Below are 54,606 nucleotides of genomic sequence, written 5' to 3'. Positions count from 1 at the left end.
CGGTGACGGAGCAGCAGTTCGGAGACTTGATCCTGGAAGGCCTGTAAACTTGGTGCGCTCATTTTCCATTCACCCCTGGGTTCGTAATTGAGTTCATTATATGTCAGGCTCTCCCCTGTTTTCAACAAGGAATAGAAGTTTATGGTTGCCTTTGCAGCACCGGAAAGGCTCTGCGGCAGAAAAAATAACGCACCCCCGGATATTGTCCTAAAAATTGGAACATACTGGTGAGGTATAGATCAGTTAAGGATGAATAAAAGGAGGTGCCTGAGGTTATGTGGAAAAAATTGATTTTGACCCTTGCTTCATTATTCGGAGCCTGGTCCGGTTATTCGCTATACCATGCGGCAGAAAGAGGGTTCCCGGAAGGAATGGGAAAACTGAGTGATAGTTTGCCTGTGCAAGGAAGCATTTTATTTGCGTTGCTGGGTGCCATTATTTTTTTGTTTGCGGGGACTTTATGCGCGGAATGGGGAGGTTCAAAACTGCAAGAGGCGGTATTGTATTGTTCGCGCATACCGATGAATGAATTGGCTGCAGGCGCTGCTGGGCTCACGGGAGGACTTCTGTTATCCCTGCTCCTGTATCCGGCCATGGACTGGCTCGGAAAGGCCGGAGAGCTGCTGCAGGTAGCTGTTACGCTTGCGTTTGGCTATATGGGGCTGCGGATCGGGCTGGAAAAGAAAGAAGAGCTGGCATTGCTGTGGACAACCGGACGCTGGGGACAAGCTCCGGAACCGGAAGGGCGCGGCCTGGAAGAGCATAAGATTCTGGATACCAGCGTCATTATTGACGGGCGGATTGCCGATATTTGCAAAACGGGATTTATCGAGGGAACCATCGTGATTCCGGAATTCGTATTGGAAGAGCTGCAGCATATCGCTGATTCTTCGGATTTGCTGAAGCGAAACCGCGGGCGGCGCGGACTGGATATCCTGAACAAAATTCAAAAAGAGCTGGATGTGAAGGTACTGATCTACGAGGGGGATTTCGAAGAAATTTCCGAAGTCGACAGCAAGCTGGTCAAGCTGGCTAAAGTGCTGCGCGGCAAGGTGGTAACCAATGATTTTAACCTGAATAAGGTATGTGAGCTGCAGGGGGTTTCGGTGCTGAATATCAATGATCTGGCCAATGCGGTGAAGCCGGTGGTGCTGCCTGGCGAAGAGATTATTGTGCAAGTTATTAAAGACGGCAAGGAGCATGGACAAGGTGTTGCTTATCTTGATGACGGAACCATGATTGTGGTTGAAGGCGGACGCGAATACATTGGTACTACCATGGAGGTTCTGGTAACCAGTGTGCTGCAGACCTCGGCGGGACGTATGATCTTTGCCAAGCCGAAGCTGATGGAAAAAGCCCAATAATCGGATTCTAGGCTCTGAAGCTGCCCAAATAGGTTGGAAATGGCCGCCAAACACGTTATGATGGGGATATACGTGAAGGACAGGAGAAGGGCAACATGTCAAACAGTGTAGGCGCTGTGATCGTAGCGGCGGGAAGAGGAACAAGAATGGGGACTGCGGAGAGCAAGCAATACTTGCTGCTGCAGGGCAAACCGATTATCGTGCATACCCTGGAGGTATTTCAGCGGCATCACCTTATCTCTGAAATCGTGCTGGTTACCGGTGAAGAGGATGTGGAGCGCTGCCGGGAGTGGATCAGGACCTATAAGCTGGACAAAGTGGCATCTGTAGTTGCCGGAGGCTTAGAACGCCAGCATTCTGTGCACCTGGGACTGAGAAACCTCAAGACAGCCTGGGCAATGGTACATGATGGGGTCCGCCCGTTTGTGCAGGAGAAGGAAATTACAGCCTGCTATGAGCAAGCCAGGGAGATCGGTGCCTCGGTGCTTGCCGTGCCGGTAAAAGATACGATCAAGCAGGTGGACCGGGAAGGCAAGGTAGTGTCCACGCCTGATCGGAGAAGTCTGTGGGCGATTCAGACCCCGCAGACTTTTCGTCTGTCTGAGCTGCTGGCCGCGTATCAATCGGCAGAGCTTGACGGCTTTCTCGGCACCGATGATTCCAGTCTCGCGGAGCGCTGCGGTATTCCCGTTGCCGTAGTGGAAGGAAGCTACGCAAACATTAAGATTACCACACCGGAGGATCTGGATTTCGCTGAATTTACACAAAGAAGCAGGGGAGAGGAAGAATCATGATCGCTGTAGGACAAGGCTTTGATGTACATCAGTTGGCGGAAGGAAGGCCGTGCATTATCGGAGGGGTTACTATCCCTTATGAAAAAGGACTCCTTGGGCACTCCGATGCCGATGTGCTGCTGCATGCAGTAAGCGATGCTATTCTGGGGGCGCTTGGGCTTGGCGATATCGGCAGGCATTTTCCCGATACCGATCCGGCCTTCAAGGATGCGGACAGCCTGAAGCTGCTGGAGCAGGTGTGGGCTCTTGCCCGCGAGCGCGGCTACAAGCTTGGAAACATCGATTCCACTATCATTGCACAAAAGCCAAAGATGGCACCTTATATCCCGCAAATGACCGAGATTATCGCCAGGGTGCTGGGTGCCGAGATATCCAAAGTGAATGTAAAAGCAACCACTACCGAACAGCTCGGCTTTGCCGGACGCGGAGAAGGAATTGCGGCACAATCTATTGTCTGTCTGCTCCAAGATGTGATATCATCTTGAAATGGCTGCCTGCAGCGTGAATTCTAACCATTATGAAGCGGAGGGAATGACATGGCGGATCAAGTCCGGGTGCGTTACGCACCGAGCCCTACGGGACATTTACATATCGGAAATGCCAGAACGGCGTTGTTCAATTACCTGTTCGCCCGCAATCTGGGCGGCAAATTCATTATCCGGATTGAAGATACGGACGTAAAGCGCAACATAGCCGAAGGCGAAGAAAGCCAGCTTAAATATTTGAAATGGCTGGGAATCGATTGGGACGAAAGTGTTGATGTTGGGGGAGAGTATGGCCCTTACCGCCAGACAGAACGCCTCGATCTGTACCGTGTATACTGGCAGGAGCTGCTGGACCGCGGCTTGGCATACCGCTGCTACTGCACGGAAGAGGAACTGGATGCGGAACGCGAAGAACAGACCGCCCGCGGCGAGACTCCGCGCTATTCCGGAAAGCATCGGGATTTAACCGAGGAGCAGCGTCTGGCCTATGAAGCGGAAGGGCGCGTTGCGAGCATCCGCTTCCGGGTGCCGGAAGACCGCACTTATACCTTTGATGATATTGTAAAGGGCAGCATTTCTTTTAATACCAAGGAAATGGGCGATTTTGTCATTGTGAAAAAGGATGGCATACCTACCTATAACTTCGCTGTGGCTGTGGATGATCATCTGATGGAAATTAGCCATGTGCTCCGCGGAGAAGACCATATCTCCAATACCCCGCGCCAACTGATGATCTATGAATCCCTTGGCTGGGAAGCACCGCTGTTTGGCCATATGACACTGATTGTCGGCGATGACCACAAGAAGCTGAGCAAACGGAATGAATCCATTATTCAATTCATTGAGCAGTACGATCAACTGGGATATTTGCCGGAGGCGCTGTTCAACTTCATCGCGCTGCTGGGCTGGTCGCCGGAGGGTGAAGAGGAGATTTTCAGCAAAGAAGAACTGATCTCCATCTTCACGGCGAACCGTCTGTCCAAGAGTCCGGCCGTATTTGACACGAACAAGCTGTCCCATTTGAATAACCATTACATTAAGCACGCCGACCCGAAGCGAATCGCTGCGCTGGCGATTCCCCACCTGCAAAAAGCCGGAAGATTGCCGGCTTCTCTGAATGAGGAGCAGCAGGCATGGGCCGAGAGTCTGGTTGCCCTGTATCAGGAGCAGATGATTTCTGCATCGAGCATCGTGGAGCTGTCCGAGCTGTTCTTCCGCAGCCATATGGAGCTGGAAACGGAGGCCGCCCAGATTCTGGCCGAAAGCCATGTTCCTGAGGTCCTGTCCGCTTTCCTGGCTAAGGTGGAAGCGACAGATGAATTTACCGCCGGCAACATGGCCGTCCTGATTAAGGAAGTGCAGAAGGAGACAGGGTATAAGGGCAAAGCGCTGTTTATGCCGATCCGTGTCGCTTTAACCGGACAAACGCATGGCCGTGATTTGAATGCAACCATTGTTCTGCTGGGCCGAAGCCGGGTAGTGGAACGTTTGAAATCGCAAATCAAAGGGGCCTAGAGGGACACAGACAGGGCGGGAACCCCTTGTCAGTCCGCTGTCTTTTAGCTAAGATAGAAGAATATTATAATAGCTGGGATCAGGAAAAGTACGCGCATAAGGACAATTGCCAGAGAGAATAACCAGTAAGGGACTCTCCTTTACAGGCTGGGAGTTATTCATTTGTCTGCGCTGAACATGCGCCTGTGAGCTGCGCGGTTGAGCATTCCTGCTGTGGATTGTTAGACCGTGCCGGGAACGTTGCCGTTACAGACGATAAGAGGGATGCCGCATTTTCACAGGCCGGAAATGGTTGAAGCCAGTGAATCATGCATAGTCCAAGCAGAGTGGGACCGCGGTTAAACGTCTCTGCAGCAATATGCTGCAGGGGCGTTTTTTGTTGAAATATAAGAAATTCTTAGCTTCAAGCCAAGACTCGCAGCAAGCGTATAGATAGAAACTGTGGGCTGGAGACAATACCTTCCCTATGTGTACCTGTTAACAGGAGGCGGGGGAGTCAAAGAAGAGGGGAACCGTGATGTTTAAGCATATCAAGTCGGACATTCGGGCAGTATTCGACAACGATCCCGCCGCCCGCAGCTGGTTCGAGGTTGTCTTCACCTATGCCGGTCTTCACGCCATTTGGTCACACCGGATAGCCCACTCTCTTTTCAAACGGCGCTGGTTTACGGTGGCGCGCATCATTTCCCAGATCAGCAGATTTATGACCGGTGTCGAGATCCATCCGGGGGCAACGATCGGCAAACGGCTGTTTATTGACCATGGAATGGGGATCGTTATCGGAGAGACCTGTGAAATCGGGGATGATGTGATTATCTATCAGGGAGTCACACTCGGGGGAACGGGTAAAGAAAAAGGGAAGCGCCATCCGACTGTCGGCAACAATGTTGTGATTGGCTCCGGTGCGAAAGTACTGGGATCGTTCCGGATCGGCGATAATTGCAATATCGGCTCGAACTCGGTGGTTCTCCGTGAAGTGCCGAGCAACAGTACAGTGGTGGGCAATCCCGGGCGGGTGGTCAAGCGCAACGGGGAACGGGTATCCGACAGGCTCGACCATACCAAGATGCCGGATCCGCTCATTGATTCCCTGCGTTTTTTACAAAAAGAGATCGAAGAGCTCAGAGAGCAGCTCGGTACGGAAGACAAACAAAAAAAAGAGCAGCGCCGTCTGGAAAGCCAGCAGTATATTGGCGACTATGAAATCTAAGCATACCGGAATTCAACAAAAGCCGGGGTCAAACAGAAAGGATTGGGAATAGAATGGCTTTGCAAATCTACAACACAATGACACGCAGCAAGGAGCAATTTGTGCCGCAGGAAGCAGGCAAGGTGAGAATGTATGTATGCGGTCCAACCGTTTACGGTTATATGCATATCGGAAATGCCAGACCGGTCATTGTCTTTGACATGGTTCGAAACTACCTGGAGCAAATCGGGAATGAAGTGAATTATGTGACCAACTTCACGGATGTGGACGACAAGCTGATCCGCAAGGCTGAAGAGATGAATACAACAGTAGCGGAAGTCGCGGAGATCTTTATCGGCGCCTACCGGGAGGATCTTGCGGGGCTTGGGGTGAAGCCGGCAACGATGAATCCGCGGGTAACCCAGAGCATGGAGCTGATTATTGAGTTCATTAAGGAGCTTGAAGACAAGGGCTACGCTTATGAAAAAGGTGGGGACGTCTACTACCGCACCGCCAAATTCGCCGATTACGGCAAGCTGTCCCGCCAGAATCTGGAGGAGCTGCATTTCGGCATCCGGGTGGAAGTGGATTCGCGCAAAGAAAAGCCTGAGGATTTCGTGCTCTGGAAAGCGGCCAAACCGGGTGAGGTTCACTGGCATAGCCCTTGGGGAGAAGGCCGCCCCGGCTGGCACATTGAGTGTTCAGCGATGGTCCGCGAATACTTAGGGGAGACAATCGACATTCATGGCGGAGGGGTGGACCTGCAATTCCCGCATCATGAATGCGAATGCGCCCAGACCGAAGTGCTGACCGGCAAGCCGCTGTCGAACTATTGGATGCACAACGCGTTTCTGAACATCGGGGACGAGAAAATGTCGAAATCACTGGGCAACGGTTTGCTTGTCAAGGATATCCGGTCGCGCTTTAAAGCGGGGGCTATCCGTTACTTCATGCTTTCGAGCCACTACCGCAATCCGCTGAACTTTACGGAAGAGTCTCTGCTGTCCGCCGAAAAAAGCGCTGAGCGCATCGCGCTCGCGGAGAGCAATGTGAAGCACAGGCTTGAGCTGGATGCCGAAGGCGCCAAAGGTAAGCCCAGCGGGCAGATCGCGGAGCGCTTGGCGACGATTGTAGGTAATTACCATACCAAGATGCAGGATGATTTCAATACTCCGGATGCCATTACCGCCATGTTTGATTGGGTAAGCCTTGCGAATAATACGCTTGCGAATGCAGATGCATTGCCAGCAGATTTCACAGCATTGCTGCAGGCTTTTGCGGAGATGAATTCTGTATTGCGCCTTACGCCGGAACTGGAAGAAGAGGTTGCCGGTGAGGAAGTGGAACGCCTGATTGCCGAGCGCGCGGAGGCGCGCAAGAATAAGAACTGGGGGCGCTCCGATGAAATCCGCGATGAGCTGAATGAGCTGGGCATTCTGCTTGAGGATACTCCGCAAGGAATGCGGTGGCGGCGGAAATGAGCGGGCCCTTTAATCCGGAGAGCGCCTGGTTTCCCTACGAGCCCTCCAAACCGGCCCGGTTGCTCTCGCCGCTCGTGCTGGCGTATGCGGGAGACGCGGTTTACGAAGTGGCGGTGCGCCAGTATTTGATCTCGCTGCCGAATCTGCGCCCGAATCATTTGCACCGCACCGCGACGGGACTGGTGTCGGCCAAAGCGCAGAGCAGGATTCTTGCATTTCTGGAGCCGGTGCTTACCGATGAGGAGAAGGATGTCGCCCGGCAAGGGCGGAATGCCAAATCCGGGACCATTCCCAAAAATGCGGATGTGCTGGAGTACCGTCATGCCACTGCATTTGAATGCCTGATCGGTCATTTGTATTACACAGGACAGCAGGCCAGAATACAGGAGATCGTTGACAGCAGCATACAGTACATGATGAACCGGCCGAAGTAATGCCATAAAAGGGCATGCAGATTTAAAGAACAGGAGGCATGAACATGGAGGAATTGAAGACAGAAGAGGAAATACTGGCTGGCAAGCATTCGGTGCTTGAAGCGCTTCGTGCCGGCCGTACACTCAATAAAATATGGATCGCAGAAACGGCGCAAAAGCATTTGACCGCTCCTATTATTGCCGAAGCCCGCAAAGCAGGAATTGTGATCCAGCATGTGGATAAAAGAAAGCTGGACCAGCTCGCGCCTGGAGTGCAGCATCAGGGAGTGGTTGCACAGGCGGCGCCGTTTGCTTATGCCGAGGTTGCTGATATTCTGGCAGCGGCAGAGGCCAAAGGGGAGCCGCCGTTCCTTATTTTGCTCGATGAAATTGAAGATCCGCATAATCTGGGCTCCATTCTGCGTACCGCCGATTGCACGGGAGTGCACGGCGTAATCGTGCCGAAACGGCGTTCGGCGCAAATTACGGCGACCGTGTCCAAAACCTCTGCGGGAGCCGTAGAATATGTGCCCGTCGCACGGGTAACCAATCTCGGCCAGACGATTGACCGGCTCAAGGAGATGGGAGTCTGGGTAGTCGGAACCGATGTGGACACGGATCAGAATCTGTACGCTTCTGATATATTCACAGGACCGGTGGCTGTGGTGATCGGCAATGAGAACAAAGGGATGGGCCGTCTTATCCGGGAGAAATGCGATGTTCTGCTGAAGTTGCCAATGGCCGGAAAGATCAATTCGTTAAATGCTTCGGTCGCCGCGGGCGTTATTATGTACGAGGTGCTGCGCCGCCGGCATCAGCAAGGATAGCTATGGCCGACTGGCGCGATATCCTGCTTGTGGATGGATACAACATGATCGGCGGCTGGCCTGATCTTGCCGCATTGTCACTGACCGGCATGCAAGGAGCGCGCGACCGGCTGCTGGACATGCTGGCTGATTACCAGGCATTTTCAGGGCTGCGTGTCATAGCCGTATTCGATGCTTACCGTGTGCCGGGACTCGGAAGGTCTTTTGTACAGGGGAAAGTACAGGTGTTCTTTACCAAGGAAAAAGAAACGGCGGATGAATGCATCGAGCGGCTGGTTGGAGAGTTTAGCCACCGCAGAAGGCAGATATATGTGGCGACCAGCGATTTTACAGAGCAGCATGTTATCTTTGCTCAAGGAGCGCTGCGGATTTCCGCCCGCGAGCTGCGGCTTGAGATCGAGGAGAATCACAAGCAGGTCAAGAAGGCGATTGAGCCGGGAAGCACCGGTCCGTCGCGGCATTCCCTGGAAGATAAACTGTCGCCTGAGATGCGCAAACGGCTGGAGGACTGGCGTCGTCAGTAAAACTTCCGGAGGCTGAAGCATTACGAGGCCAAAATGCCATAATATGTTATTGAAGATTGTTTTTGGACAATCTGCGGTTGACGGTGTAAGGTAACATAATATATACTGGTCCTATATTTCGCGAAGTAACGATGTGTCTTGCGTTGCAGCCGGGGGGATTCTTGGTGAGTGTCGACCTCAAGGAAATAATGCTGTCCGAGTATGATTTCATAAGCGATGAAGAAATTGTCGAGATCTTCCGTGGTGGCGACAGTGGCGCATTGGAACACTTGATTAACAAGTACCGCAATTTTGTCCGTGCCAAGGCCCGTTCTTATTTTCTGATTGGGGCAGATCGTGAAGATATCGTGCAGGAAGGCATGATCGGCTTATACAAAGCGATCCGTGACTTCAAGGGCGACAAGCTCTCTTCATTCAAGGCGTTTGCCGAGCTCTGCATTACCCGCCAGATTATAACCGCCATTAAGACGGCTACCCGCCAGAAGCATATCCCGCTCAATTCTTATGTCTCGTTGGACAAGCCTATCTATGATGAGGACTCCGACCGGACACTGATGGATGTCATTTGCGGAACACAGGTACAGGATCCCGAAGAGCTGATTATCAACCAGGAGGAGTTCATCGGTCTGGAAGATAAAATGGCAGAGATTCTGAGTGATCTGGAACGCAAGGTTCTGATGCTTTATCTGGACGGACGATCCTATCAGGAAATTGCTGAGGATTTGAAGCGGCACGTGAAGTCGATCGACAATGCCTTGCAGCGAGTGAAACGTAAGTTGGAAAGATATCTGGAAGTGCGTGACAATTGATGATATAATGTACAGGAAAGGCTCGGACATCGAGTCTTTTTTAGTGTTTTGAGATTTTACGATTGATGATGTCAGGAATTTAGCCGGTTGCCGTTGATAAGCAGGTTTATCCGCAGTGCAAATGCCCCATAATGATAGGTAGAGATGAAGAGCCGTCCCGGACAAGGGAAGGCCCATTTTAACAACAGTTTTCACCGGCGGAGATTCTCTTGGAGGATCTGGAGAATATTCATGCAATTATGGATTCTGATCTGACAGGATAGGCAGCGATTGGCGTGAAAAGAAAGCTAAAGACAACATGTGGCACAAGGCTGCAGCACCCGAAAATACCCAATGCGATGGGGAATTCTTTCGTTGACACAGTGGTTGGCATTATGCTAAAGTGTTTTAGGTAGGCCTAAATTCGCGGTTTTTTTTAGGATCAATATTTGCGTCTTCTAATTTCAACGTTAGAAGGACGTCTTCGGGAGGTGCACATCATGCGGGTAATTATCACTTTGGCTTGTACAAGTTGCAAACAAAGAAATTATGCGACAACCAAAAACAAGCGAAATCACCCCGACCGCTTGGAGATGAAGAAATTTTGCAAGTTCTGTAACGAGCAAACTCCTCATCGCGAAACCAGATAGTCTTTGGAGGTGTAGTCGGCGTGAAGCGTAGTTTCAAGTCTTTGTTTTCCTTTTTCACTGAGAGCTGGAGTGAACTCAAGAAAGTTCGCTGGCCTAGCCGTAAAGAATTGAAAAACTACACATTGATCGTTCTCGGTACAATTGTAGTGATCGCTCTTTACTTCTGGGTTCTGGACATCGGTATTTCCGCTGTGATCGAAAGGATTATTTAGAGAGGTCCCAGGTGGCTTGTATGGAAAAAAGATGGTATGTTGTTCATACCTATTCCGGGTATGAGAATAAGGTTAAGGCCAATTTGGAAAAACGCGTTGAGTCCATGGGCATGGAAGACAAAATATTCCGTGTTCTTGTTCCTATGGAAGAAGAACTGGTAAACAAGGACGGTAAGAAAAAAACCGTCATGCGTAAGGTTTATCCTGGTTATGTTTTGGTCGAAATGGTTCAGACTGATGATTCATGGTATGTGGTCCGCAATACGCCGGGCGTTACCGGTTTTGTTGGTTCGACAGGTTCCGGCTCCAAACCTACCGCTCTGCTTCCGGAAGAAGTTGAACAAATTTTGAAGCATATGGGCATGGTTGAACCTAAAGCGAAGATTGATTTCGAAATTAAGGAATCCGTACGTATTATGGTTGGTCCCTTTGCGAATTTTGTGGGCTCCGTGGAAGAAATTTTGGCTGACAAGAGTAAGATCAAAGTACATGTCAACATGTTTGGACGGGAAACCCCGCTGGAGTTGGATTTCACTCAAGTGGAGAAAATATAACAGTCGCAAGGGTTTCTTGTGGGAGAACGCTCTCAGGCGTTCGAATACCACTATTTACGCAAGGAGGTGTCACTCATGGCTAAAAAAGTTATCAAAATGGTGAAATTGCAGATTCCTGCAGGGAAAGCGAATCCAGCGCCTCCGGTAGGTCCGGCGTTAGGTCAGGCGGGTGTCAACATCATGGCATTCTGTAAGGAATTCAACGCCCGTACTGCCGACCAGGCTGGCTTGATCATCCCGGTTGAAATTACAGTATTTGAAGACCGTTCCTTTACCTTCATCACCAAAACTCCTCCGGCTGCCGTTCTGCTTCGCATTGCTGCAAAAGTAGAAAAAGGATCCGGTGAACCAAACAAGAAAAAAGTAGCGAAGCTGGGCCGCGCGGCGGTTCGTGAAATCGCTGAAACCAAAATGCCCGATCTGAACGCTGCAGATATCGAAGCTGCAATGCGTATGGTTGAAGGTACTGCCCGCAGTATGGGAATCACAATCGAAGACTAATACGTATTCGATGAACCGGTCTTGTATGACCGCAATATGTGGGAGGAATTTCCGCTAACACCACAAAGGAGGAACATTTTCATGGCTAAACATGGTAAGAAGTACCAGGAATCCGCTAAGCTGATCAACAGCGAAGCGACTTACGAGCCTTCAGAAGCTGTAGAGCTTGTGAAAAAGGCGGCAACTGCCAAATTCGACGAAACCGTTGAAGCAGCAGTTCGGCTGGGTGTAGACCCGCGTAAACAAGACCAAGCGGTTCGTGGTGTTGTTGTACTGCCTCACGGCACAGGCAAAACACAACGCGTGCTTGTATTTGCAAAAGGTGAAAAAGCGAAAGAAGCGGAAGCTGCTGGCGCGGATTTTGTAGGCGATCAGGATATGATCAACAAGATCCAGCAGGGCTGGTTCGAATTCGACGTCTGCGTAGCTACGCCTGATATGATGAGTGAAGTCGGTAAGCTCGGCCGTCTGCTTGGTGGTAAAGGTCTCATGCCTAATCCAAAAGCCGGCACAGTTACTTTCGACGTTACCAAGGCTGTTCAAGAAATTAAAGCCGGTAAAATCGAATACCGCCTCGATAAAGCAGGTCAAATTCACGCGCCTATCGGCAAAGTGTCCTTTGACGCTGAACAATTGAACGAAAACCTTAAATCCCTGATCGACGCTCTGAACCGTGCGAAACCGGCTGCCGCCAAAGGTGTATATCTTAAAGGCATCGCAATTTCGTCCACTATGGGACCTAGCGCTCGTGTGAACGCAGCTGCTTTCAAATAAATAAAGATTGACTCCCAGAGCCATCTTTGATATCCTGTAGCAGTTGTAAACTTTAAGGTGATCATTCTTGAACTTGAATATGCTTACCGTAGACAGTAGGTGCCGCAGGGCTTAATTTCCTACCGAGGTGTTGTGATAGAAATAAGAAGTGCCAGGCGAATGCCTGATCCACTTTCCTTTTATCAAGCCTTCGTGAAGCTGCGGAGGCTTTTCTAATGCCTGCGTAGGAACGGCGCGGATTCTTCGGGAGAAATCGTCGCAACATAATTTTTTCAGGAGGTGTATACAATTGGCAAATGCAAAAGTAATCCAAGCTAAACAGGATGCGGTTGATGTTGTTACCGGAAAGCTGCAGAACAGTGTCTCTACTGTTGTTGCGGACTACCGCGGATTGAATGTTGCCCAAGTGACTGAACTGCGCAAGCAGCTTCGTGAAGCTGGCGTTGATTTTCAAGTCCTGAAGAACACATTGGTTCGTCGCGCAACGGCTGCGGCTGAGCTGACTGAACTCGATGCAGTTCTGACTGGTCCTACAGCGGTCGCTTTCAGCGAAAAAGACGCAGTGGTGGCAGCTAAGATTCTGAACGATTTCGCTAAAAAGAACGAAGCTCTTAAACTTAAGGGTGGCGTTGTAGAAGGCCGCGTTATTGATGCGGACCAACTGAAAGCACTGGCAGAGCTTCCTTCCCGCGAAGGTTTGCTGTCCATGCTGCTTAGCGTGCTTCAAGCTCCAATGCGCAACTTCGCGCTTGCAGTTAAAGCTGTTGCTGACAAGGAAGAACAAAGCGCGTAAGCCTTTGCTTCCAGCATCATAATCATTACCATAAACCAAATTTAATTATAAAATGGAGGTTCAATCATGAGCAAAGAAACAATTTTGGAAGAAATTAAAGGCATGAGCGTATTGGAACTGAACGACCTGGTTAAAGCAATCGAAGAAGAATTCGGCGTAACTGCAGCAGCTCCAGTAGCTGTTGGCGGCGCAGTGGCAGCAGTAGAAGAAGAACAATCCGAATTCGACGTAATTTTGACAGGCGCTGGCGCTTCCAAAATTAACGTTATCAAGATCGTTCGCGAAATCACAGGCCTGGGCCTGAAAGAAGCTAAAGATCTCGTAGACAACGCACCAAAAGCAATCAAAGAAAAAGTAGGCAAAGAAGAAGCCGATGCTACCAAAGCAAAATTGGAAGAAGCAGGCGCAGCTGTAGAAGTGAAGTAATATAAGCATTAAGCTTTTGCCCCGGGGTTAAGTCTTAACTTAATCCCGGTTACAGCGACCCCCTTGAACTTGTTCAAGGGGGTCGCTGTATAAGCTGTATCTTGCTAGAAAGATCGAAAGTGAAAGGGAGGATTATATGTCGCAGCATTACTACTCACAGCAGCCGGAGGCACGTCATGACAGACGTACCATTGAGACGGTGCTGAGGGGAAAAAGCCTCCGCTTTACCAGCGACGCCGGTGTCTTTTCCAAAGGAGACATTGATTACGGCAGCCGTGTGCTGATCGAAGCTATGGATATTCCGGATGGATCGTCCGTACTTGATGTGGGTTGTGGCTATGGCCCCATTGGGATTAGTGCAGCCTATCTGGCGCCCAAAGGGCATGTCACTATGATTGATATCAACGGCCGTGCCGCCCAGCTTGCCCGTGAGAATGCCCGGAATAATGGGATTGTTAATGTAACAGTAATGGAGAGTGATGTGCTCTCCGCAGTAAAAGGACAGAAATTCGATGTGATTGTAACAAATCCTCCGATCCGTGCCGGCAAGGCTGTGGTCCATCAAATTTTTGAAGAGGCGTATGAGCATCTGTATGAAGGTGGAACACTGTGGATTGTTATTCAGAAGAAACAGGGGGCGCCATCAGCGGCGGCCAAGCTGGAGAGCTTGTTTCCGGTTGTAGAAGAAGCGGGGAAAGACAAAGGCTATCGAATAATCAGAGCGCAAAAATAAAATATATAACTTGTTGACTTGTAATGTCGATAGTGTTATTATTATAAAATGTCAGTATTAAGCTAGGCTCCATGTCTTTAGTTTGCTGAAATGTCAAGTAATATATTGTCGCCCGGCAAGCGCGTGCCGTACGGCAAGTTTTTGCGAATTTAGTTCTCTATGTTCCTGTCACGGCGCAGGTCGCCGGGGCAATAGATAATAGCGCATAAACTGTTGCTTGGTGACGTATAATACCTACGTTTTAGGCAAATCTACGGATAAGGAGTATTTTGGCCGTGGAAAGATGCGCTCTTTTTTCGAAGATTTCGATAAGGGCTTTTCTTTATTTATGGCTGAATCCTTGTGTTATGGTTCCATTATACGGGTCCAAACAAGGGTTCGCAATCAAATTTTTAAGTGAGTAGACATGAGGGGTGAGTAAAGTTGGCAGGACATCTTGTTCAGTATGGTCGACGCACTCGGCGGAGCTATGCGAGAATTAAAGAGGTACTCGAGGTCCCTAACCTGATCGAGATCCAACAAAAATCGTATGACTGGTTTTTGGAGGAAGGCTTGCGTGAAATGTTTCAGGACATCTCGCCAATCCAGGATTTCACAGGCAATTTGGTGCTTGAGTTCATTGATTACAGCCTAGGCGAACCGAAGTATACGGTTGACGACGCTAAAGAGCGGGACGTGACATATGCGGCTCCTCTGCGTGTGAAGGTGCGGCTCATCAATAAGGAGACCGGTGAGGTCAAAGAGCAGGAAGTGTTCATGGGAGATTTCCCGCTGATGACGGAGACCGGCACTTTTATTATCAATGGTGCGGAACGGGTTATTGTCAGCCAGTTGGTTCGCTCTCCAAGCGTCTATTTCAGCACAAAGGTAGATAAGAACGGCAAAAAAACTTACACCGCCACAGTAATTCCAAACCGCGGAGCCTGGCTTGAATTGGAAACCGACGCTAAGGACATCATGTATGTCCGTATCGACCGGACACGTAAGATTCCAGTAACGGTGCTTCTGCGTGCTCTCGGCTTCGGAAGCGATGCTGAAATCCTGGAATTGCTTGGAAATGATGAATATATTCGCAATACGCTGGATAAAGATAACACGGATTCCACAGAGAAGGCGCTTATTGAAATCTACGAGCGTCTGCGTCCGGGCGAACCGCCGACACTGGATAACGCCAAGAGCCTCTTGGTGGCGCGTTTCTTCGATCCAAAGCGCTACGACTTGGCCAATGTAGGCCGTTACAAGATCAACAAGAAGCTTCACATTAAGAACCGTCTGTTCAATCAACGTCTGGCACAGCCTTTGGTTGATGAGTCCACAGGGGAAATTCTGGCGGAATCCGGACAAATGGTTGACCGCAGGCTTCTTGATGAGCTGATTCCTTATTTTGAGAAGGATGTTGCTGCCAAGAACTACCGCGTAACCGGCGGAGTGCTGGACAGTGAAGATATTCCGCTGCAAACGATCGATGTGTTCTCGCCGATCGAGGAAGGCCGGGTTATCAAGCTGATTGCCAATGGCAACATCGACAAATCCGTTAAGCATATCACCCAGGCTGATATTATATCCTCAATCAGCTACTTTATTAATTTGCTGCACGGTATCGGCAATACAGATGACATTGACCACTTGGGCAACCGCCGTCTGCGTTCCGTAGGTGAATTGCTGCAGAACCAATTCCGTATCGGGCTGTCCCGTATGGAGCGCGTAGTGCGTGAGAGAATGTCGATTCAGGATGCGAATGCGATCACACCGCAGGCTCTGATTAATATTCGCCCGGTCATCGCGTCCATCAAAGAGTTCTTCGGCAGCTCCCAGCTGTCGCAGTTTATGGATCAGACGAATCCGCTTGCCGAACTTACGCACAAACGCCGTCTGTCTGCACTCGGACCCGGCGGTCTGACTCGTGAACGCGCGGGCTTTGAGGTCCGCGACGTCCATCACAGTCACTACGGCCGGATGTGCCCGATTGAAACGCCGGAAGGTCCGAACATTGGCTTGATCAACTCCTTGTCCACCTTTGCCCGCATCAATGAATACGGCTTTATTGAAGCTCCGTACCGTTGGGTGGATCCGAAGACCGGCAAGGTAACTGAACATATCGATTATCTGACCGCCGACGAAGAAGACAACTATGTAGTTGCACAGGCAAATGTTCAGATTGATGAGGATGGCACCTTTAAGGAAGACATGGTTATCGTCCGCTACAACAAAGATTCTGACAACATTACCACCATGCCTAGTAACCGTGTTGACTATATGGATGTTTCGCCGAAGCAGGTTGTATCTGTCGCCACGGCGCTCATTCCGTTCCTGGAGAACGATGACTCCAACCGCGCGCTGATGGGATCGAACATGCAGCGTCAAGCCGTTCCGCTTCTGATTCCGAAGGCTCCGCTGGTGGGGACAGGGATGGAACATAAGTCTGCGAAGGACTCAGGCGTATGTATTGTCTCCAAGTACGATGGTATTATTGAACGCTCCTCTGCCAATGAAATCTGGCTGCGCCGTGTTGAGACAGTCGATGGCAAAGAAGTTAAAGGTGATATCGTTAAATATAAATTACACAAATTCATGCGTTCGAACCAAGGTACCTGCATTAATCAACGTCCGCTGGCTAAAAGAGGCGACATTGTGAAAAAGGGTGACATTCTTGCAGACGGCCCTTCCACAGAAATGGGCGAATTGGCCCTGGGCCGCAACGTAGTCGTTGCGTTCATGACCTGGGAAGGTTACAACTACGAGGATGCGATCCTGCTGAGTGAAAAGCTGGTTAAGGAAGATGTATACACTTCGATTCATATCGAGGAATACGAATCCGAGGCTCGTGACACGAAGCTGGGACCTGAAGAAATTACGCGTGACATTCCGAATGTCGGCGAAGAAGCGCTGCGCAATCTCGACGAGCGCGGCATCATCCGTATTGGTGCCGAAATCAATGCCGGCGACATTCTTGTCGGCAAAGTTACTCCGAAGGGTGTAACCGAGCTGACTGCCGAAGAACGTTTGCTCCATGCGATCTTCGGAGAGAAGGCACGCGAAGTTCGGGATACCTCCTTGCGTGTGCCTCACGGTAGTGATGGTATTATTGTTGACGTCAAAGTCTTTACACGCGAGAACGGCGATGAACTGCCTCCGGGTGTTAATCAGCTGGTTCGTGTCTACATCGCTCAGAAACGTAAGATCTCTGAGGGGGACAAGATGGCCGGACGTCACGGTAACAAGGGTGTCGTTGCCCGCATCCTGCCTGAAGAAGATATGCCGTTCCTGCCTGATGGTACACCGGTACAGGTCGTACTTAACCCGCTGGGCGTTCCATCCCGTATGAACATTGGACAGGTGCTGGAAGTTCATATTGGTATGGCTGCACTTCGTCTGGGTATTCACGTGGCTACTCCGGTATTTGACGGGGCGCGTGAGTATGATGTCTTCGATACGATGGAAGAAGCCGGCATGCAGCGCAATGGTAAGACTGTGCTGTACGACGGCCGTACAGGCGAACGCTTTGAGCGTGAAGTAACTGTAGGTGTCATGCACATGATCAAATTGGCGCATATGGTGGATGATAAAATCCATGCCCGCTCCACTGGTCCCTACTCGCTCGTTACCCAGCAGCCGCTCGGCGGTAAAGCGCAATTTGGCGGACAGCGTTTCGGGGAGATGGAAGTATGGGCGCTTGAAGCTTATGGCGCTGCCTATACACTGCAAGAAATTTTGACGGTGAAATCCGATGACGTGGTTGGCCGCGTGAAGACGTATGAGTCCATTGTCAAAGGTGAGAACTTGCCGGAACCTGGTGTGCCTGAAGCGTTCAAGGTATTAATCAAGGAACTGCAATCGCTTGGCATGGATGTTAAGATCCTCAGCGGTGATGAGCAGGAGATTGAGATGAAGGAACTGGACGATGAGGACGAGACGTCAGGCGACAAGCTGAGCCTTAACTTGGAAGGCGCGGAAGTCGGAATAGAGTAGTTTTAGCAAAACAATCAATTTCATCTACAAGAACCGTGCCCTCTGTTGGCTTAACCGTCAAGAGAGGGCCTATGCGGTACTAAATTAGGATATAGATTAAGGAGGGTTGCTCCTTGTTGGACATTAACAGCTTTGAATTTATGAAAATCGGGCTTGCTTCTCCGGAAAAAATTCGCTCTTGGTCCCGCGGAGAAGTTAAAAAACCGGAAACCATTAACTATCGTACCTTGAAGCCGGAAAAAGAAGGTCTTTTCTGCGAACGCATTTTCGGACCGCAAAAAGACTGGGAGTGCCACTGCGGCAAATACAAACGTGTACGTTATAAAGGCGTTGTATGTGACCGTTGCGGCGTTGAAGTTACACGCGCCAAGGTTCGCCGTGAACGGATGGGTCACATCGAATTGGCAGCACCGGTTTCTCATATCTGGTATTTCAAAGGGATTCCCAGCCGCATGGGTCTGGCACTCGATATGTCCCCAAGATCCCTTGAAGAGATCATCTACTTTGCATCTTATGTTGTGACCGATCCAGGTGAAACACCGCTGGAGAAGAAACAGCTGCTGTCCGAGAAAGAATACCGCAGCTACCGTGAAAAGTATGGCTACGGCTTCCAGGCCGGTATGGGTGCTGAGGCGGTTAAGAAGCTTCTTCAGGATATCGATATCGATAAAGAGCTGGAATTCCTCAAAGAAGAGCTGCGCACGGCTCAAGGCCAGCGCCGCAACCGGGCGATCAAACGTCTGGAAGTCATTGAGGCTTTCCGCAACTCCGGCAATAAGCCTGATTGGATGATCATGGATGTGCTCCCGGTTATTCCTCCAGAGCTTCGTCCAATGGTTCAGCTTGATGGCGGACGTTTTGCCACTTCCGACCTTAATGATCTGTACCGCCGTGTTATTAACCGGAACAACCGTCTTAAGAGACTGCTGGATCTCGGCGCTCCTGATATTATCGTGCAGAATGAAAAACGTATGCTTCAAGAGGCTGTGGATGCCTTGATCGACAATGGCCGCCGCGGCCGTCCTGTTACAGGTCCCGGTAACCGTCCGCTCAAATCGCTCAGCCACATGCTCAAAGGTAAACAGGGACGTTTCCGCCAGAACCTGCTCGGCAAACGTGTTGACTATTCCGGCCGTTCCGTTATCGTCGTAGGTCCGTATCTGAAGATGTACCAATGCGGCCTGCCTAAGAAAATGGCGCTCGAATTGTTTAAGCCTTTCGTAATGAAAGAACTAGTTAACAAGGGACTTGCCCATAACATCAAGAGTGCAAAACGCAAGGTTGAACGCGTAAGCCCGGAAGTATGGGATGTACTTGAAGATGTCATTAAGGAGCATCCGGTTCTATTGAACCGCGCACCTACGCTTCACAGACTTGGGATTCAGGCGTTCGAGCCGATCCTGGTGGAAGGTCATGCGATCCGTCTTCATCCGCTCGTATGTACGGCTTATAATGCCGACTTTGACGGTGACCAGATGGCGGTGCACGTTCCATTGTCCGCAGAAGCTCAGGCTGAAGCACGTATTCTGATGCTGGCATCCGGCAACATCCTGAACCCTAAGGACGGCAAACCGGTAGTTACCCCTTCCCAGGATATGGTCCTTGGTACTTTCTACTTGACCATGGACAACAAGGAAGAAAAGGGAACCGGCATGATTCTGCGCACCGTGAATGAAGCTGTTTCAGCTTACCAGCGGGGTACCGCAGGTCTGCATGCACGCGTGGCTATTCCGGCCAAGGCTCTTGGCAAAACATGCTTCACAGAAGCCCAGCAGAATGCAATGCTGGTTACAACTATCGGTAAGATTATCTTCAATGAAATCTATCCGAGCAGCTTCCCGTATATCAACGAAGCAACCAAAGCAAATTTGCTGCAAGGCACACCCGAGAAATATTTCATCTATGAAAAAGGCGCGGATATCCGCGAATTGCTCATGGATCTGCCGGACGCCAGTGCTGTAGGCAAGGAGTATTTAGGTCTGATCATTGCCCGTTGCTTTGAAATTTATCATACAACCCAAACATCTATGATTCTCGATAAAATCAAGCAGCTCGGTTTCACGTACTCCACCCGTTCCGGTGTAACTGTAGCCGTATCGGATGTTATTGTACCTGAAGAAAAAGCAACCATCCTTAAAGATTCGGAAGCCAAGGTTGATGTGGTTGCGAACCAATACCGCCGCGGTCTGATTACCAACGATGAGCGTTATGACCGTGTCATTGAAATCTGGTCGAAGACAAAGGATGATCTGACGAATATCCTGCTGAAGTCGATGGACCGTTTCAACTCCATTATGCTCATGGTTGATTCCAAAGCACGCGGTAATAAATCGCAGATTACTCAGCTGGGTGGTATGCGTGGTCTGATGGCCACACCTTCCGGCCGCATTTTCGAATTGCCAATCAAGGCGAATTTCCGTGAAGGCTTAACAGTCCTCGAGTACTTTATCTCCACTCACGGAGCGCGTAAAGGTCTGGCTGATACAGCGCTGCGTACAGCGGATTCGGGTTACCTGACCCGCCGTCTCGTTGACGTGGCACAGGATGTTATCGTGCGTGAAGAGGATTGCGGTACCGACAAGGGCTTCACTGTCAGCCGTATTCAGGATGGTAAGGAAGTTATCGAGGATCTGTATGACCGCATTGAAGGCCGGTACTCCTTTGAAACCGTCCGTCATCCGGAAACGAAGGAAATCATCGTTAACCGCAACGATCTGATTGACTCCGACAAGGCTGAGGAAATTGTCAATGCAGGTGTAACTAAGCTGCAAATTCGTTCCGTACTGAGCTGCCGTGCCCGTCACGGGGTTTGCAAAAAATGCTACGGACGCAATTTGGCAACAGGCAAGCATGTGGATATCGGTGAAGCTGTAGGGATTATCGCCGCTCAATCCATCGGTGAGCCGGGAACCCAGCTTACCATGCGCACATTCCATACCGGCGGTGTTGCCGGTGATGATATCACGCAGGGTTTGCCGCGTATTCAAGAGCTGTTTGAAGCCCGTAACCCTAAAGGACAGGCGACAATCAGTGAAATTGACGGGGTAATCAAGGAAATCCGTGAAACCAAGGACCGCCGTGAAATCGAGGTTCAAGGTGAAGCCGAATCCAAGACCTACTCCATTACCTATGGATCACGTCTGCGTGTCAGCGAAGGCCAGGAAATTGAGGCTGGCGATGAACTGACAGACGGTTCGATTGACCCCAAAGAAATGCTGCGCATCAAAGGGATCCGCGGGGTACAGAACTACATTCTGCAGGAAGTGCAGCGTGTATACCGTAACCAAGGCGTTGAAATCAATGATAAGCACATTGAGGTCATGATCAAACAGATGCTGCGCAAAATCCGTATTATCGAAGCCGGTGATACGAATCTGTTGCCGGGTGCTTTTTCGGACATTCATGAATATGAATCTGCCAACAAGGAAGCTATTCTGTCCGGTAAAGAGCCGGCAGTTGCCAAACCGGTACTGCTGGGGATCACCAAAGCATCGCTTGAAACAGACTCCTTCTTGTCTGCGGCTTCTTTCCAGGAAACGACTCGTGTCCTGACAGACGCTGCAATCAAAGGGAAAGTGGATAAGCTTCTCGGCCTGAAAGAAAACGTTCTGATTGGTAAGCTGATTCCTGCAGGTACGGGGATGAACCGTTACCGCAATGTCAAGCTGAGCGATCCGAATGAGGAAAGCAAGCTGGAAGATTTGGAGACTGTTCCTGCTGAATAGTTGAATAACCACTGTAGGCGGTTTACGCGTCATGGTCCTTTATAAGATCATGACGCGGCTGTCCTGCTGTGAATATCAATAAAATCATTGCCGATTTTCTTGACATCATCTGACGATAATGCTAATATATCTAAGGTGCGTGAGCCGCCTTGTTATTCTTGTTCATTGGAGGTAATGTTTTTATTATGACTGATGATATGGGACTACAGGATGCTCAGGTCAAGATCGGTACCAAACAAACCGTCAAGGCGGTAGAGTTGGGCCACGCCGCAGAAGTCTATGTGGCGGAGGACGGAGATCAACGGCTTACTTCCAGAATTGTTATGCTTTGCAACAAACAAGGCGTGAAGATCACTTATGTGGATACCATGCTGAATTTGGGCAAGGCCTGCGGTATAGAAGTTGGTGCTGCTATGGCAGCCGTCTTAAAACAATAGCAAGGAAATTGTTTTTGTACCGGGGTAACTCTGGGAACAAAGACTTTTCATTTGTCTTTTTATGAACCGCCTGGGTCTGTGGACTTAAAGTTCGTGAAGGGATTATCATTTCAGGAAGGGGGTGGCACAACATGCCAACTATTAATCAACTGGTTCGTAAAGGCCGTCAAGCCAAAATCGAAAAGTCCAAATCTCCCGCTCTGCAAAAGGGGTTCAACGCCCTGAAGCGTGAGGCTACAAACTTGAGCGCTCCGCAGAAACGCGGTGTATGCACTCGTGTAGGCACAATGACTCCACGTAAACCAAACTCCGCACTTCGTAAGTACGCCCGTGTTCGTTTGACGAACCGTCTTGAGGTGACTGCTTACATTCCGGGGATCGGACATAACCTTCAAGAGCACAGCGTAGTATTGCTGCGCGGAGGTAAAGTTAAGGACCTTGCAGGAGTTCGTTACCACATCGTACGCGGCGCTCTGGATACAGCAGGTGTAGCTAACCGGATGCAAGCTCGTTCCAAGTATGGTGCGAAACGTCCTAAGGCTAAGAAATAAGAATGTAATAGCTGAATAATATACATTTAAGAAAGGGGGATATCCATGCCACGCAAAGGTCCAGTTACTAAGAGAGATGTATTGCCAGATCCATTGTATAATAGCAAGTTGGTTACTCGTTTGATCAACCGCATTATGCTGGGTGGTAAAAGAGGTGTCGCTCAAAGCATTCTGTACAATTCGTTTAAATTGATTCAAGAACGTACGGGCAAAGATCCGATGGAAGTTTTCGAAGCAGCCATCAAGAATATTATGCCGGTATTGGAAGTGAAAGCTCGCCGTGTCGGCGGTGCTAACTACCAAGTGCCTATCGAGGTTAAGCCCGAGAGACGTACTGCTCTGGGATTACGTTGGCTCGTGAACTACTCACGCAACCGCGGTGAGAAGACTATGGAAGAGCGTTTGGCGGCTGAGATCATCGATGCTTCCAACAACACAGGCGCTTCCGTTAAGAAACGCGAAGACACGCACAAAATGGCTGAAGCGAACAAAGCGTTTGCTCACTACCGCTGGTAGGATCGAAAGCCGTTCAAATAACTTATATTTTGAAGGGAGACCCATTTCATGGCAAGAGAGTTCTCCTTGAAAAATACACGCAATATCGGGATCATGGCACATATTGATGCTGGCAAGACTACCACCACAGAGCGGATTCTATTCTACACAGGCCGTACGCACAAAATCGGTGAAGTTCACGAAGGCGCTGCTACAATGGACTGGATGGAACAAGAACAAGAGCGCGGAATTACGATTACTTCCGCGGCAACAACTGCTGCATGGAAAGGTCACCGCATCAATATCATTGATACTCCGGGACACGTTGACTTCACTGTTGAAGTTGAACGTTCCCTTCGTGTATTGGATGGGGCAGTTGGCGTTTTCAGTGCGAAAGAGGGCGTTGAGCCTCAGTCTGAAACTGTATGGAGACAGGCTGACCGATATGGCGTTCCCCGTATCGCATATGTGAACAAAATGGATATCATCGGCGCGGATTTCCTTAACGTTGTAGAGAGCATGCGTGATCGCTTGCAAGCCAATGCAGTTGCAATTCAACTGCCAATTGGCGCCGAAAACGACTTTGTTGGTATTATCGACCTGGTTGAGCAAAAAGCTCACATCTTCAGGGATGACCTGGGCCAAAACATCGAAGTTACGGAAATTCCGGCTGAGTATCTGGAGCAGGTTGAGGAGCGCCGTCTTGAACTGATCGAGAAGGTTGCTGAACTTGACGAAGATCTGACCATGAAGTACCTGGAAGGCGAAGAAATTACTGTTGATGAGATCAAAGCGGCATTGCGCAAAGGCGTATGCGACGTTAAGATCTTCCCTGTAATTGTCGGATCCTCCTACCGCAACAAAGGTGTTCAGCTGATGATGGACGCTGTTGTAGATTACTTGCCATCCCCTCTGGATGTACCTGCTATTCAAGGCCATCTGGATGATGGTTCTGAAGCGGTTCGCCACTCTTCGGATGAAGAGCCGTTCTCAGCACTGGCATTTAAAATCATGACAGACCCTTATGTTGGTAAGCTTACGTTCTTCCGCGTATACTCCGGTGTCCTGGAATCCGGTTCTTATGTAGTTAATGCTACCAAGAACAAACGTGAGCGCATCGGCCGTATCCTGCAGATGCATGCGAACAGCCGCCAAGAAATCTCCATCGTATATGCTGGTGATATCGCGGCAGCCGTTGGCCTGAAGGACACTAGTACCGGTGATACACTTTGCGATGAGAAGCATCCGGTTATTCTGGAATCCATGAACTTTCCTGATCCGGTTATCGAAATCGCAGTTGAACCAAAAACCAAAGCTGACCAGGATAAATTGGGCGTTGCTCTCGGTAAGCTGACTGAAGAGGACCCGACTCTTCGTGCACATACTGATGAAGAAACTGGCCAAACCATCCTGGCAGGTATGGGCGAGCTTCACCTTGATATTATCATCGACCGCATGCGCCGCGAATTCAAAGTAGAAACCAACGTGGGTAAACCACAGGTAGCTTACCGCGAAACCTTCAAAGCACCAGCACGCGTCGAAGGTAAATTTGTTCGCCAGTCCGGCGGACGCGGTCAGTATGGTCACGTATGGGTTGAATTTGAACCTCTCGAGCCGGGTACTGGCAGCAAGTTCGAAAGTAAGGTTGTCGGTGGTTCTGTACCTAGAGAATATATCGCTCCTGCACTTGCCGGTATTGAAGAGCAAATGAAGAACGGCGTTCTTGCAGGCTTCCCGCTTGTAGACGTCAAGGCTACCATCGTAGATGGTTCTTATCATGATGTCGACTCCAACGAAATGGCATTCAAAATTGCCGGCTCGATGGCGCTCAAAGCAGCCAAAGACAAGTGTAAGCCTGTCTTGCTTGAGCCAATCATGAAAGTGGAAGTAACTGTTCCTGAGGAATACATGGGCGATGTTATGGGTATGCTGAACTCCCGTCGCGGTAGAATCGAAGGTATGGATTCCCGTGGTGGAGCGCAAATTATCCGTGCAAAGGTACCTCTTTCCGAAATGTTCGGCTACTCTACAACGCTCCGTTCCGGTACTCAAGGACGCGGTGTATTCTCAATGGAGCTTTCTCACTATGAAGAAGTTCCTAAATCCATTGCAGAAGAGATCGTTTCCAAGAACAAGGGCGGAGAATAGTTACCATTTTTAACTTGCCGTCCGGATATTATTACTCAGTCATCTAAGAATTGCATGTAGGCGGGCGGCTCAAATATAAGGAACCCCACAATAAGGAGGAACTGTTCAAATGGCAAAGGCAAAGTTTGAACGTAACAAACCACACGTTAACATCGGTACTATTGGTCACGTCGACCATGGTAAAACGACTCTGACTGCTGCAATCACTACTGTATTGTCCAAAAAATACGGTGGCGCTGCTGTAGCATTCGACCAAATCGACAAAGCTCCTGAAGAACGCGAACGTGGTATCACCATTTCCACAGCTCACGTTGAATATGAAACTCCTAACCGTCACTACGCTCACGTAGACTGCCCTGGACACGCCGACTATGTTAAAAACATGATCACTGGCGCAGCGCAGATGGACGGAGCAATCCTGGTTGTATCCGCAGCTGACGGCCCTATGCCACAGACTCGTGAACACATCCTGTTGTCCCGCCAAGTAGGCGTTCCGTACATCGTCGTATTCCTGAACAAATGTGACATGGTTGAAGACGAAGAGCTTCTGGAACTGGTTGAAATGGAAGTTCGCGATTTGCTGAACGAATACGAATTCCCAGGTGACGATACTCCAATCATCCGTGGTTCCGCTCGTGAAGCACTGCAAAATCCTGAAGGCGAATATGCGCAAAAGATCGTTGAAATGTTCGAAACGATCGACACATACATTCCGCTTCCAGAACGCGATACTGACAAGCCTTTCTTGATGCCTGTCGAAGACGTATTCTCCATCACAGGCCGCGGTACCGTGGCAACTGGCCGTGTAGAACGCGGAACAGTTAAAGTCGGCGAAGAAATCGAGATCGTTGGTATTCACGAAGAAACTAGAAAATCCGTAGTAACAGGCGTTGAAATGTTCCGTAAATTGCTGGATTCCGCTCAAGCTGGCGATAACATCGGCGCACTCTTGCGCGGGGTTGACCGTAACATGATCGAGCGTGGTCAAGTAATTGCGAAGCCAAACTCCGTTAAGCCTCACACTGAGTTCACTGCCCAGATCTACGTTCTGACTAAAGAAGAAGGCGGACGTCACAAACCATTCTTCACAGGTTACCGTCCACAGTTCTACTTCCGTACAACTGACGTAACTGGCATCATCAACCTGCCAGAAGGTACTGAAATGGTTATGCCCGGTGACAACATCACTGTAACCGTACAACTGATCTCCCCAATCGCTATTGAAGAAGGTACTAAATTCTCCATTCGCGAAGGTGGCCGTACAGTTGGAGCCGGTACTGTAGCTTCCATCCAAAAATAATTTGGCTCTATCCCATAGGATAGATCTGAGTATAAGGGGCAGGGATTCTTCTAACGAAGGTTCCCTGCTTTTTTGTACAAAAAACTCCGCCTTCAAATAGTTTGAAAGCGGAGCTGAATTCCTATTCTATATTTCCATCGAGTACTGCGGAGGTTGCAGAAAGTGGGAGTGCATGCCGGCTGCGGCGCAAAGCATTTCTTTCTCTTTTAAGAGCAAAATTGCCCTCTCTATAATAGAAAGAAAACACCGTATGAATAAATCATGCGTTGTTTTTGCATTTTTGCTTGCAATGTTCCCGCCTATTATATATAATAATAAATGTTGTTCTGAGACGTTGCGATGATGTGAGAGGTTACTGACACACCCGGCCCCTTTGCCATGAGGTCGACGTCAGAAAATTTTCACGGAGTATGTCCGATAATAAATTGGGCGATAGAAGGAGGGACTAAAATGGCAAAGCAAAAAATTCGTATCCGCTTGAAAGCATACGACCACAGAATTCTTGATCAATCCGCAGAGAAAATCGTTGAAACAGCAAAACGTTCGGGTGCTGGTGTATCCGGGCCGATTCCGTTGCCAACCGAGAAGCAAATCATTACCATTCTCCGTGCGGTACACAAGTACAAGGATTCCCGTGAACAGTTTGAAATGCGTACTCACAAACGTCTGATCGACATTGTGAATCCAACACCACAAACTGTGGATGCCTTGATGCGCTTGGATCTACCGTCCGGTGTAGATATCGAAATCAAATTGTAATATTACCATTAAGCAACTAGGAAAAGAAAAGAGGTGTCAACATTGAAAGGTATCTTGGGAAAAAAACTCGGTATGACTCAAGTGTTTACTCCAGAAGGCAATGTAATTGCCGTTTCGGTTATCGAAGCTGGACCTTGTGTGGTACTGCAAAAGAAAGACCTGAATATCGACGGATATGAAGCAGTGCAGTTGGGCTTTTCCGACAAAAAGGAAAGTCGTTCCAACAAGCCTGAACAGGGTCACGCCAAAAAGGCAAATGCAACACCTAAGCGCTACGTTCGTGAAATTCGCGGTGTTGACCTCGGGACACTCGAGGTTGGGCAAGAACTGAAGGCTGATATCTTCACAGAAGGCGAATTTGTTGACGTAACTGGCACATCTAAAGGTAAAGGTTTCCAAGGTGTTATCAAGCGTTGGGGACAAAGCCGCGGACCAATGGCTCACGGATCGCGCTACCACAGAAGACCGGGCTCCATGGGTTCCATTCAAGCTAACCGTGTTCCTAAGGGCAAACGCCTGCCGGGACATATGGGTCACACGACTGTAACGGTTCAAAAGCTTGAAATCATCAGAGTAGACGTAGAACGTAACGTATTGCTGGTTAAAGGCGCTATTCCAGGACCTAAGAACAGCTTCGTGAAAGTTAAAGAAACGGTTAAGAAATAATTACTGGAGAAAGGAGGAACATGAAATGCCAAAAGTAACACTTTTTAATATCAGTGGCAACGAGGTTGGCGAAGTTGAACTGAGCGATTCAGTATTCGGTATTGAACCGAACGTGCATGTGCTGCACGAAGCTGCGCTTATGCAGAGAGCTTCCCTGCGCCGTGGAACACACAAAGTAAAAGGACGTTCTGAAGTGCGTGGCGGCGGACGTAAGCCTTGGAAACAAAAAGGTACAGGCCGTGCTCGTCAAGGCTCCATTCGTTCTCCGCAATGGAAGGGCGGCGGCGTTGTCTTCGGACCAACACCACGAAGCTATTCCTGGAAATTGCCTAAGAAGGTTCGCCGTTTGGCCATCAAATCCGCGTTGTCCTCAAAAGTTATCGAGAATGACATTATCGTATTGGATAGCCTGAGCATGAATGCACCGAAGACGAAGGAATTCGCGGCAATCCTGAACAACCTGAAAGTGGGCAGCAAAGCTCTGATCGTAGCTCCTAGCTATGACGACAATGTGGCTCTTTCCGCTCGTAACATCCCTGGGGTGAAGTTCGTAGCGGCTGACGGCATCAATGTTCTTGACGTACTGACGTACGACAAACTGATCATCACTAAAGAAGCAGTTCTGAAGGTAGAGGAGGTGTTCGCGTAATGAAAGATCCTCGTGATATTATCAAACGTCCGGTGATTACGGAACGCACATCCGAATACATGAGCGAATTGAAATACGCTTTTGAAGTGGATATCCGTGCTAACAAGACCGAAATCAAAAAAGCTGTCGAGGCTATTTTCAAAGTAAAAGTAGTTAGTGTGAACACAATGCGCGTACCTGGCAAATTGAAACGTTATGGCAAATATTCCGGTTATACTCCGGAATGGAAAAAAGCCATCGTAAAACTTAGTCCGGACAGCAAGCCGCTGGAATTCTTTGAAGCGGTAGAATAAAACTCTGTGAAGTAAGGAGGGAACTATAGTGCCAATCAAAAAGTACAAACCTACTTCTCCGGCAAGACGCGGCATGTCCGTGTCCACGTTTGAAGAAATTACAACAAACCAGCCTGAGAAATCGTTGCTTGCGCCGCTGAGCAAAAAAGCCGGCCGTAACAACCAAGGCAAAATTACGGTTCGTCACCATGGCGGCGGACACAAGCGTAAATACCGTATCATCGATTTCAAGCGGACTAAAGACGGCATACCAGGTAGCGTTGCTACGATCGAGTATGACCCGAACCGCACATCCAACATTGCTCTGATCCACTATGCCGATGGAGAAAAACGTTATATTATTGCTCCTAAAGGTCTTAAGGTTGGGGATAAAGTTGAGTCCGGACCTGCAGCCGACATCAAAATTGGCAACAGCCTTCCCCTGGAAAACATTCCGGTAGGTACAATTATCCACAACATCGAGTTGAAACCAGGTAAAGGCGGACAATTGGTTCGCGCAGCTGGTACAGAAGCTCAGTTGCTTGGTAAAGAAGAAAAATATGTATCCGTTCGTTTGAACTCCGGTGAAGTGCGCAGAATCCTCAGCGTGTGCCGCGCAACGATCGGTTCCGTAGGCAACGAAGATCATGAACTGATCAAAATCGGTAAAGCCGGACGCAGTCGCTGGCTTGGCCAACGTCCTGAAGTACGCGGTGTTGTAATGAACCCTAACGATCACCCGCACGGTGGTGGTGAAGGCCGCGCTCCAATCGGACGGAAATCGCCTATGTCTCCTTGGGGCAAGCCAACCCTTGGCTACAAAACGCGCAAGAAAAACAAGGCATCTGATAAATATATCGTTCGCCGCCGCACAAAATAAGACGCTTCTGGCAGTTTGCTTAGCGCGAAGCGTCAATTCGCGGTTTGAAGATTCGGATGAAGGGAGGATTCACACATGGGTCGCAGTTTAAAGAAGGGGCCGTTTATCGATGGCTACCTGCTGAAAAAAGTTGAGGATTTGAACGAGGCAGATAAGAAAGTTGTAGTTAAAACTTGGTCCCGTCGCTCAACCATTTTCCCTCAGTTTATCGGACATACGTTTGGTGTATATGACGGCCGCAAACACGTGCCAGTATACGTAACGGAAGATATGGTAGGCCACAAGTTGGGCGAGTTCGCGCCAACACGTACTTACAAAGGCCACGCGGGTGACGATAAGAAAACAAGAAGATAATTAAGGTCTTCGTTTGAGAGGAGGGAAAACAATGGAAGCAAAAGCACATGCAAGATCGGTGCGGATTTCCGCTCGCAAAGCGAAACTGGTTGTTGACTTGATTCGCGGCAAGCAAGTGGGGGAAGCAATTGCTATTCTTCGCCACACTCCAAAATCCGCTTCTCCGGTAGTTGAGAAGCTGCTTAACTCGGCGATTGCCAATGCGGAGCACAACTACTCTTTGGACGTGAACAGCTTGTTCGTTAGCGAAGTTTTCGTTAACCAGGGTCCTACAATGAAACGTTTCCGTCCGCGCGCCATGGGCCGCGCAAGCCGGATCAATAAACGTACCAGCCACATTACTTTGGTGGTATCTGAGAAATAAGGAGGGATAACACGTGGGTCAAAAGGTAAATCCAGTCGGACTCCGAATCGGTATTATTCGCGATTGGGAATCTAAATGGTATGCAGGCAAAGATTTCGGTACTCTTTTAATGGAAGACGTCAAAATCCGGGAATACCTTAAAGGCAAGTTGAAGGATTCCGCTGTTTCCCGCATCGAGATTGAAAGAGCGGCAAGCCGCGTGAACGTTACGATTCACACAGCTAAACCAGGCATGGTAATTGGTAAAGGCGGAGCAGAAGTAGAAGTACTTCGCAGTGCAGTTACAACTATCGCCGGCGGCAAAAAAGTGCACATCAACATCAATGAAATCAAACACCCTGAGCTGGATGCAATTCTGGTTGCTGAGAGTATTGCACAACAATTGGAACGCCGTGTATCGTTCCGCCGTGCTCTGAAACAAGCAATTCAAAGAACAATGCGTTCCGGTGCAAAGGGAATTAAAACTCAAGTAGGCGGACGTCTTGGCGGCGCTGAGATTGCCCGTTCAGAAGGTTATAGCGAAGGAACAGTTCCACTTCATACGCTTCGTGCCGATATCGATTACGGAACGGCTGAAGCACATACTACTTATGGCCGTATCGGCGTAAAAGTATGGATCTACCGTGGAGAAGTTCTTCCCCCAGCTAAGAAACAAGCTGCTCAGGAAGGAGGCAACTAATCATGTTGGTACCAAAACGCGTTAAACACCGCAAGCAACAACGCGGTCACATGAGGGGGATGGCAAAGGGCGGCACTGAGCTGAACTTCGGCGAATATGGCCTGCAAGCTTTGGAGCCATCTTGGATCACTAACCGTCAGATCGAAGCTGCCCGTATTGCAATGACACGTTACATCAAACGTGGTGGTCAGGTTTGGATCAAGATTTTCCCGGATAAGCCTATTACTCAGAAGCCTCTCGAGGTTCGTATGGGTAGTGGTAAAGGTAACGTTGAGAAATGGGTAGCCGTAGTTAAACCGGGCAAGATTATGTTCGAACTCGGAGGCGTGTCGGAAGAAATCGCTCGTGAAGCGATGCGTCTTGCCGCTCACAAGCTGCCTGTAAAGACTAAGTTTGTGAAACGTGAAGAATTGGGTGGTGAAGCAAATGAAAGCTAATGAACTTCGCAACTTAACCACTGCCGAGATTGAACAGAAGATCGCCGGTTTCAAAGAAGAACTCTTCAATCTCCGTTTTCAATTGGCGACTGGCCAACTGGATAACCCGACTCGGATTCGTGACGTGCGCAGGGAAATAGCTCGTGCTAAAACCGTTATCCATCAAAGAGTACTTGGGATTAGTTAAGTGACGGCGGATTTATAATCCGTAATCAGGAAGGAGGCTAACTATGAGCGAAGAACGTAATGCACGTAAAGTGCTGATCGGTAAAGTAGTCAGCGACAAAATGGATAAGACCATCGTAATTGCTGTTGAAACCTATAAAAAGCACAATCTGTATCACAAACGCATCAAGTCCACGAAGAAATTCAAGGCACATGATGAAGAGAACATTGCAAAGATCGGTGATACTGTTAAAGTCATGGAAACTCGTCCGTTGTCCAAGGACAAACGCTGGAGACTTGTTGAAGTGGTAGAAGCAGCGGTTATCATCTAAGACGACCTATGAAGCTTGATCGGAAGGAGGAAATTAATAATGATTCAACCATTTACACGTTTGCATGTGGCTGACAACTCTGGTGCGAAGGAACTGATGTGTATCCGCGTACTGGGTGGTACCGGACGCCGTACAGCAGCAATCGGTGATTTGATCGTTTGTTCCGTTAAACAAGCAACACCAGGCGGCGTTGTCAAAAAAGGTGATGTTGTTAAAGCGGTGGTTGTACGTACGAAACGTTCCGTTCGCCGTAAAGATGGCTCTTACATCGCATTCGACGAAAACGCAGCTGTTGTGGTTAAAGACGACAGAAGCCCGCGCGGAACACGTATCTTCGGACCAGTTGCTCGCGAACTTCGCGATAAAGACTACATGAAGATCGTTTCCTTGGCACCGGAAGTAATCTAAACACTACCCCAAAAAGTGACGAAAGGCTTCGAAGCTGATTCCGAGTACTTTTCGGGGGCCCCAGAAGATTTGATCGTGCCCCAAAAAGTGTCATAGGAGGTGTAATAAATGCCTAGAGTGAAAAAAGTTCTGGAATCCCACAACAATAAACTGCACGTGAAGAAGGATGATGTGGTGCTTGTGATCAGCGGGAAAGACAAAGGTAAAAAAGGCCGTGTCATCGCTGCTTATCCTCGTCAAAACCGCGTCCTGGTAGAAGGCGTGAACATGGTGAAAAAACACCAGAAGCCGAACCAGTTGAATCCGCAGGGTGGAATCATCGAGCAAGAAGCTTCGATTCATGTGTCCAACGTAATGCACATTGATCCGAAGAGCGGTAAAGTTACCCGTATTGGTTACAAAGTGCTCGATAACGGTAAAAAGGTTCGGGTAGCTAAGAGATCCGGAGAGATTATCGACTAATACAGTCCTAAAGAAAGGAGGTAAATCTTCATGGCGGCAAGAATGAAAGAACGTTTTCTGAATGAAATCACACCTGCTTTGATGCAGAAGTTCAACTATACAACTGTTATGCAGGTACCTAAGATCGAGAAGATCGTCATCAACATGGGTGTGGGTGATGCTGTTCAAAACTCCAAGGTGCTTGATGCTGCAGTTAACGATATGCAACTGATCGCTGGTCAAAAGCCGGTAATCACCAAAGCAAAGAAATCCATCGCCGGCTTCAAACTGCGCGAAAACATGCCGATCGGGGTTAAAGTAACATTGCGCGGAGAGCGCATGTATTACTTCCTGGACAAATTGCTTAACGTAACACTTCCGCGCGTTCGTGACTTCCGCGGGGTTTCGACTAAATCTTTTGACGGTCGCGGTAACTATACACTTGGTCTTAAGGATCAATTGATTTTTCCCGAAATCGAATATGATAAAGTTGACAAAGCACGCGGTATGGACATCGTAATTGTAACAACTGCTAAGACGGATGAGGAATCCCGTGAGCTTCTGGCTCAGCTGGGAATGCCTTTCACAAAATAAGGACGGTTCATCCATTTCTCCGAAAATGTTTAGGAGGTGTCAGGCTAAGTGGCAAAAACTTCAATGAAAGTTAAACAACAACGCGAGCCCAAGTTCAAAGTACGTGCTTATACACGTTGCGAGCGTTGCGGTCGTCCACATTCGGTACTGCAAAAGTTCAAAATTTGCAGAATTTGTTTCCGTGAGTTAGCTTATAAAGGCCAGATTCCTGGCGTGAAAAAAGCAAGTTGGTAAGAAGTTTATAAACGGGAAGGAGGTTTACACACATGACTATGTCTGATCCTATCGCAGATATGCTTACTCGTATTCGTAACGCCAACACTGTGCGTCACGAGACGGTAGAAATGCCTGCTTCGACAATGAAAAAACAAATCGCGGACATCCTGAAGCGTGAAGGTTTCATCCGTGATGCTGAATTCGTTGAAGACAGCAAACAGGGGATTATCCGTATCTTCTTGAAATACGGCCCGAACCAGGAGCGCGTTATCTCCGGTCTTAAAAGAATCAGTAAACCAGGCCTTCGCGTTTACACGAAGAGCAATGAAGTGCCTCGTGTACTCGGCGGCCTTGGAATCGCGATTATCTCCACATCTAAAGGAGTTATGACCGACAAAGAAGCTCGTCAATCAAAATCGGGCGGAGAAGTTGTCTGCTACATTTGGTAATAAACGTCACAAGATAAGGAGGTGCAACACATGTCTCGTATTGGTCGCAAACCAATCGCAGTACCTAGCGGTGTAGATGTCACTTTGGACAACGCCGTTATTACAGTAAAAGGTCCAAAAGGCACTTTGACTCGTGAGCTTCATAAAGACATGAAGGTTACAGTTGAAAATAACGAAATTACCGTTGTTCGCCCGTCGGACAACAAATTGCATCGTTCACTTCACGGCACAACCCGCTCCGTTGTCAACAACATGGTTAGCGGTGTGACTGAAGGGTTCTCGAAATCTCTGGAGCTGGTTGGGGTCGGATATCGTGCAAGCAAATCCGGAGATAAAATCGTACTGAACGTCGGCTACTCCCACCCGGTTGAAATTTCACCGGAAGCGGGCATTGAGTTCGAGGTTCCTGCGAACACGAAGATCATCGTTAAAGGTATCGACAAAGAACGCGTCGGCGCTTATGCTGCCAAGATCCGTTCCGTACGTGAACCTGAGCCATACAAAGGTAAAGGCATCAAATATGAAGGCGAGCGTATCATCCGCAAGGAAGGTAAAGCCGGTAAGAAGAAATAACCGGATTGATCTTAATTGTAAGATACCCCGTGCATCTTAAAGTGAAGCTGTTTACGGCAAACTGAAGGGAGTGAAAGGGAAGTCATGATTACAAAAGAAGATAAAAACAAGGCTCGCCTCAAAAGACACCTGCGTGTTCGCAAGAAAATCCAGGGTACTGCTGAGCGTCCGCGTTTGAACGTGTTCCGTTCTTCGAAACACATCTACGCTCAACTGATCGATGACGTGACAGGCGTTACTATCGTATCTGCCTCTACACTGGACAAAGATCTGAGCGCTACTATCGGTAATGGCGGCAGCGTTGAAGCTGCAAGCAAAGTGGGTCAATTGATCGCTGAGCGTGCTAAGGAAAAAGGATACGCTGTGGTTGTATTTGACCGCGGAGGCTACTTGTACCATGGACGGATTCAAGCATTGGCAAACGCAGCCCGCGAAGCTGGTCTTGAATTCTAGAATATTTCTAAAAAGGAGGTTAACGACTTGCGTGTAGATCCGAACAGTTTAGAACTGACAGAAAGAGTTGTACACATTAACCGTGTTGCAAAAGTTGTAAAAGGCGGACGCCGTTTCAGCTTTAGCGCACTTGTTGTTGTGGGCGACGGCAACGGCTACGTCGGTGCTGGGATCGGTAAAGCCGGCGAAGTTCCGGATGCCATCCGTAAAGGCATTGAAGACGCCAAGAAAAACCTGATTCACATTCCAATCGTAGGAACTTCGATCCCCCATCTGGTTACTGGACATTTCGGCGCAGGACGCGTGCTGCTGAAACCAGCATCGGAAGGTACTGGCGTTATTGCCGGCGGTCCTGTTCGTGCGGTGTTGGAATTGGCAGGCGTTGGCGACATCTTGACAAAATCTTTGGGTTCTTCGAATTCCATGAACATGGTCAATGCAACTTTGGAGGGACTTTCCCGTCTGAAACGCATTGAAGAGGTCGCGAAGCTTCGCGGCAAATCTGTCGAAGAACTGCGCGGTTAAGGAGGGGAACGTCAATGGCAAAATTGCAAATCACCCTCGTACGCAGCGTAATCGGACGTCCGGAAACACAACGTGTTACTGTTAAGACGCTCGGCCTGCGTAAAACCAACTCGTCAGTGGTTCACAATGATACTCCTGCGATTCGCGGAATGATCAACAAAGTGAGTCACCTGTTATCCGTTACTGAAATTGAGGGCTAAACGCCTCGCATAAATTAACAAATATAAGGAGGTGCAAACGATGAAGTTACATGAACTTGCTCCAGCTCCAGGTTCACGCAAAGAACGCAACCGCGTTGGCCGTGGCCCTAGTAGCGGGAACGGTAAAACTTCCGGCCGCGGTCATAAGGGGCAAAACTCCCGTTCCGGCGGCGGTGTTCGTCCAGGCTTCGAAGGTGGACAAAACCCGCTCTATCGTCGTCTGCCTAAACGTGGTTTCATCAATCCTACCCGTAAAGAGTATGCGATTGTGAACCTTGAAGATCTGAACAGCTTTGCTGAAGGAACTGAAGTGACTCCACAGTTGCTGCTTGAAACTGGTGTTGTCAAAAATTCCAAAAGCGGCATTAAGATCCTCGGTAATGGCGAACTGGCCGTTAAATTGACTGTACAAGCAAATAAGTTCTCTCAATCTGCGGTAGAGAAAATCGAGGCTGCCGGCGGTAAAACCGAGGTGATCTAATGTTCAAGACGCTTAAGAATATATGGCATGTTGAAGATTTGCGCAAAAAGATCCTGTTTACCCTGTTCGTTCTGATCATTTACCGCATCGGTTCGTTTGTACCGGTTCCCGGTGTGAACAAAGAAGTACTGGAATCAGCAAATCAAAGCGGAGACGCTTTGATGGGTCTTTTGAACACCTTCTCGGGCGGAGCGCTCAAAAACTTTTCGATATTTGCGATCAGTATCTATCCGTACATCACAGCGTCCATCATCGTGCAATTGCTCTCCATGGATGTTGTTCCTAAGTTTGCTGAATGGGCTAAACAAGGGGAGCACGGAAAGAAACAACTGGCGCAAATTACACGTTACGGCACAGTAGTGCTAGGTTTGATTCAAGCGTTTGCCACATCTATCGGTTTTAACCGGATTTATGGCACAGAGATGATTCCTAATGCAACCTTTGCAGATTACCTGCTCATTGCGATCATTTTGACGGCTGGTACATCATTCCTGATGTGGCTGGGTGAGCAGATTACGGAAAAGGGAATAGGAAACGGGATTTCGATCCTGATTTTTGCGGGAATCGTCGCAGCCATCCCGGGATATATCACGACTACGGCACAATCAAACTTTATTCAGCCGGATCAGGTGTTCCTGAATATTCTTAAAGTCGTTATTGTTCTGATTGTGATTGTGGCGATTGTTGTCGGAGTTATCTTCGTACAGCAGGGAATCCGAAAAATTCCTGTACAATACGCCAAGCGCGTCGTCGGTAACAAAATGTATGGTGGACAGAATACACATATTCCGCTCAAGATTAATGCGGCTGGTGTAATCCCGGTTATCTTCGCGGTTTCACTGCTTCAATTTCCGATTGTAATCTCGAGCTTTTGGTCAACGCATGAATGGGCTAAGTGGATCACTAATAATCTTGCTCATGATAAGCCGCTAGGTATGGTCCTCTATGTGATCATGATCATCGGATTTACGTTCTTCTACACATTTGTCCAGATGAACCCTCAGCAAATGGCTGACAACATGAAAAAGAATGGTGGTTACATTCCTGGTATCCGTCCAGGTAAAGCAACCGAGAAGTATTTGACCAGAGTTATGTCACGCCTGACGATGTCCGGTGCACTTTTTCTGGCCGTTATTTCTATCATGCCTGTACTCTTCGGTTCTCTGTCCGGTTTGCCCCGGCAGGTGCAGATTGGCGGTACAGCGCTGTTGATCGTGGTCGGCGTAGCGCTGGATACGATGAAGCAGATCGAGAGCCAATTGATCAAACGCCACTACAAAGGCTTCATCAATAAATAGTCGATAGGTTCCGGCGAAGCATGGACGCTCAGACTTCCCGGCACCTATTGTGCTGTTTCTTGCTTGGTGGCGAACTTTTGGGGGGAGAAGAGAAATCGTGAACATTTTATTCATGGGCCCTCCTGGGGCGGGCAAGGGAACACAGGCAGCTGTAGTTGTACAAGAGTTGGGGATTCCTCATATTTCGACTGGCGATGCTTTCCGCTTGGCAATCAAGCAAGGCACACCCGTGGGACTTAAGGCCAAATCTTATATTGATCAAGGCTTGCTTGTACCTGATGATGTGACCATTGGAATTGTTGAAGAACGGCTGCAGCAGTCCGATTGCGAAAAAGGTTTCTTATTGGATGGCTTTCCAAGAACCCTTTCGCAAGCGGAAGCGCTGGGAGATATTTTGAGCCGCTTGAACCGTTCCCTGGATCATGTAATCAACTTGAATGTGGACCGTGGACTGCTGATGGCGCGTCTTACCGGACGCCGGATCTGTACCGTTTGCGGAACATCCTACCACTTGATTTTTAACCCGCCGAAGCAAGAAGGCATTTGCGACATTGATGGCGGTGAATTGTATCAACGTCCGGATGACAATGAAGAAAGTGTAGGCAAGCGTCTGGACGAGTATGATAATAAGACAGCGCCGCTGCTTGCGTTTTATGACAATAAAGGTCTTGTGCGTCAGGTGAACGGAGAAAACGAAATCAATGTCGTTTCTTCCGAAATCGTATCTTTGCTGCGAGGTTAGTGTAATGATCATTTGTAAATCCGAACAGGAACTTGCCTTTATGAGGGAAGCTGGTCGAATTGTTGCCGAGAGTCACCGTCTGATTGCTGAGGCTATCCAGCCAGGCATTACGACCGGAGAACTCGACAGAATCGCCGATCAATACATTCGCAGTCAAGGTGCTGTGCCGTCTTTCAAAGGCTACAACGGTTTTCCTGCCAGCATTTGCGCTTCAGTCAACGAACAATTGGTGCATGGATTTCCGGGTAAGCGTAAACTGGTCGAAGGCGATATCGTAACGCTGGACATCGGTGCAGAGTACCGCGGTTATCACGGTGATTCCGCCTGGACCTACGGGGTGGGCAGCATTTCCGAAGAGGCCCAGCGCCTGCTGGACGTCACGGAAGGCTCCTTGTACGCGGGACTGGCTTTAGTTAAACCGGACGTGCGCTTGTTTACAATCTCCCATGCCATTCAGCAATACATTGAGGCTGCCGGATTCTCCGTCGTGCGCGAGTATGTTGGTCATGGCATTGGGGCAGAACTGCATGAAGAACCGCAAATTCCGAATTATGGCATAGCGGACCGCGGACCGCGTCTGAAGCCGGGTATGGTGCTCGCGATTGAGCCGATGGTGAACGCTGGGGACAGATATGTCAGAACGCTGGAAGATAACTGGACGGTCGTTACGGTAGACGGTTCATTGTGTGCTCATTTTGAGCATACAGTAGCGGTTACACCGGACGGCATGGAAATTTTCACGAAACTGAATGCGTAGGTGATCTTCACGTGAATACTGGGGGAAGCCCGCAGATTGGTCAATTAGTGAGAATTCTCAAAGGCAAGGATGCCGGAGAGATTGCCGTTGTTATCGCAGTTGTGGATAGCAGATTTGTATATATTGCCGATGGGGACAAACGCAAGTTTGATGGGCCGAAGAAGAAGAATATTCAGCATTTGGAGCTCATACCCTTCATCAGCAGTGAGATTGTGAACAGTTTGGAAGAAACCGGCCGGGTGACAAACGGAAAGCTGCGTTTTGCAGTCACGAAGTACGGTGCACCGGCTGGAAAAAGTGCCAATGAGAAAGGAGACTAACTGTGGCTAAGGAAGATGTCATTGAAGTGGAAGGTACGGTCATTGAACCGTTGCCGAATGCAACGTTTAAGGTAGAGCTTGAGAACGGTCATCAAATACTTGCCCATGTGTCCGGGAAATTGCGGATGCACTTTATCCGTATCCTAACCGGGGACAAAGTGGTCGTGCAGTTATCGCCTTATGATTTATCAAAAGGTCGTATAACTTACCGTAAATAGATGGGAACTACAACAAAAGTTTTGCTTCGCAAAACTTTGAGGAGGTAATTAACATGAAGGTAAGACCTTCTGTAAAGCCCATTTGCGAGAAATGCAAAGTCATCCGCCGCAAAGGGACTGTTATGGTAATTTGCGAAAATCCGAAGCACAAACAAAAACAAGGTTAAGAAGGGGGTGTAGCGTAAAATGGCTCGTATAGCTGGAGTGGATTTGCCACGTGATAAACGCGTTGAGATCGCCTTGACTTATATTTTCGGAATCGGTAAAACGACTTCCCAGAAAATTCTTAAAGAAACAGGCATTGACGTTAACACACGTGTCCGTGATTTGACGGAAGATGAAGTCAGCAAATTGCGTGAAATGATCGACAAGTCAGTTAAGGTTGAAGGTGACCTGCGTCGTGAAATTTCCTTGAATATTAAACGTCTTACTGAGATCGGCTGTTACCGCGGTGTTCGTCACCGTCGTGGATTGCCTGTTCGCGGTCAACGTACCAAAACGAATGCCCGTACCCGGAAAGGCCCGCGTCGTACGGTAGCAAACAAAAAGAAATAAGAAGGGGTGATAAGAGACAATGGCTAAACCGAAAAAAGTCGTACGTACCAAACGTCGCGACCGTAAAAATATTGAGAGCGGCGTGGCACATATTCGTTCCACGTTCAACAACACTATCGTTACGATCACGGATCCTCACGGAAATGCAATTTCCTGGGCAAGCTCCGGCGGTCAAGGATTTAAAGGTTCCCGTAAGTCGACTCCATTTGCAGCGCAAATGGCAGCCGAATCTGCAGCAAAAGCAGCTATGGAACACGGCATGAAGTCCGTTGAAGTTATGGTTAAAGGACCGGGCGCGGGCCGCGAAGCAGCCATCCGTTCCCTTCAGGCCGCCGGCCTTGAAGTAAACCTCATTAAAGACGTAACTCCGGTTCCTCATAATGGATGCCGTCCGCCGAAGCGTCGCCGCGTATAGTGAAATCAGAATTGTGATTGTGGTATAATTCTGACGCATCTGCTAATAATAGGTGTTTAGGCATACTACATGATACACCTGATGGGGTGACAGTTTCATATAGGAGCGACGTTTGAAGGAGGGGTACACTCGTGATAGAAATCGAAAAGCCGAAGATTGAGACCGTAGAAGCCAATGATGAAGGAACCTATGGGAAATTCGTAGTTGAACCACTGGAACGTGGATATGGCACGACTCTGGGGAACTCGCTTCGCCGGATCTTGCTTTCCTCGCTTCCGGGAGCCGCAGTGACTTCGGTCCAAATTGATGGCGTTCTGCATGAGTTTTCGACCATTCCCGGTGTAATGGAAGATGTGACGGAGATCATTTTGAACCTTAAGGCTCTTTCCCTGAAAATTCATTCAGACGAAGAGAAAGTGTTCGAGATTGATGCTGAAGGTGAAGGCATCGTTACCGCAGGTGATATCCGTGCGGACAGCGATGTTGAGATCCTGAATCCGGATCTTCATATTGCAACGCTGGGACCTGGCGCGAGACTTCACATGCGAATTTTTGCAGGCCGTGGCCGCGGTTACGTTCAAGCGGACCGTAACAAACGCGACGATCAGCCCATCGGCGTTATTCCGGTGGATTCCATCTATACGCCTATCTCCCGTGTGAATTATGGCATCGACAACACTCGTGTAGGTCAAGTGACCAACTACGACAAGCTGACGATGGAAATTTGGACGGATGGCAGTATCAGACCGGAAGAGGCTGTTAGCCTGGGAGCCAAAATTTTGAACGAGCACCTCGTTTTGTTCGTAGGACTTACGGATGAAGCGAAAGACGCTGAAATTATGGTTGAAAAAGAAGAAGACAAAAAAGAAAAAGTGCTTGAGATGACAATCGAAGAGCTTGACCTTTCAGTACGTTCTTACAACTGTCTCAAACGTGCCGGTATTAATACCGTGCAGGAGCTGACTACGAAAACCGAAGAAGATATGATGAAGGTCCGCAACCTTGGCCGCAAATCTTTGGAAGAAGTTCAAGAGAAGCTCGAGGAACTTGGTTTAGGACTCCGTACAGAAGAATAGCTGGCAGATTGCTTGAGTAAAGGAGGGAAAACAAATGGCATACCAAAAATTGGGCCGTGATTCCAGTGCTCGCAAAGCTTTGTTCCGCGACATGGTAACGGATCTGTTTCTTTATGAGCGCATCCAAACAACAGAAGCAAAAGCGAAGGAAGTTCGTTCCATCGCTGAAAAGCTGATTACTAAAGCCAAAAAAGGCGATCTTCATGCTCGCCGTCAAGTAGCAGCATTTGTCCGCCGTGAGACTGTTGACGGTGAACAGGATGCAATTCAAAAATTGTTCTCTGATATTGCTCCTCGCTACACAGAGCGTCCAGGCGGATACACCCGTATCCTGAAGCTGGGACCTCGTCGCGGCGACGCTGCGCCTATGGTTTATCTTGAACTGGTAGACCGCGCGTAGGATTACAAGTATGATTTCCGGATGTACCCCTTAGCGCACATGCTCTTTAGTGGTATGGGCAAAGAAGTATTAACGTTATTGTGCTGCAGGGGCACTTAGGCCCTGCCGTACAATATCCGCGGGAATCACCTTGTATAGAGTAGAAGGAGCTCCCGCCGGGGCTCTTTTTTTTTGACGGTGAACAGCAGTTGCGGGTTGGAACAGTTGAAAGGAAGAACGGTATGCGTAATCTGTTGATGAAGGTCAATTATGACGGAACCCGGTATGATGGCTTTCAGACCCAGCCTCAGGGCAATACGATTCAGGACCATCTGGAACATGCCATACTGCATCTGACCGGCGAGGCGCTCAAGATTACGGGCTCAGGAAGGACAGATGCGGGTGTGCATGCGTATGGCCAGCCGTTTAACTTCCAGACCTCATCCAAAATTCCGCTCGAGCGCTGGTGCCTGGCTCTGAATGCCCGGCTGCCGCAGGATATCGTGGTCACTGAAGCGCGGGAGGTCCCGCTTGAGTTCCACTCACGCAGAGGGGCTAAACGCAAAACCTACCGGTATACGATTAACGGCAACCGGTTCCCGGACCCTTTCCAGCGGCGCTGGCAGCATCATCATCCGGTTAAGCTGGATATTCCGGCTATGCAGCAGGGCTTGGCCCATATTGTGGGCACGCACGACTTCACATCATTCGCGTCAAGGAAGTCTACGAAGACCTCTCATGTGCGGACGGTTTTTGAGGCCCATATGGAGATTGACCGCAGTATGTGCTGCAGCGGATATTCAGACCAGGGGGTTATTCATACTTATATTACGGGCAGCGGCTTTCTGCAGCATATGGTCCGCATAATTATGGGTACGCTGATTCATGTGGGTGAAGGCAAGATTCGAGCGGAGGCGGTTGCCGATATTCTGGCAGCCTGCGACCGTGCGGCGGCAGGACCTACGGCTGTGGCTAAGGGCTTGGCACTGTGGAGCGTGGAATATGACGAGGCGGAATTCTAGGCGTTCAGCCATTTGTTTTTTGAAAAAAATATACGCTGAATGTTAGAAATTACTTGCACTAGTTATGTTTATGCTGTAATATAAAAGTTGTGTTTTCTTGATGGCTATCCCACAGCCCCGATCAGGAAAATGCCAAAAACAAGCTTTTTTTAACTCACATAATCGTAATTCAATGAGAACTTAGATATACGAAACAGATGATTTTCGTACGAGAACAAGGAGGAAACATTCATGCGTACCACCTATATGGCGAAGCCGAACGAAGTTGAACGCAATTGGCATATTATTGATGCCGAAGGCAAAACACTTGGTCGTTTGGCAAGCGAAGCCGCTGCTTTGATCCGTGGCAAACATAAACCGCAATTCACTCCACATGTTGATACTGGAGATTTCGTAATTGTGATCAACGCTGAGAAGATTCATCTGACAGGCAAGAAATTGCAAAACAAGAAATACTACCGTCACTCGATGCACCCGGGCGGCTTGAAAGTTACTGTTGCTGAGGATCTGCTGAAGACTAAACCCGAACGCGTCATCGAATCCGCCGTACACGGCATGATTCCGAAGACCCGCCAAGGGGATCACATGAAGCTGAGACTCAAAGTATATGCAGGCGCCGAGCATCCACATGCAGCACAAAAACCTGAAGTTTACGAACTTCGCGGATAAGAATAGAGGAGGACAGTTTCATGGCACAAGTACAATACTATGGGACAGGTCGTCGTAAACATTCGGTAGCACGTGTTCGCCTTGTACCGGGTGAAGGACGCATTGTCATTAACAAACGTGAGATGGACGAATATTTCGGTGTGGAAACACTTAAGATGATCGTCAAACAACCTTTGAACCTGACGGAAACTCTGGGCAACTATGATGTAATCGTTCTTGCACACGGTGGCGGCATTTCGGGTCAAGCTGGAGCAATTCGTCATGGGATTTCCCGTGCGTTGCTGAAAGTTGATCCTGAATACCGCGGAGCTCTAAAAAAAGCCGGCTTCCTGACACGTGACCCACGTATGAAGGAACGTAAGAAATACGGCCTCAAGGCTGCACGTCGTGCGCCTCAGTTCTCGAAACGTTAAAAACTGCATTGCATCAACGGATTTCAGCCCTTGGCCTTTATGGCCAGGGGCTTTAATTTTATCATTAGAAAACGCTGTGACCTTATTTCATCTGCGTGTTCTCAGCCATTCCTGTGCTATATCCTTTTGAATATTTACAGGGTATAATTGCAGCCAATGAGGTGTTTTCATTGGGAGAGTATTTATTCGTATTAATTGTCGGTATGGCAGCAGGAGCAATCAGCGGCATCGTAGGGACGGGATCGTCGATCATGCTGCTTCCGGTTCTGGTTATTTCTTTTGGCCCTAAGCAAGCCGTTCCCATTATGGCTGTTGCAGCTGTTATGGCAAACGTATCAAGAGTGGTTGCTTGGAGGAGAGAAATTGATTGGAAAGCTTTTGCCGCATATTCAATGACTGGAATACCTGCGGCGGCGGCAGGGGCAAAAGTCTTGCTGGATTTACCCATACGCTTCATTGATGTGGGTCTTGGGATTTTCTTTTTGGCTATGATTCCCTTTAGACACTGGCTTGCTGCGAAAAACATAAAGATACGTCTTTCGCAGCTTGCTTTGGCTGGAGGCATCATAGGTTTTTTGACAGGTATAGTACTCTCCACAGGCCCGCTTAGTGTCCCGGCGTTTACATTTTATGGATTGGCCAGAGGGGCCTTTCTTTCTACAGAAGCTGCAAGCTCACTTGCTCTTTATGTCAGCAAGGTTGCAACCTTCGGTGGGTTAGGCGCTCTTTCGGCAGATGTAATCATACAGGGGCTTATAGTAGGCAGTTCGCTGACTGTTGGGACTTTTTTGGCCAAAAATATTGTTCGAAAAATGAGTATTGGCTCATTCCGATATGTGCTGGATGTTCTTTTGGCATGCTCTGGGGTTTCAATGCTTTGGACTGCGTTTTTTTGAAAAGACAAGAATTTAATGTTTCACGCTATAAATTAGCCTTATCTTTCTCACTGAAACAGCGTCCTTATAAGGACGGCGAAGCCATTTCCGCTTGTCTGAGCTTTTTAGTAGGCTTTACATACATTCATGCCTGATTTGGCCCTGCCGGATAACGCTGGGGTCTTTTTTTATGCTTACAAGCTTCTGGACAGCAGCGGGAGCTTTGCTTCTAGTCAAAACTTTTACCCAAAATGGATAAAACTATTGACTTCAGCCCTGTATGTCTTATACTATTCCATATAAGATTAGTTGGGATTAACGGGCGCTGAATGCTGATGACTGCTTTTGAGATACCAGGATGGAGGAATAGAATAATGAATTTACTGGAGAAAGAGGATTTGATTAAAGTAAAGGCTGAGGAACTGGAAAATGCCGCGCCAGAGGAGATTATCCGATGGGCCGTAGAAACCTTTCCTAATATAACTTTTGCCTGCAGCTTTGGAGCCGAAGATGTAGTGCTTGTAGATATGATCCAGAAGGTCAGCCCGTCTACTGACGTTTTCTATCTGGATACGGATTATCATTTTAAGGAAACGTATGAAACCAGAGACGTCATGGCTGAAAAATACGGCATGGAATTCGTCCGCGTGTCACCGCAGATTACTCCGGAAGAGCAAGCGGTTCAGTATGGCGAGGCACTATGGAATACCGATCCCAACCAATGCTGTGCAATTCGCAAGGTAGAGCCGCTAACCCGGATTCTTTCGCAATATGATGCCTGGATTACAGGAATCCGCCGTGACCAGGCACCCACACGCGCCAATGCCAAAAAAGTCGAATATGATAATAAGTTCGGTCTTGTCAAGTTTAATCCGATTGCGAACTGGACCTCTGAGGATGTCTGGAATTATATCCGTGAGAACGATGTTGTGTACAACCCGCTGCATGACCGTAATTTCCCGAGTATCGGCTGCGAGCAGTGCACACGGGCAGTTATGCCTGGCGAAGATCCGCGCGCGGGCAGATGGGCCGGTTCGGACAAGACAGAATGCGGGCTGCATAAATAGGGACAGAATTCGAAATGCACAGAAGGAGAGAACCTAGATGACTTCAATACTTCCTCATGGTGGAACACTGATACAGCGTGTCGCGGAAGGGACACACAGAGAAGAACTGCTTCGGCAGGCTTCGGGCCACAAATCAATTTCCGTGAACACCTGGACCTTATCAGATCTGGATTTGATCGGGGTAGGTGCGTTTTCTCCGCTTACCGGCTTTTTGAATGAAGAGGATTACCTGTCTGTTGTTAAAAGCATGCGTCTCTCGGATGGTACTGTATGGAGTATCCCTGTAACATTGTCTGTAGAAGATGAAGCGGCCTCCGGGCTTGCTGTGGGTGATACAGTATCGCTGATAGGTGATGAAGACGGAGTTATATATGGATTGCTCGACATTGAGAGCATTTATAGCGTAGATCAGCAGCTTGAAGCGCAGAATGTGTTCAAAACGGCTGACCCTGCACATCCAGGCGTTAGCAAATTGCTGGCTAGACCGACAACCTATGTGGGAGGCCCCATTACCGTTCTGAATCGTCCGCAGCCGCAAAAATTCGGAGAGTTTTACTTTGACCCCTCCGAGACGCGTCAAATCTTTGCTGAGAAAGGCTGGAGAACCGTTGTAGGCTTTCAGACACGCAATCCGGTACACCGTGCACACGAGTACATTCAGAAATGTGCTATGGAGGTTGTAGATGCGCTGTTTCTTAATCCCTTGGTGGGTGAGACTAAATCTGACGATGTCCCTGCCGATGTGCGCATGAAGAGCTATCTTGCTCTGCTGGAGAACTATTATCCGGAAGACCGCACCTTTCTTGGTGTATTTCCCGCTGCCATGCGTTATGCCGGACCACGGGAAGCGATCTTTCACGCGATGGTGCGCAAGAATTACGGTTGTACTCATTTTATTGTCGGCCGTGATCATGCGGGTGTGGGGGATTACTACGGGACCTACGAAGCGCAAGAGATTTTCTCGAATTTTACGGCTGATGAGCTGGGGATTTCCCCGTTGTTTTTCGAGCACAGCTTTTTCTGCGTGAAATGCGGGAATATGGCTTCCAGCAAAACCTGCCCGCATCCAGGCGACCAGCATCTGACACTCTCCGGTACGAAGGTGCGTGCGCTGCTGCGGGATGGCAAATGCCCTCCTCCCGAATTCACACGCCCGGAAGTTGCGGAAATTCTCATTGAAGGAATGTCGGCGGAAGTTACTGCACAATCCTAAACAGCCAGTACTAATTGGCCTTCTTGTCCCATATAGATGAGTAGAATCTATCGGGACGAGGGGGTCTTTGTTATGTCTGGCCGAAAGCAGGGGGAAGTCTCGGTCTGGATCTCATGGAGCAGCATCAAAAAAAGCATGTTGGGCGCTGTCCTGCTGGCGGTAATGATCGGCATTATCGCCTACGATATGCCAACCGCCAAAACGCTGAATTACTGGAGCCTGCCGTTGTCCGGCAAAGTGATTGCCATCGATGCCGGCCATGGCGGTCCGGATGGGGGGGCGGTCAGCCGGGAGGGCCTGATTGAGAAGGACATCAACCTATCGGTTTCTCTGTATCTGCGGGATTACTTGCAGCAGGCAGGAGCAATAGTGGTCATGACCCGTGAAGGGGATTATGACCTGGCCCAGCAGGATACCAAGGGCTATTCCAAACGCAAGACAGAAGATCTGAAGCAGCGGGTAAGAAGTATTGAAGAAAAGGGGGCCGATCTGTTTATAAGCGTGCATATGAACAGTGTGCCTTCGGGACGCTGGAGCGGAGCCCAGACCTTCTACTACCCAAACAACGAAGGGAACAAAGCATTAGCGGGTTTTGTGCAGGATGAACTCAAGGCCACCCTTGGGAATACCGACCGGGTAGCCAAGACCGTGAATACCGTATACTTGCTGAAGGCTCTGAAAATGCCCGCCGCGCTTGTGGAAGTGGGTTTCCTCTCACACCCTGAGGAGTCAGCTTTGCTTGGAGACGATGTCTATCAGCGGAAGGTAGCCACCAGCATCTACCGCGGGATTCTGCGTTACACCTCGGAGCAGCCTTAACCGGTTATTACGCATCGGCGGAAGGGTAATGTTATAATAGATCAAAATACCGGTACCTTACCCGTCCGGAGAGGAAAAAGAGGTGTTTTCCATGCTGACCAGGGAACAAATCCAGGAATTATTGCAGCCGCTTACCGACCCGGAATCCGGAAAAAGCCTTATTGAATTGCAGCTGATCCGCGATATCATGGTCAAGGAAGACCGGATCTCACTTTCAATCGTATGTCCGGATACCGAAGAGAAAAGCCGCATGGAGCTTGAACAGAAAGTGCGGGATCTGCTGGATGAGGGTGGCGCGGCCAATGTTCATATCCGGCTGCGCGATGCCACCGATTATGAGCGCGCTATTCTTCGCGGAGAGAGCACGGAGGACAAGCCGCAACGGGAACAAGGGGAGACGCTGAAAGGGCATGCAGCGGGTCTTGAGGGGCATCAGCTGATCAGCGAGAACTCGGGTGTGAGCTTCATCGCGATTGCCAGCGGCAAGGGTGGAGTGGGCAAGTCGACAGTAACGGTCAATCTGGCAGTTGCACTGGCCAGGAAAGGCAAAAAAGTCGGGCTTATTGACGCGGATATCTACGGCTTCAGCATTCCGGATATGATGGGGATTGAGGAAGGCCCGATTGTAGAAGAAGGCACCATTATTCCTGTTGAACGTTTCGGAGTGAAAGTCATGTCCATGGGCTTTTTTATCCGTGAGAATAGCCCTGTGATTTGGAGGGGGCCGATGCTCGGCAAAATGCTGCGCCAGTTCTTCAGCGATGTCGGCTGGGGAGAACTTGATTACATGCTGCTTGATCTGCCTCCGGGTACAGGCGATGTGGCGCTGGATGTCCATCAGATGCTGCCGCACAGCAAGGAGATTATTGTTACTACCCCGCATGCGACAGCAGCCTTTGTGGCAGCCAGAGCCGGTTCAATGGCGCTGCAGACCGACCATGAGGTCCTGGGAGTCATTGAGAACATGGCCTATTATGAATGCTCCTCCTGCGGCAAGAAGGATTATATCTTCGGCCGGGGAGGCGGTGCCAGACTGGCGGAGACCCTGCACACGGAATTGCTTGCACAGATACCGCTCGGCGCGCCTGACAATCACATATCCGAACCGGACTTCTCGCCGTCTGTGTATAAGGCCGAGACTGCAACCGCACAGCTGTTCGCTGAGATTGCTGACAAGCTGATCATCCGATACGAGAGTAAGGAGTAAACCAAAAAGAGGCCGCGCCCTAGGGTACGCCTCTTTTTCTTGAACCTAAATCAGGAGCCTGAATCATCACTGCTTTGCTTTTGACTGTCGCCGCCGCTTCCCTGGTCCTGTCCTTCTTGTTCCCCTTCTTTTTCAACCTTAGGCTGCAGCTCGTCCTGCACTACCGTTTTTAAAAGATCGAGCACTTCCATTCGGAACAATGGATTTTGCATCGCTTCCTGCATGATAGTCATGGATTGCTTGCGGTAATCTGAGGTTTTGGTAAGATCAAGGAACATTTTCATCATTTCGGGTGATTTCATGATTTCTGCGACCGACTTTTGGTACGATGGATCTTTGATTAATTGAAGGTGAAGCTCTTTGCTTTGAGAATTGATTGCTTTGGCGAAGTCTCCTGCAAACTGCGGATCTGTCATAATCTTTTCGATTTCCTTCTGGTACTCCGGTGCCGTGATTGTATCCTTTACTGCGATCCGAATTTGCTCGGTGGTTTGCAGCGGCATCATTTTCATGCTTAATCCGCTGACACTGCTTCCTTCTGACCCTGAGCTTGGGGTGGACAGAGCTTCCTCGACCGCTTTTTTCCCCTCTTCGCTTTTTAATATATCTACAACCATGGTCTTCATTTCCTTATAGCTGCCTTGTCCGGAAGAGGAACTGCTCTGTTCACTTCCGCAGGCCGTTAGAGCCACTGTCATGCAGAGCAAGAAGCCTCCGGTCCACAAAGTCCTCCATTTCATTGGCGCTGCCCTCCTTTATGGGATTCCTGCATGTAGTATGCCGCAGCGGCACACTTTTATGTTATGCCGCAATGGTTTTTTGGCGGTAAGCTTGGTAAAATAAATCTGACACGCGGGAGGTGAACAGGCTGAATATAAGGAAATGGTTTTATTTATTCTGGACCACGCTTTTGATCGGGTCGGGAGGGGCGGTTATCGCCGGCTTGGCGCTGCAGACAGTGAACGGGCGTATTGATTTTAAAAGCACAGCCGATTCCTTGGTCTATCCGCTGATTCTTTTGGGCTATGGCATGCTTGTCAGCGTTTACGCGCAGCTGGGGTTCTTCGCATATCTGATCCTGAATTATATGGGAATCGGGGTTTTCCCCCGGAGGAGCTGGCAGTACATTCAGATGGTGCTGTCTGCCCTGGCGTTGCTTGAACTGATTTTCCTGCGCACCTTTGTGGGTGAAGGCAGAAATGTCCTCTCTGATTTGCTTTTGGGCCTCGGAATTCTGCTTACTGCCATTATTGTTACTTACTTCAAAGTGCGGAGCACGAATATTTCAGCCTGGATTCCTACCTTTTTCTTTATGACAGCGATCACCATAGTGGAAATTATCGGCGTGCTCCGTATAGGAGTAGACAGTGCCACTGTATTTATTGTGATCCCGCTGCTTGCCTGCAATGCATTCCAAATACTGATGCTGCACCGTATCTTGAAGCCTGTTTCCGCATAAAGAAATGCAGCAAATAACCCCGCTCCTCTATCAAGAGAAGTCGGGGTTTTATCGAAAATATAAGGATTTTTAGACCATCCCGAATGGGACGGCATAGCGTTTCTTCTTGATACGATTAAAATCAGCGGCACCAGGTTAATCTTAAAGGACAGTCTGCATAACTAAGAAGGTTCAAAACCTTAAGGAGGGGAATATATGAACATCAAGCGCTATATGATAAAAGACACAAGCGAATCCATCCTGAAAAAACTCGATCCCGACGAGAGCGGTGATTTCAAATCCAAAGAGGAAGCTGAAGCCAAAATGGCAAAGCTCAAGGAGCGTCTCGCCGAACTGCAGGATATTCTTTTTGCCCAGAAAAAGCATTCCCTGCTGGTTATTCTTCAAGGGATGGACTCCAGCGGGAAGGATGGAACGGTCAAGCACATTTTTTCCGGCATTAATCCCCAGGGGTTTATAGTTACCAGCTTCAAGAAGCCTTCCCTGGAGGAAGAAGCTCATGATTTTCTGTGGAGAGTGCACATGAAAACACCGCCCAAAGGCTATATCGCTGCCTTCAACCGCTCGCATTATGAGGATGTTCTGGTCCCCCGCGTGCATGGCAATCTGAAAAAAGAAGAGATGAAGCGCCGCTTCCGCTACATCCGCGAGTTTGAGGGAATGCTTGCGGAAGAAGGCACAACGATTATCAAGCTCTTTCTGCATATCTCCAAGGATAAACAGCTTGAAAAAATCCAGGAACGGCTGCACGACCCGACCAAGCATTGGAAATTCGACGCCAGTGATTTGCAGGAACGGGAGTACTGGGATGATTATCAAGCGGCATATGAAGATGTATTCAAGGAGAGCAGTATTGACAAAGCCCCCTGGTACTGGATTCCGGCGAACCGCCGATGGTACCGCAATTATCTGGCTTTAGCCATCGTAGTCAAGACACTGGAGGGCCTTGATCTGAGTTATCCGAAGCTGGATACCCCCACACCCGATATTTCGGAGCTCATTTCCCCACGACACTAAAAAGCTTGTTTCAAGTTAACCATGAAGAACTGCGTCACTGTATATTTATAGTCCCGCAGCATCCTCTAACCCTTCATTCAGCATAGCGGAATCACGGACCTCCGTACCTTCGGCACTGCTTTGGCTGATCAGTTCGGATACAGTGACAAATTCATAGCCTTGGCTGCGCAGCTTATCGATAATAAGCGGAAGGGCTTCATGCGTCTGCTTGCAGGAATCACTGGCGTGCAAAAGCACAATATCACCGGGATGCGCCTTGCTGGTCACGCGGTTCACAATATTGTCCACACCGATGTTTTTCCAGTCCAGCGAATCAGTATCCCATTGGATAACCTTATAGCCCAGATCGCCAGCTACCTGAAGTACTCTTTTGTCAAAATCCCCATTGGGCATCCGGATCAAGTTAGGCTCTTTGCCGGTTAGCTCGGTCAGCACAGTATGGGCAGTTGTAATTTGGGTCTTAATTTCCTCATTGCTCAGCGTGCTGTAGTTCACATGCTTGTGCCCGTGGCTGCCGATTTCGTACCCTGCGTCTTTAATGCTTGTGACAATTTCCGGATGCGTTTTGCTCCAGGGCGAAGACAGGAAAAAAGTCGCTTTATCCACCTTCTTGTCCTCGAGCACTTTTAAAATGGGTTCTGGCCGTTTCTCTCCCCAGCTGATGTCAAACGTTAAAGCAATGAGCTTCTTCTCCGTCGGCACGCTGTAAATGGCGGAAGGGGCCGTTTCAGAAAAAACGGTGATATTGCCTCTCTCGACATAGACGACACCGGCAGCAAGAAGCGCAGCGGCAAAGATGTAGAAGAACCGTTTTATCTTTTTGCCGCTGAATACATAAAAAGAATTCATAATGTCAGCGCTCCTCTCCCATGCGAAATGCTTGTTTGTTCTAAATGTATGCTCGTACAGGACGCTTATGACCGTATATATGTCCAACCATACTTTCAGGAGGTAATTATGTTGTCATTCTCCAATTTTGCCAGAGATTTATTTACGATACGCAAAGCCTTGCTGCTCGCTCTTATATTATTTGCCGCAGGAGGAGTGATGGGATGGATGGGTACCGGCAGTCTGCAACGACTGTTGTCCCAGCAGTTAGAGGGTCTAAGTGAAATCAGCGGCAGCCTCAAGGAAGCCTCACATCCGCAGTGGAGTTTTTTTCAATTTATATTTCTGAACAACAGCATCAAAGGCGTGCTTATTATCTTCCTTGGCGCGATATTTGGAATACTGCCGGCACTTTTTCTATTGATTAATGGCGCGGTGATCGGCTATCTGATTCATTTGTCTGCGCTGCAGGGGCTGGATTTGTTTGAGCTTATTGTTAAGGGACTGCTTCCGCATGGGATTATTGAAATACCGGCGATTATCATCGCATGCGCGTTTGGGTTGCAGTTTGGCTGGAAAGTTATCTCCGATTTGTTCAGCTCTGCTGCCACCAGAGAACAGAGAAGCGGTGCATGGCCAATCTTTATGCGTCAAACCCTAAGGGCTTCCATATGGACAGTTATTCTGCTGTTCGTGGCTGCGGTCATTGAGAGTACAATTACATTTTCACTTTTATCATAAAATTTCAGAGAAATGAGCATAACATTAAAGCCATTAAATTTTGGGATTGCCAGGGAGTTGCAATCGTGGAGCCGTAGAAAGCCATAAAGGAATTTTTTTATAATTATGGTTACAGATACGATGCTCCGGTTAATCTAGTGTAAGTGGATATATTACACAGCTTTCCCCATTCAATGGACTATCTTCTATTGCACAAGCACCGGCATTTAAGGATTTTGTTGAATTTAATTTCATGAAGGAGGCCAAGCATATGCTGGGAATGTTGTTCAACGAGAAGGAGTGCAAAGAGCTGGATTATGTGTTGCGTAAAGAGCTGGATGAAATGCTCCTTGATTTAAGTGATCAACGCTTGGACCAAAATATCAGGCATGCCATTGCCAACCGATATAAAACGGTGTTCCGTATGTACGCGCGGTTTGCCCCCCAGAAAGAGCTTTCGAAATACGCATGGGGAGGACGTTATTCTCAGACTAAACATTAGAGGATTTGTTTTTAACTTAATAGGTTGACTAAAAGGGAGCCGCTGTGATACATTATATCTCGCGCTCCTTTTCATTGTTTTGAAGAGCAGCTGACGGCAGGAAAAGATGAAAATTATTTTTGAAAAAAACTTGCCAAACGCTTGGGCGCTGTGATATATTATAAAGGTCGCTGCTGAGACACGGTGATGAACGGAAAACGAGATATTGATCTTTGAAAACTGAACAACGAGTGAGTATCGGAATTCACTTCGGTGATTCCAAAACCGGTGGGTTTCACAGCGTCTTGGACGCTTGAGGAATTCATCAAGAGAATATTTTATTCTCGTCAGATGTTTCAAAATGAGCAATCGCTCTTTCTGAATACCAATTTGGAGAGTTTGATCCTGGCTCAGGACGAACGCTGGCGGCGTGCCTAATACATGCAAGTCGAGCGGAGCAGGAATGGAAGCTTGCTTCCATTCCTGCTTAGCGGCGGACGGGTGAGTAACA

The 54,606-nt window shown here is 48.9% G+C and carries 71 protein-coding genes, 1 rRNA gene and 1 other annotated feature (1 of these 73 only partly in view); of the genes, 69 read left to right on the top strand and 3 right to left on the bottom strand.

The features are described 5' to 3' along the window. Positions 1-62, bottom strand: the 5' portion of a protein-coding gene (locus HYD27_RS25600) for a nucleoside triphosphate pyrophosphohydrolase family protein (RefSeq protein WP_219219922.1). It extends 334 nt beyond the left edge of the window; the window shows 62 of its 396 coding nt (coding positions 1-62); its start codon is at positions 60-62; its stop codon lies beyond the left edge, outside the window. Positions 63-275: 213 nt separating this feature from the next. Between HYD27_RS25600 and HYD27_RS25595 the strand changes: the two genes are divergently transcribed. The 64 genes from HYD27_RS25595 to HYD27_RS25280 all read left to right on the top strand — a co-directional run bounded on the left by HYD27_RS25595 (position 276) and on the right by HYD27_RS25280 (position 49,590). After that, the gene (locus tag HYD27_RS25595; protein WP_219219921.1) at positions 276-1,364 is read left to right on the top strand and encodes a PIN/TRAM domain-containing protein; all 1,089 of its coding nucleotides are present in this window, start codon (positions 276-278) and stop codon (positions 1,362-1,364) included. Between the two features lie 95 nt (positions 1,365-1,459). Then, positions 1,460-2,158 carry a 2-C-methyl-D-erythritol 4-phosphate cytidylyltransferase gene (gene ispD, locus HYD27_RS25590; RefSeq protein ID WP_219219919.1) on the top strand — a complete coding sequence of 233 codons (699 nt, stop codon included), beginning with the start codon at positions 1,460-1,462 and terminating at the stop codon, positions 2,156-2,158. After that, positions 2,155-2,643: a 2-C-methyl-D-erythritol 2,4-cyclodiphosphate synthase gene (gene ispF / locus HYD27_RS25585; RefSeq protein WP_219219917.1), complete on the top strand. Its 489-nt coding sequence runs from the start codon at positions 2,155-2,157 to the stop codon at positions 2,641-2,643. Before ispD ends, ispF begins: the two co-directional genes overlap by 4 nt. A gap of 51 nt (positions 2,644-2,694) precedes the next feature. Then, on the top strand, positions 2,695-4,158 hold the full coding sequence (gltX, locus tag HYD27_RS25580; protein WP_219219915.1) for a glutamate--tRNA ligase: 1,464 nt from the start codon (positions 2,695-2,697) through the stop codon (positions 4,156-4,158). Between the two features lie 517 nt (positions 4,159-4,675). After that, positions 4,676-5,368: a serine O-acetyltransferase gene (gene cysE, locus HYD27_RS25575; protein WP_219219913.1), complete on the top strand. Its 693-nt coding sequence runs from the start codon at positions 4,676-4,678 to the stop codon at positions 5,366-5,368. A gap of 53 nt (positions 5,369-5,421) precedes the next feature. Further along, positions 5,422-6,828, top strand: a complete 1,407-nt coding sequence (gene cysS / locus HYD27_RS25570) for a cysteine--tRNA ligase (protein ID WP_219219911.1) — start codon at positions 5,422-5,424, stop codon at positions 6,826-6,828. Next, a complete protein-coding gene (locus HYD27_RS25565) occupies positions 6,825-7,262 on the top strand; it encodes a Mini-ribonuclease 3 (protein ID WP_219219909.1) in 438 nt (145 codons plus the stop codon). Before cysS ends, HYD27_RS25565 begins: the two co-directional genes overlap by 4 nt. A gap of 44 nt (positions 7,263-7,306) precedes the next feature. After that, positions 7,307-8,068: a 23S rRNA (guanosine(2251)-2'-O)-methyltransferase RlmB gene (gene rlmB, locus HYD27_RS25560; RefSeq protein ID WP_219219907.1), complete on the top strand. Its 762-nt coding sequence runs from the start codon at positions 7,307-7,309 to the stop codon at positions 8,066-8,068. 2 nt (positions 8,069-8,070) lie between these two features. Then, a complete protein-coding gene (locus HYD27_RS25555) occupies positions 8,071-8,592 on the top strand; it encodes an NYN domain-containing protein (RefSeq protein ID WP_219219905.1) in 522 nt (173 codons plus the stop codon). 164 nt (positions 8,593-8,756) lie between these two features. Next, positions 8,757-9,401 (top strand): RNA polymerase sporulation sigma factor SigH, encoded by a 645-nt coding sequence (gene sigH / locus HYD27_RS25550; RefSeq protein ID WP_219219903.1) that lies wholly within the window; start codon positions 8,757-8,759, stop codon positions 9,399-9,401. 479 nt (positions 9,402-9,880) lie between these two features. Continuing rightward, positions 9,881-10,030, top strand: a complete 150-nt coding sequence (gene rpmG, locus HYD27_RS25545; protein WP_074086515.1) for a 50S ribosomal protein L33 — start codon at positions 9,881-9,883, stop codon at positions 10,028-10,030. Positions 10,031-10,050: 20 nt separating this feature from the next. Next, positions 10,051-10,242: a preprotein translocase subunit SecE gene (gene secE, locus HYD27_RS25540; protein WP_019908206.1), complete on the top strand. Its 192-nt coding sequence runs from the start codon at positions 10,051-10,053 to the stop codon at positions 10,240-10,242. 20 nt (positions 10,243-10,262) lie between these two features. Continuing rightward, complete coding sequence (gene nusG, locus HYD27_RS25535; RefSeq protein WP_020427084.1) at positions 10,263-10,796, top strand: transcription termination/antitermination protein NusG; 534 nt, start codon at positions 10,263-10,265, stop codon at positions 10,794-10,796. Between the two features lie 75 nt (positions 10,797-10,871). Continuing rightward, entirely contained in the window at positions 10,872-11,297 is a 426-nt protein-coding gene (gene rplK / locus HYD27_RS25530) for a 50S ribosomal protein L11 (protein ID WP_219219901.1), read from the top strand. An 81-nt stretch (positions 11,298-11,378) separates the two neighbouring features. Next, positions 11,379-12,071, top strand: a complete 693-nt coding sequence (gene rplA / locus HYD27_RS25525) for a 50S ribosomal protein L1 (protein WP_219219899.1) — start codon at positions 11,379-11,381, stop codon at positions 12,069-12,071. Between the two features lie 68 nt (positions 12,072-12,139). After that, positions 12,140-12,294 (top strand) — a sequence feature (ribosomal protein L10 leader region). Positions 12,295-12,360: 66 nt separating this feature from the next. After that, positions 12,361-12,864 (top strand): 50S ribosomal protein L10, encoded by a 504-nt coding sequence (gene rplJ / locus HYD27_RS25520; protein ID WP_219219897.1) that lies wholly within the window; start codon positions 12,361-12,363, stop codon positions 12,862-12,864. 66 nt (positions 12,865-12,930) lie between these two features. Continuing rightward, the gene (gene rplL / locus HYD27_RS25515; protein WP_219219895.1) at positions 12,931-13,290 is read left to right on the top strand and encodes a 50S ribosomal protein L7/L12; all 360 of its coding nucleotides are present in this window, start codon (positions 12,931-12,933) and stop codon (positions 13,288-13,290) included. Between the two features lie 136 nt (positions 13,291-13,426). Then, positions 13,427-14,023, top strand: a complete 597-nt coding sequence (locus HYD27_RS25510) for a class I SAM-dependent methyltransferase (protein ID WP_219219893.1) — start codon at positions 13,427-13,429, stop codon at positions 14,021-14,023. Positions 14,024-14,446: 423 nt separating this feature from the next. Next, positions 14,447-17,992, top strand: coding sequence for a DNA-directed RNA polymerase subunit beta (gene rpoB, locus HYD27_RS25505; protein ID WP_219219890.1), 3,546 nt, complete (start codon positions 14,447-14,449; stop codon positions 17,990-17,992). A 113-nt stretch (positions 17,993-18,105) separates the two neighbouring features. Then, positions 18,106-21,717, top strand: a complete 3,612-nt coding sequence (gene rpoC / locus HYD27_RS25500; protein ID WP_219219888.1) for a DNA-directed RNA polymerase subunit beta' — start codon at positions 18,106-18,108, stop codon at positions 21,715-21,717. A 185-nt stretch (positions 21,718-21,902) separates the two neighbouring features. Then, a complete protein-coding gene (locus HYD27_RS25495; RefSeq protein WP_219219887.1) occupies positions 21,903-22,154 on the top strand; it encodes a ribosomal L7Ae/L30e/S12e/Gadd45 family protein in 252 nt (83 codons plus the stop codon). A gap of 131 nt (positions 22,155-22,285) precedes the next feature. Beyond that, the gene (rpsL, locus tag HYD27_RS25490; RefSeq protein WP_020427075.1) at positions 22,286-22,705 is read left to right on the top strand and encodes a 30S ribosomal protein S12; all 420 of its coding nucleotides are present in this window, start codon (positions 22,286-22,288) and stop codon (positions 22,703-22,705) included. Between the two features lie 45 nt (positions 22,706-22,750). Further along, entirely contained in the window at positions 22,751-23,221 is a 471-nt protein-coding gene (gene rpsG, locus HYD27_RS25485; RefSeq protein WP_036652908.1) for a 30S ribosomal protein S7, read from the top strand. A 48-nt stretch (positions 23,222-23,269) separates the two neighbouring features. Beyond that, complete coding sequence (gene fusA, locus HYD27_RS25480) at positions 23,270-25,348, top strand: elongation factor G (protein ID WP_219219884.1); 2,079 nt, start codon at positions 23,270-23,272, stop codon at positions 25,346-25,348. Positions 25,349-25,457: 109 nt separating this feature from the next. Then, a complete protein-coding gene (gene tuf, locus HYD27_RS25475; protein WP_219219880.1) occupies positions 25,458-26,648 on the top strand; it encodes an elongation factor Tu in 1,191 nt (396 codons plus the stop codon). Between the two features lie 450 nt (positions 26,649-27,098). Continuing rightward, complete coding sequence (gene rpsJ, locus HYD27_RS25470) at positions 27,099-27,407, top strand: 30S ribosomal protein S10 (protein ID WP_005544556.1); 309 nt, start codon at positions 27,099-27,101, stop codon at positions 27,405-27,407. Between the two features lie 42 nt (positions 27,408-27,449). After that, positions 27,450-28,073 carry a 50S ribosomal protein L3 gene (rplC, locus tag HYD27_RS25465; protein WP_219219878.1) on the top strand — a complete coding sequence of 208 codons (624 nt, stop codon included), beginning with the start codon at positions 27,450-27,452 and terminating at the stop codon, positions 28,071-28,073. 25 nt (positions 28,074-28,098) lie between these two features. Next, positions 28,099-28,722 carry a 50S ribosomal protein L4 gene (rplD, locus tag HYD27_RS25460; protein WP_219219876.1) on the top strand — a complete coding sequence of 208 codons (624 nt, stop codon included), beginning with the start codon at positions 28,099-28,101 and terminating at the stop codon, positions 28,720-28,722. After that, the gene (gene rplW, locus HYD27_RS25455) at positions 28,722-29,015 is read left to right on the top strand and encodes a 50S ribosomal protein L23 (RefSeq protein ID WP_019908225.1); all 294 of its coding nucleotides are present in this window, start codon (positions 28,722-28,724) and stop codon (positions 29,013-29,015) included. Before rplD ends, rplW begins: the two co-directional genes overlap by 1 nt. A gap of 28 nt (positions 29,016-29,043) precedes the next feature. Further along, the gene (gene rplB / locus HYD27_RS25450; protein WP_219219874.1) at positions 29,044-29,874 is read left to right on the top strand and encodes a 50S ribosomal protein L2; all 831 of its coding nucleotides are present in this window, start codon (positions 29,044-29,046) and stop codon (positions 29,872-29,874) included. A 75-nt stretch (positions 29,875-29,949) separates the two neighbouring features. Further along, on the top strand, positions 29,950-30,228 hold the full coding sequence (gene rpsS, locus HYD27_RS25445; protein ID WP_039298640.1) for a 30S ribosomal protein S19: 279 nt from the start codon (positions 29,950-29,952) through the stop codon (positions 30,226-30,228). A 31-nt stretch (positions 30,229-30,259) separates the two neighbouring features. Beyond that, the gene (rplV, locus tag HYD27_RS25440; protein WP_036680546.1) at positions 30,260-30,592 is read left to right on the top strand and encodes a 50S ribosomal protein L22; all 333 of its coding nucleotides are present in this window, start codon (positions 30,260-30,262) and stop codon (positions 30,590-30,592) included. 13 nt (positions 30,593-30,605) lie between these two features. After that, complete coding sequence (rpsC, locus tag HYD27_RS25435; RefSeq protein ID WP_219219872.1) at positions 30,606-31,271, top strand: 30S ribosomal protein S3; 666 nt, start codon at positions 30,606-30,608, stop codon at positions 31,269-31,271. Between the two features lie 2 nt (positions 31,272-31,273). Next, positions 31,274-31,708: a 50S ribosomal protein L16 gene (gene rplP, locus HYD27_RS25430; protein ID WP_219219870.1), complete on the top strand. Its 435-nt coding sequence runs from the start codon at positions 31,274-31,276 to the stop codon at positions 31,706-31,708. Next, positions 31,698-31,895, top strand: a complete 198-nt coding sequence (gene rpmC, locus HYD27_RS25425) for a 50S ribosomal protein L29 (protein WP_219219856.1) — start codon at positions 31,698-31,700, stop codon at positions 31,893-31,895. The genes rplP and rpmC overlap by 11 nt, the downstream gene beginning before the upstream one ends. 43 nt (positions 31,896-31,938) lie before the next feature. After that, entirely contained in the window at positions 31,939-32,205 is a 267-nt protein-coding gene (gene rpsQ / locus HYD27_RS25420; RefSeq protein WP_219219853.1) for a 30S ribosomal protein S17, read from the top strand. A 39-nt stretch (positions 32,206-32,244) separates the two neighbouring features. Beyond that, a complete protein-coding gene (gene rplN, locus HYD27_RS25415) occupies positions 32,245-32,613 on the top strand; it encodes a 50S ribosomal protein L14 (RefSeq protein ID WP_019908234.1) in 369 nt (122 codons plus the stop codon). Between the two features lie 108 nt (positions 32,614-32,721). Continuing rightward, entirely contained in the window at positions 32,722-33,075 is a 354-nt protein-coding gene (rplX, locus tag HYD27_RS25410) for a 50S ribosomal protein L24 (protein WP_219219851.1), read from the top strand. Positions 33,076-33,105: 30 nt separating this feature from the next. Then, complete coding sequence (gene rplE / locus HYD27_RS25405) at positions 33,106-33,648, top strand: 50S ribosomal protein L5 (RefSeq protein WP_219219849.1); 543 nt, start codon at positions 33,106-33,108, stop codon at positions 33,646-33,648. A gap of 48 nt (positions 33,649-33,696) precedes the next feature. After that, a complete protein-coding gene (locus tag HYD27_RS25400) occupies positions 33,697-33,882 on the top strand; it encodes a type Z 30S ribosomal protein S14 (protein WP_036589425.1) in 186 nt (61 codons plus the stop codon). Positions 33,883-33,914: 32 nt separating this feature from the next. Next, positions 33,915-34,313: a 30S ribosomal protein S8 gene (gene rpsH / locus HYD27_RS25395; RefSeq protein ID WP_019908239.1), complete on the top strand. Its 399-nt coding sequence runs from the start codon at positions 33,915-33,917 to the stop codon at positions 34,311-34,313. Positions 34,314-34,343: 30 nt separating this feature from the next. Next, positions 34,344-34,886: a 50S ribosomal protein L6 gene (gene rplF / locus HYD27_RS25390; RefSeq protein ID WP_219219847.1), complete on the top strand. Its 543-nt coding sequence runs from the start codon at positions 34,344-34,346 to the stop codon at positions 34,884-34,886. A gap of 84 nt (positions 34,887-34,970) precedes the next feature. Then, positions 34,971-35,339: a 50S ribosomal protein L18 gene (rplR, locus tag HYD27_RS25385; protein ID WP_219219845.1), complete on the top strand. Its 369-nt coding sequence runs from the start codon at positions 34,971-34,973 to the stop codon at positions 35,337-35,339. A 27-nt stretch (positions 35,340-35,366) separates the two neighbouring features. Then, positions 35,367-35,864, top strand: coding sequence for a 30S ribosomal protein S5 (gene rpsE, locus HYD27_RS25380; RefSeq protein WP_036652980.1), 498 nt, complete (start codon positions 35,367-35,369; stop codon positions 35,862-35,864). 14 nt (positions 35,865-35,878) lie between these two features. Next, positions 35,879-36,064, top strand: a complete 186-nt coding sequence (gene rpmD, locus HYD27_RS25375; protein ID WP_019908243.1) for a 50S ribosomal protein L30 — start codon at positions 35,879-35,881, stop codon at positions 36,062-36,064. Between the two features lie 40 nt (positions 36,065-36,104). Further along, positions 36,105-36,545, top strand: coding sequence for a 50S ribosomal protein L15 (gene rplO, locus HYD27_RS25370; RefSeq protein ID WP_019908244.1), 441 nt, complete (start codon positions 36,105-36,107; stop codon positions 36,543-36,545). Further along, on the top strand, positions 36,545-37,843 hold the full coding sequence (gene secY / locus HYD27_RS25365) for a preprotein translocase subunit SecY (protein WP_219219843.1): 1,299 nt from the start codon (positions 36,545-36,547) through the stop codon (positions 37,841-37,843). Before rplO ends, secY begins: the two co-directional genes overlap by 1 nt. 97 nt (positions 37,844-37,940) lie before the next feature. After that, positions 37,941-38,585 (top strand): adenylate kinase, encoded by a 645-nt coding sequence (locus tag HYD27_RS25360; protein ID WP_219219841.1) that lies wholly within the window; start codon positions 37,941-37,943, stop codon positions 38,583-38,585. 4 nt (positions 38,586-38,589) lie between these two features. Beyond that, positions 38,590-39,342 carry a type I methionyl aminopeptidase gene (map, locus tag HYD27_RS25355; RefSeq protein WP_219219840.1) on the top strand — a complete coding sequence of 251 codons (753 nt, stop codon included), beginning with the start codon at positions 38,590-38,592 and terminating at the stop codon, positions 39,340-39,342. A gap of 11 nt (positions 39,343-39,353) precedes the next feature. Further along, complete coding sequence (locus tag HYD27_RS25350; protein ID WP_219219837.1) at positions 39,354-39,662, top strand: KOW domain-containing RNA-binding protein; 309 nt, start codon at positions 39,354-39,356, stop codon at positions 39,660-39,662. Positions 39,663-39,664: 2 nt separating this feature from the next. After that, the gene (gene infA, locus HYD27_RS25345; protein ID WP_018753971.1) at positions 39,665-39,880 is read left to right on the top strand and encodes a translation initiation factor IF-1; all 216 of its coding nucleotides are present in this window, start codon (positions 39,665-39,667) and stop codon (positions 39,878-39,880) included. 53 nt (positions 39,881-39,933) lie between these two features. Continuing rightward, positions 39,934-40,047, top strand: coding sequence for a 50S ribosomal protein L36 (gene rpmJ, locus HYD27_RS25340; RefSeq protein WP_003322638.1), 114 nt, complete (start codon positions 39,934-39,936; stop codon positions 40,045-40,047). Positions 40,048-40,066: 19 nt separating this feature from the next. Further along, positions 40,067-40,435 carry a 30S ribosomal protein S13 gene (rpsM, locus tag HYD27_RS25335; RefSeq protein ID WP_219219835.1) on the top strand — a complete coding sequence of 123 codons (369 nt, stop codon included), beginning with the start codon at positions 40,067-40,069 and terminating at the stop codon, positions 40,433-40,435. A 19-nt stretch (positions 40,436-40,454) separates the two neighbouring features. Then, a complete protein-coding gene (gene rpsK, locus HYD27_RS25330; RefSeq protein ID WP_019908251.1) occupies positions 40,455-40,850 on the top strand; it encodes a 30S ribosomal protein S11 in 396 nt (131 codons plus the stop codon). Between the two features lie 131 nt (positions 40,851-40,981). Beyond that, positions 40,982-41,926 carry a DNA-directed RNA polymerase subunit alpha gene (locus HYD27_RS25325; RefSeq protein ID WP_219219833.1) on the top strand — a complete coding sequence of 315 codons (945 nt, stop codon included), beginning with the start codon at positions 40,982-40,984 and terminating at the stop codon, positions 41,924-41,926. A gap of 34 nt (positions 41,927-41,960) precedes the next feature. Beyond that, entirely contained in the window at positions 41,961-42,326 is a 366-nt protein-coding gene (rplQ, locus tag HYD27_RS25320; protein WP_019908254.1) for a 50S ribosomal protein L17, read from the top strand. 221 nt (positions 42,327-42,547) lie between these two features. Continuing rightward, positions 42,548-43,327: a tRNA pseudouridine(38-40) synthase TruA gene (gene truA / locus HYD27_RS25315; RefSeq protein ID WP_219219831.1), complete on the top strand. Its 780-nt coding sequence runs from the start codon at positions 42,548-42,550 to the stop codon at positions 43,325-43,327. Positions 43,328-43,558: 231 nt separating this feature from the next. Further along, a complete protein-coding gene (gene rplM, locus HYD27_RS25310) occupies positions 43,559-43,996 on the top strand; it encodes a 50S ribosomal protein L13 (protein WP_020427049.1) in 438 nt (145 codons plus the stop codon). Positions 43,997-44,016: 20 nt separating this feature from the next. Then, a complete protein-coding gene (gene rpsI, locus HYD27_RS25305) occupies positions 44,017-44,409 on the top strand; it encodes a 30S ribosomal protein S9 (RefSeq protein ID WP_025706574.1) in 393 nt (130 codons plus the stop codon). Positions 44,410-44,579: 170 nt separating this feature from the next. Beyond that, positions 44,580-45,305, top strand: a complete 726-nt coding sequence (locus tag HYD27_RS25300; protein ID WP_219219829.1) for a sulfite exporter TauE/SafE family protein — start codon at positions 44,580-44,582, stop codon at positions 45,303-45,305. A gap of 353 nt (positions 45,306-45,658) precedes the next feature. Next, positions 45,659-46,351 carry a phosphoadenylyl-sulfate reductase gene (locus HYD27_RS25295; RefSeq protein WP_219219827.1) on the top strand — a complete coding sequence of 231 codons (693 nt, stop codon included), beginning with the start codon at positions 45,659-45,661 and terminating at the stop codon, positions 46,349-46,351. A 37-nt stretch (positions 46,352-46,388) separates the two neighbouring features. Continuing rightward, positions 46,389-47,564, top strand: coding sequence for a sulfate adenylyltransferase (sat, locus tag HYD27_RS25290; protein ID WP_219219825.1), 1,176 nt, complete (start codon positions 46,389-46,391; stop codon positions 47,562-47,564). A 72-nt stretch (positions 47,565-47,636) separates the two neighbouring features. Further along, positions 47,637-48,383 carry an N-acetylmuramoyl-L-alanine amidase CwlD gene (gene cwlD / locus HYD27_RS25285; protein ID WP_219219823.1) on the top strand — a complete coding sequence of 249 codons (747 nt, stop codon included), beginning with the start codon at positions 47,637-47,639 and terminating at the stop codon, positions 48,381-48,383. A gap of 91 nt (positions 48,384-48,474) precedes the next feature. Then, entirely contained in the window at positions 48,475-49,590 is a 1,116-nt protein-coding gene (locus HYD27_RS25280; protein WP_219219820.1) for an Mrp/NBP35 family ATP-binding protein, read from the top strand. Between the two features lie 50 nt (positions 49,591-49,640). Here HYD27_RS25280 and gerD read toward each other — a convergent pair whose 3' ends face one another. Beyond that, positions 49,641-50,330: a spore germination lipoprotein GerD gene (gerD, locus tag HYD27_RS25275; RefSeq protein WP_219219819.1), complete on the bottom strand. Its 690-nt coding sequence runs from the start codon at positions 50,328-50,330 to the stop codon at positions 49,641-49,643. Positions 50,331-50,500: 170 nt separating this feature from the next. Here gerD and HYD27_RS25270 point away from each other — a divergent pair, with 170 nt between their 5' ends. Beyond that, positions 50,501-51,049: a KinB-signaling pathway activation protein gene (locus HYD27_RS25270; RefSeq protein WP_375373944.1), complete on the top strand. Its 549-nt coding sequence runs from the start codon at positions 50,501-50,503 to the stop codon at positions 51,047-51,049. 195 nt (positions 51,050-51,244) lie between these two features. Further along, the gene (locus HYD27_RS25265) at positions 51,245-52,066 is read left to right on the top strand and encodes a PPK2 family polyphosphate kinase (protein WP_219219817.1); all 822 of its coding nucleotides are present in this window, start codon (positions 51,245-51,247) and stop codon (positions 52,064-52,066) included. A 45-nt stretch (positions 52,067-52,111) separates the two neighbouring features. Here HYD27_RS25265 and pdaB read toward each other — a convergent pair whose 3' ends face one another. Next, positions 52,112-52,915, bottom strand: a complete 804-nt coding sequence (gene pdaB, locus HYD27_RS25260; protein WP_219219815.1) for a polysaccharide deacetylase family sporulation protein PdaB — start codon at positions 52,913-52,915, stop codon at positions 52,112-52,114. Between the two features lie 111 nt (positions 52,916-53,026). On the opposite strand from pdaB, the gene HYD27_RS25255 reads away from it, so the two are divergent. The 3 genes from HYD27_RS25255 to HYD27_RS25245 all read left to right on the top strand — a co-directional run. Continuing rightward, positions 53,027-53,635, top strand: coding sequence for a stage II sporulation protein M (locus tag HYD27_RS25255; protein ID WP_375373943.1), 609 nt, complete (start codon positions 53,027-53,029; stop codon positions 53,633-53,635). 250 nt (positions 53,636-53,885) lie between these two features. Continuing rightward, positions 53,886-54,116, top strand: coding sequence for a hypothetical protein (locus HYD27_RS25250; RefSeq protein ID WP_219219811.1), 231 nt, complete (start codon positions 53,886-53,888; stop codon positions 54,114-54,116). 366 nt (positions 54,117-54,482) lie between these two features. Beyond that, positions 54,483-54,606, top strand: a 16S ribosomal RNA gene (locus HYD27_RS25245); the annotation flags it as partial.

Origin of the sequence: Paenibacillus sp. S150 (genome assembly GCF_019352175.1) — a bacterium.
Classification (GTDB): Bacteria; Bacillota; Bacilli; order Paenibacillales; family Paenibacillaceae; genus Paenibacillus_AQ.
This window is presented reverse-complemented; position numbering and strand designations above follow the sequence as displayed.

What these genes read in the sequence shown, in the direction of transcription:
- HYD27_RS25595 (WP_219219921.1), top strand. Translation starts at nt 276, where the DNA reads ATGTGGAAAAAATTGATTTTGACCCTTGCTTCATTATTCGGAGCCTGG.
- ispD (WP_219219919.1), top strand. Translation starts at nt 1,460, where the DNA reads ATGTCAAACAGTGTAGGCGCTGTGATCGTAGCGGCGGGAAGAGGAACA.
- ispF (WP_219219917.1), top strand. Translation starts at nt 2,155, where the DNA reads ATGATCGCTGTAGGACAAGGCTTTGATGTACATCAGTTGGCGGAAGGA.
- gltX (WP_219219915.1), top strand. Translation starts at nt 2,695, where the DNA reads ATGGCGGATCAAGTCCGGGTGCGTTACGCACCGAGCCCTACGGGACAT.
- cysE (WP_219219913.1), top strand. Translation starts at nt 4,676, where the DNA reads ATGTTTAAGCATATCAAGTCGGACATTCGGGCAGTATTCGACAACGAT.
- cysS (WP_219219911.1), top strand. Translation starts at nt 5,422, where the DNA reads ATGGCTTTGCAAATCTACAACACAATGACACGCAGCAAGGAGCAATTT.
- HYD27_RS25565 (WP_219219909.1), top strand. Translation starts at nt 6,825, where the DNA reads ATGAGCGGGCCCTTTAATCCGGAGAGCGCCTGGTTTCCCTACGAGCCC.
- rlmB (WP_219219907.1), top strand. Translation starts at nt 7,307, where the DNA reads ATGGAGGAATTGAAGACAGAAGAGGAAATACTGGCTGGCAAGCATTCG.
- HYD27_RS25555 (WP_219219905.1), top strand. Translation starts at nt 8,071, where the DNA reads ATGGCCGACTGGCGCGATATCCTGCTTGTGGATGGATACAACATGATC.
- rpmG (WP_074086515.1), top strand. Translation starts at nt 9,881, where the DNA reads ATGCGGGTAATTATCACTTTGGCTTGTACAAGTTGCAAACAAAGAAAT.
- nusG (WP_020427084.1), top strand. Translation starts at nt 10,263, where the DNA reads ATGGAAAAAAGATGGTATGTTGTTCATACCTATTCCGGGTATGAGAAT.
- rplK (WP_219219901.1), top strand. Translation starts at nt 10,872, where the DNA reads ATGGCTAAAAAAGTTATCAAAATGGTGAAATTGCAGATTCCTGCAGGG.
- rplA (WP_219219899.1), top strand. Translation starts at nt 11,379, where the DNA reads ATGGCTAAACATGGTAAGAAGTACCAGGAATCCGCTAAGCTGATCAAC.
- rplL (WP_219219895.1), top strand. Translation starts at nt 12,931, where the DNA reads ATGAGCAAAGAAACAATTTTGGAAGAAATTAAAGGCATGAGCGTATTG.
- HYD27_RS25510 (WP_219219893.1), top strand. Translation starts at nt 13,427, where the DNA reads ATGTCGCAGCATTACTACTCACAGCAGCCGGAGGCACGTCATGACAGA.
- HYD27_RS25495 (WP_219219887.1), top strand. Translation starts at nt 21,903, where the DNA reads ATGACTGATGATATGGGACTACAGGATGCTCAGGTCAAGATCGGTACC.
- rpsL (WP_020427075.1), top strand. Translation starts at nt 22,286, where the DNA reads ATGCCAACTATTAATCAACTGGTTCGTAAAGGCCGTCAAGCCAAAATC.
- rpsG (WP_036652908.1), top strand. Translation starts at nt 22,751, where the DNA reads ATGCCACGCAAAGGTCCAGTTACTAAGAGAGATGTATTGCCAGATCCA.
- fusA (WP_219219884.1), top strand. Translation starts at nt 23,270, where the DNA reads ATGGCAAGAGAGTTCTCCTTGAAAAATACACGCAATATCGGGATCATG.
- tuf (WP_219219880.1), top strand. Translation starts at nt 25,458, where the DNA reads ATGGCAAAGGCAAAGTTTGAACGTAACAAACCACACGTTAACATCGGT.
- rpsJ (WP_005544556.1), top strand. Translation starts at nt 27,099, where the DNA reads ATGGCAAAGCAAAAAATTCGTATCCGCTTGAAAGCATACGACCACAGA.
- rplD (WP_219219876.1), top strand. Translation starts at nt 28,099, where the DNA reads ATGCCAAAAGTAACACTTTTTAATATCAGTGGCAACGAGGTTGGCGAA.
- rplW (WP_019908225.1), top strand. Translation starts at nt 28,722, where the DNA reads ATGAAAGATCCTCGTGATATTATCAAACGTCCGGTGATTACGGAACGC.
- rpsS (WP_039298640.1), top strand. Translation starts at nt 29,950, where the DNA reads ATGGGTCGCAGTTTAAAGAAGGGGCCGTTTATCGATGGCTACCTGCTG.
- rplV (WP_036680546.1), top strand. Translation starts at nt 30,260, where the DNA reads ATGGAAGCAAAAGCACATGCAAGATCGGTGCGGATTTCCGCTCGCAAA.
- rplP (WP_219219870.1), top strand. Translation starts at nt 31,274, where the DNA reads ATGTTGGTACCAAAACGCGTTAAACACCGCAAGCAACAACGCGGTCAC.
- rpmC (WP_219219856.1), top strand. Translation starts at nt 31,698, where the DNA reads ATGAAAGCTAATGAACTTCGCAACTTAACCACTGCCGAGATTGAACAG.
- rpsQ (WP_219219853.1), top strand. Translation starts at nt 31,939, where the DNA reads ATGAGCGAAGAACGTAATGCACGTAAAGTGCTGATCGGTAAAGTAGTC.
- rplN (WP_019908234.1), top strand. Translation starts at nt 32,245, where the DNA reads ATGATTCAACCATTTACACGTTTGCATGTGGCTGACAACTCTGGTGCG.
- rplX (WP_219219851.1), top strand. Translation starts at nt 32,722, where the DNA reads ATGCCTAGAGTGAAAAAAGTTCTGGAATCCCACAACAATAAACTGCAC.
- rplE (WP_219219849.1), top strand. Translation starts at nt 33,106, where the DNA reads ATGGCGGCAAGAATGAAAGAACGTTTTCTGAATGAAATCACACCTGCT.
- rpsH (WP_019908239.1), top strand. Translation starts at nt 33,915, where the DNA reads ATGACTATGTCTGATCCTATCGCAGATATGCTTACTCGTATTCGTAAC.
- rplF (WP_219219847.1), top strand. Translation starts at nt 34,344, where the DNA reads ATGTCTCGTATTGGTCGCAAACCAATCGCAGTACCTAGCGGTGTAGAT.
- rplR (WP_219219845.1), top strand. Translation starts at nt 34,971, where the DNA reads ATGATTACAAAAGAAGATAAAAACAAGGCTCGCCTCAAAAGACACCTG.
- rpmD (WP_019908243.1), top strand. Translation starts at nt 35,879, where the DNA reads ATGGCAAAATTGCAAATCACCCTCGTACGCAGCGTAATCGGACGTCCG.
- rplO (WP_019908244.1), top strand. Translation starts at nt 36,105, where the DNA reads ATGAAGTTACATGAACTTGCTCCAGCTCCAGGTTCACGCAAAGAACGC.
- secY (WP_219219843.1), top strand. Translation starts at nt 36,545, where the DNA reads ATGTTCAAGACGCTTAAGAATATATGGCATGTTGAAGATTTGCGCAAA.
- map (WP_219219840.1), top strand. Translation starts at nt 38,590, where the DNA reads ATGATCATTTGTAAATCCGAACAGGAACTTGCCTTTATGAGGGAAGCT.
- rpmJ (WP_003322638.1), top strand. Translation starts at nt 39,934, where the DNA reads ATGAAGGTAAGACCTTCTGTAAAGCCCATTTGCGAGAAATGCAAAGTC.
- rpsM (WP_219219835.1), top strand. Translation starts at nt 40,067, where the DNA reads ATGGCTCGTATAGCTGGAGTGGATTTGCCACGTGATAAACGCGTTGAG.
- rpsK (WP_019908251.1), top strand. Translation starts at nt 40,455, where the DNA reads ATGGCTAAACCGAAAAAAGTCGTACGTACCAAACGTCGCGACCGTAAA.
- rplQ (WP_019908254.1), top strand. Translation starts at nt 41,961, where the DNA reads ATGGCATACCAAAAATTGGGCCGTGATTCCAGTGCTCGCAAAGCTTTG.
- truA (WP_219219831.1), top strand. Translation starts at nt 42,548, where the DNA reads ATGCGTAATCTGTTGATGAAGGTCAATTATGACGGAACCCGGTATGAT.
- rplM (WP_020427049.1), top strand. Translation starts at nt 43,559, where the DNA reads ATGCGTACCACCTATATGGCGAAGCCGAACGAAGTTGAACGCAATTGG.
- rpsI (WP_025706574.1), top strand. Translation starts at nt 44,017, where the DNA reads ATGGCACAAGTACAATACTATGGGACAGGTCGTCGTAAACATTCGGTA.
- HYD27_RS25295 (WP_219219827.1), top strand. Translation starts at nt 45,659, where the DNA reads ATGAATTTACTGGAGAAAGAGGATTTGATTAAAGTAAAGGCTGAGGAA.
- sat (WP_219219825.1), top strand. Translation starts at nt 46,389, where the DNA reads ATGACTTCAATACTTCCTCATGGTGGAACACTGATACAGCGTGTCGCG.
- cwlD (WP_219219823.1), top strand. Translation starts at nt 47,637, where the DNA reads ATGTCTGGCCGAAAGCAGGGGGAAGTCTCGGTCTGGATCTCATGGAGC.
- HYD27_RS25280 (WP_219219820.1), top strand. Translation starts at nt 48,475, where the DNA reads ATGCTGACCAGGGAACAAATCCAGGAATTATTGCAGCCGCTTACCGAC.
- gerD (WP_219219819.1), bottom strand. Translation starts at nt 50,330, where the DNA reads ATGAAATGGAGGACTTTGTGGACCGGAGGCTTCTTGCTCTGCATGACA.
- HYD27_RS25265 (WP_219219817.1), top strand. Translation starts at nt 51,245, where the DNA reads ATGAACATCAAGCGCTATATGATAAAAGACACAAGCGAATCCATCCTG.
- pdaB (WP_219219815.1), bottom strand. Translation starts at nt 52,915, where the DNA reads ATGAATTCTTTTTATGTATTCAGCGGCAAAAAGATAAAACGGTTCTTC.
- HYD27_RS25250 (WP_219219811.1), top strand. Translation starts at nt 53,886, where the DNA reads ATGCTGGGAATGTTGTTCAACGAGAAGGAGTGCAAAGAGCTGGATTAT.